This window comes from Kitasatospora sp. NPDC057940 (genome assembly GCF_042887425.1).
In the GTDB taxonomy this organism is placed as follows: Bacteria; Actinomycetota; Actinomycetes; order Streptomycetales; family Streptomycetaceae; genus Kitasatospora.
Genome location: NZ_JBHVPH010000043.1, coordinates 1 through 45,743 on the forward strand (window position 1 = coordinate 1; position 45,743 = coordinate 45,743).

Consider the following 45,743-nt stretch of genomic DNA (forward strand, 5'->3'; position numbering starts at 1 on the left):
GCCCGGCACGGCGTGCCCGCGCCCGGGCGCTCCCCCGAACCCGCCGCCCCGGCACGGTCCCGGGCCGCCGCGGCGGCCGCGGCCCGGCGCTCGCAGGCGGCCACCGCCCCGCTCCCCCGGCCCGAGGCCACACCGGTGACCCGCCCGGTGCGGGAGCGGCCGCACACCCCGCCCCCCGGCCGGCCCGGCACCCGCGACCGAGGGCACCCCCGGGACCGCCAGCACACCCCCGCCCCCGGCGGGCGGCCCGGCAACGCGCGGCAGCGGCTGCTGCGGCAGCGGCTCGTGGTCTTCGTCACCGTGACGCTCGGCGTCGCGCTGGCCATCGCGGCCGCCCAGGGGTGCGAGAACCGCAGCAAGCAGGGCCTGCGGCCCTCCGGCGGGTCCACCGTCAGTGCGCCCGCCGCGGGCGGCGCGCAGACCGTGACGGGGACCTCGGCGGACGGGGCCGCCGCGGCCCAGCCCCCCGCCGCCCAGCCGCCGGCCACCCCGTCCGCCGCGGCCGCGGCCGCACACGGCGGCGCGGGCGACAGCCCGTTGGCGCCCCCGTACGGACCGGGGCCGGTGGTGGACTGGCCCAACCGCAGCTACCCCGACGGGACCGGCGGGCCCGGCATCGCGCTCCGGGACGGCCGGTCGGTCGGGGCCGGCCCGCAGGTCGTGCTCAGCTCCGTGCTGCCCGCCCGGTACAAGGGCGCCCCGGCAGCGGTCGTCGTCCTGCGGCGGGCCGAGGGCTCGGTGCCGGTCGACCTCGTCCAGCTCTTCTCCTTCACCGGGGACACCCCGGTCGCCACCACCTCCCGCACCTCGGCGGCCGACCCCCAGGCGACGGCCACCTGGCGGCTCGACGGCGGGACGGTCGTCCGCGAGGAGCGGGTCGCCGCGACCGGCGCGACCACCTCGACCCGCTACACCGTCCGTGCCGACGGCACCCTGGACGAGTCCTGGCCCGGCGCCTCCGGCCCCGCCACCCAGCCCCCGGCCGCCGCCCCGGCTCCGCCCACCGCCGCGGCGGGCTGAGCACGGGACGGCTGCGGCACAGGAAGTCGGCCAGGCCGACTTCCTGCTTCCTGTTTGAGGGCTCCTCCGACGCGAGCCGCCGCCGCCGTCAGGCGGTGGGGGCGGTGACGGCGTAGAAGGAGACGGCGGCGGCGGCGCCGACGTTGAGGGAGTCGATGCCGTGGGCCATCGGGATGCGGACGGCGTGGTCGGCGGCGGCGAGGGCGGGGCCGGTCAGGCCGTCGCCTTCGGCCCCGAGCATGAGGGCCGCCTTGGGGAGGCGGTGCGGGGCGAGGCCCGCGAGGTCGACGGCGCCGTCGGCGGGGGTGAGGGCCAGAAGGGTGAATCCGGCGGTGCGGACGGTCTCCAGGGCGGCCGGCCAGGGGTCGAGCCGGGCGTAGGGCACCGCGAAGACGGCGCCCATGGAGACCTTCACGGCGCGCCGGTAGAGCGGGTCGGCGCAGTCGGGCGAGAGCAGGACGGCGTCCATGCCGAGGGCGGCGGCGCTGCGGAAGATCGCGCCGAGGTTGGTGTGGTCGACCAGGCCTTCCAGGACGGCGACCCGGCGGGCCCCGGCGAGCAGGTCCGCGGCCTGCGGCAGCGGCTTGCGCTCCATCGAGGCGAGCGCGCCCCGGTGGACGTGGTAGCCGGTGACGGCTTCGGCGAGCCCCGGCTCGACGACGTGGACGGGGGCGTCCGCCTCGGCGATGACGTCGGCCATCACCTCCAGCCACTTGGAGGTCAGCAGCATCGACCGCATCCGGTAGCCGGCGGCGAGGGCGCGGCGGATGACCTTCTCCCCCTCCGCGATGAACAGGCCTTCGGCGGGTTCGCGCCGGCGGCGCAGTTCGACGTCGGTGAGGCCGGTGTAGTCGCCGAGGCGGGGGTCGGCGGGGTCGGTGATGGCGCTGGGTTCGGACACCCTGCGATCTTGCCAAGGCGGGGCGGGGAAGGCCAAACGGCCCAAGCCTCGGGGCGGGCTGGCCTTGGCCCTGTGCCAGCCATGGTGCAAACATGGCCGTATGGCCCGTTTTCCGGGCCGATCCTGGGCTCCGTCGGCCTCTGGTGCTACTGGTTCCGCCGGCTCCTCCGGTGGGCGCCCAAACGGTCGGCTGAAGCTGCCACGCGCGAAGCGGCCGTGGCCCGTGCGGAACCGGTCGGTGGCCGGGCAGGTGTTCGCGCTGCAGGTCCTCGTCGTCCTGCTGCTGGTGGCGGCGGCCGCGGTGGCGCTGGTGGTGCAGTCGCGCACCGACGCCGACCACGAGGCCCGCAACCGGTCGGTGGCGGTCGCGCAGACCTTCGCCAACTCGCCGGGCATCGTCGACGCGCTGCGCTCCCCCGACCCGACCGCGGTCCTGCAGCCCAAGGCGGAGGCCGCGCGGATGTCGTCGGACGTCGGCTTCATCGTCGTGCTGAGCGACGACGGCATCCGCTACACCCACCCCGATCCGGCCCTGATCGGCCACAAGTTCGTCGGCACCTACCTGCCCGCGGTGCACGGGCAGGTGGTGACCGAGCGCGTCACCGACTCGTTCGGCCCGCTGGTCCAGGCGGTGGTCCCGGTGTACGCGCCGGACGGCTCGGTGGCCGGGCTGGTCTCGGCGGGCGTCACGGTGCGCAGCGTCAGCAGCGCGAGCGAGCGGCAGCTGCCGGTGGTGCTGGGCGCCGCCGCGGGCGCGGTCGGGCTGGCCACCCTCGGCACGGCGCTGATCAGTCGGCGGCTGCGGCGCCAGACCCACGGGCTGGGCCCGGCCGAGATGACCCGGATGTACGAGCACCACGCGGCCGTGCTGCACGCGGTGCGCGAGGGCGTCATGATCGTCGGCGCGGACGGCCGGCTGCTGCTCTGCAACGACGAGGCGCGGCGGCTGCTGGACCTGCCGCCGGACGCCGAGGGCCGGCCGGTGACCGAGCTGGGCCTGGAGCCCGCGCCCGAGGAACTGCTGACCGCCAACCGTCCGGTGACGGACGAGGTGGTGCTGGCCGGGGAGCGGCTGCTGGCGGTGAACGTCCGGCTGACCGACCAGGTGGGCGGCCCGCCGGGCTGCGTCGCCACGCTGCGTGACTCCACCGAGCTGCTGGCGCTGTCCGGCCGGGCCGAGGGCGCGCAGCGGCGGCTGCGGCTGCTGTACGACGCCGGGGTGACGGTGGGCAGCTCGCTGGACGTGACGCGGACGGCGGAGGAGCTGGCGCAGGTCGCGGTGCCCCGGTTCGCGGACTTCGTCACGGTGGACCTGGCGGACCAGGTGCTGACGGGCGAGGAGCCGCCGCCGGGCACCTCGCTGGGGCGGATGCGCCGCGTCGCGCTCGCCGGGATCCGGGACGACGCTCCGTTCTACCCGGTGGACACGGTGCTGGACGTGGTGCCGGCCACCCCGCTGGCCGGGGCGCTGCACAGCGGGGAGTCGGGGCTGGAGCCCTGGCTGGCCCAGGCCCCGGGGTGGCGGGAGCAGGATCCCGAGCGGTCGGCCCGGGTGCTGGCGTACGGGGTGCACTCGATGGTGCGGGTGCCGCTGCGGGCGCGCGGGGTGCTGCTGGGAGTGGCCCGGTTCTGGCGGGCGGACCGCCCGGAGCCGTTCGAGGCGGACGACCTGGTGCTGGCCGAGGAGCTGGTGGCGCACGCGGCGGTGTGCATCGACAACGCGCGCCGCTACACCCGGGAGCACGCGATGGCGGTGACGCTCCAGCACAGCCTGCTGCCGCGCAACCTGCCGCCGCAGAGCGCGCTGGACGTCGCGCACCGCTACCTGCCGGCCCAGGCCGGGGTGGGCGGCGACTGGTTCGACGTGATCCCGCTGCCGGGCGCGCGGGTCGCCCTGGTCGTCGGGGACGTGGTGGGGCACGGCCTGCACGCGGCGGCGACGATGGGCCGGCTGCGGACGGCGATCCACAACTTCTCGACGCTGGACCTGCCGCCGGACGAGTTGCTGGGGCACCTGGACGACCTGGTGAACCGGATCGACCAGGACGAGGCCGGGAGCGGCGAGGGCGCGGCCCTGACCGGGGCGACCTGCCTGTACGCGATCTACGACCCGGTGGCGCGGCGGTGCACGCTGGCCAGCGCCGGGCATCCGCCGCCCGCCGTGGTGGGCCCGGACGGGCGGGTGGTGTTCCCGGAGCTGGCGACCGGGCCGCCGCTGGGGCTGGCGGTGCTGCCGTTCGAGAACGTCGAGCTGGACCTCGCGGAGGGCAGCCGTCTGGTGCTGTACACCGACGGGCTGGTGGAGGACCGCGAGCGCGACATCGGTGAGGGGCTGGAACTGCTGCGGGCGGCGCTGACCGGGCCGCCGCGCACGCCCGAGCAGACCTGCGCGGACGTGCTCGGGGCGATGCTGCCGGAGCGTCCGCTGGACGACATCGCGCTGCTGGTGGCGCGGACCAGGGTGCTGGCGCCGGACCAGGTCGCGGAGTGGGAGGTGCCGCCCGAACCGGCGGCGGTGGGCGCCGTCCGGGCCGAGGTGGCGGAGCGGCTGGCGGCCTGGGGGCTGGACGAGGCGGCGTTCGTCACCGAGCTGATCCTGAGCGAGCTGGTGACCAACGCCATCCGGTACGGCACCGGGCCGATCCGGGTGCGGCTGCTGCGGGACCGGGCGCTGATCTGCGAGGTGTCGGACGGCAGCAGCACCTCGCCGCACCTGCGGTACGCGGCGACCACGGACGAGGGCGGGCGCGGGCTGTTCCTGGTCGCGCAGTTCGCGGACCGCTGGGGGACGCGCTACACGGCGACGGGGAAGGTGATCTGGACGGAGCAGCCGCTGGAGTAGCCGCCCGGAGCGGCCGGCCGACGGGGGAAGCCGGGGAGGGAATCGGAGTGGGAAGTCGACGGGCCCGACTTCCCACTCCGGGCGCTCAGCGCTGGAAGGCGGCCGCCAGGACGTTGACCACTTCGCCGACCACGATCACGGCCGGCGGCTTGATCCCCTCGGCCTCGACGGTCGCGGCGACGGTGGCCAGGGTGGCGTCCACCCGGCGCTGGGCGGCGGTGGTGCCCTCCTGGACGATCGCGACCGGGGTGTCGCCCGGGCGGCCGTGCTCGACGAGCTTCGCGGCGATCGCGCCGATCTTGTCCACGGCCATCAGCAGCACCAGGGTGCCGCTCATCTTCGCGGCGGCCTCCCAGTTGGTGAGCGAGCGCTCGTCGTCCGGGCCGACGTGGCCGGAGATCACGGTGAACTCGTGCGTCATGCCCCGGTGGGTGACCGGGACGCCGGCCGCCGCCGGGACGCTGATCGAGCTGGAGATGCCCGGGACGACGGTGACCGGCAGCCCGGCCTCGGCGCAGGCGAGCAGTTCCTCGCCGCCGCGCCCGAAGACGTACGGGTCGCCGCCCTTGAGCCGGACCACGAACTTGCCGGCCCTGGCGTGCTCGATCAGCGTCCGGTTGATCGCCTCCTGGGCCATGAACCGGCCGTACGGGATCTTGGACGCGTCGATCACCTCGACGTGCTCGGGCAGTTCGGCGAGCAGCTCGCGCGGGGCGAGGCGGTCGGCGACCACCACGTCGGCGTCGGCGAGCAGGCGGCGGCCGCGCACGGTGATCAGGTCCGGGTCGCCCGGGCCGCCGCCGACCAGGGCGACACTCCCCTGGCCCGGCTGCCCCGAGGCGCCGCCGACGCCGTGCGCGCGGAACTGCCGGACGGCCAGCGAGCCGTCCCGCAGGCCGTCCACGATGGCGTCGCGCAGAGCGGCGGAGTGGCGCGGGTCACCGGTGAGGACCGCGACGGTGGCACCCGCGTCGCGGCCGCTGGCCGGGGTCCAGGCGGTGGCGGCGGAGGCGTCGTCGCTGCGGGCGCAGAACACCCGCTCGCGCTCGGCCTCGGCGCTGACGGCAGCGTTGACCGCCGGGTCGTCGGTGGCGACCAGGGCGTACCAGGCGCCGGCCAGGTCGCCGTCCCGGTACGGGCGGGCGTGCCAGGTGAGCTCGCCCGCGTCGGCCATCGCCTGCACGGCCGGGGTGGTGGCCGGCGATATCAGGTGCAGCTCCGCACCGGTGGCGATCAGCGCGGGGAGCCGGCGCTGCGCGACCTGGCCGCCGCCGACCACGACCACGCGGCGGCCGGCGAGCAGCAGGCCGGCCGGGTACGGGGTACGGCCTTCGGTGCTGGGGTGCGGGGTGGGCGCGGTCATCGGCGGTGCTCCTGATCGGGGGTGAGGGTCCGGGGTGCGGGTGCGGCGTGACGCCGCTCCGCGGACCGGCGCGCCCTCGGGCCGGTCCGCGGAGTGGTGACGGAGAACGTCAGCCCTTCTCGGTGACCCCGGCGGAGTCGAAGGTGGCTACATCGTGCATCGCCCGGGCCGCGCTCTGCACCAGCGGCAGGGCCAGCAGGGCACCGGTGCCCTCGCCGAGCCGCAGGTCCAGGTCGATCAGCGGACGCAGGCCCAGCTTCGCCAGCGCGGCCTGGTGGCCGGGCTCGGCGGAGCGGTGGCCGGCGATGCAGGCCGCCAGCACCTCGGGGGCGATCGCCTTGGCCGCCAGCGCGGCCGAACCCGCGATGACGCCGTCCAGGACCACCGGGGTGCGCAGCGAGGCCGCGCCCAGCAGGAAGCCGGCCAGGGCCGCGTGCTCCAGGCCGCCGACGGCGGCGAGGACGCCGATCGGGTCGGCCGGGTCGGGCCGGTGCAGGGCCAGCGCGGCCCGGATGACCTCGATCTTGCGGGCGTGCGTCTCGTCGTCGATGCCGGTGCCGCGGCCGGTGACCTCGGCCGGGTCGAGGCCGGTGAACACCGAGATCAGGGCGGCCGAGGCGGTGGTGTTGGCGATCCCCATGTCACCGGTGACCAGCGCCTTGTTGCCGGCCGCGACGAGGTCGCGGGCGGTCTCGATGCCGACCTCGATGGCCTTGAGGGCCTCCTCGCGGGTCATCGCCGGGCCCTGGGTCATGTCGTCGGTGCCGGGCTTGACCTTGCGCGGCAGCAGGCCGGTGGTGCGGCCCTGCTGGATGGCCTCCGGCAGTTCGGCGGCGACGCCGACGTCGACCACGCAGACCTCGGTGCCGATCTGCTTGGCGAAGGAGTTGATCACCGCTCCCCCGGCCAGGAAGTTGCCGACCATCTGGGCGGTCACCTCCTGCGGCCACGGGCTGACGCCCTGCGCGTGCACGCCGTGGTCGCCCGCGAAGATCGCCACGCAGGCGGGCTCCGGGATCGGCGGCGGGCACTTGCGGGACAGGCCGCACAGCTGGGCGGAGATGATCTCCAGCATGCCGAGCGAGCCGGCCGGCTTCGTCATCCGCTTCTGCCGGTCCCAGGCCTCGCCGAGCGCCTTGGCGTCCAGCGGGCGGATGCCGCGCAGGGTCTCGGCGAGCAGGCTCTGCGGCTCCTCGCCGGGCAGCGCGCGGTTGCCGTACTGCTCCTCGTGGACCACCCAGGAGAGCGGGCGCTTCTTGGCCCAGCCCTGCTGCTCCAGCTCGGGCTCGTCCGGGAAGGAGTCGACGAAGCCGACGCACAGGTAGGCGACGACCTCCAGGTGCTCGGGCAGGCCGAGCTCGCGGACCAGCTCCTCGTCGTCGAAGAAGCTCACCCAGCCGACGCCCAGGCCCTCGGCGCGGGCGGCCAGCCAGAGGTTCTCGACCGCCAGGGCGGCCGAGTACGGGGCCATCTGGGGCTGGGTGTGCCGGCCCAGCGTGTGCCGGCCGCCGCGGGTGCGGTCGGCGGTCACCACGATGTTGACCGGCGTCTCAAGGATGGCCTCGGTCTTGATCTCCTTGAACTGCTTGGCCCGGCCCTTGGGCAGCGAGTCCGCGTACACCTCGCGCTGGCGCTCGGCCAGGGCGTGCATCCGCCGGCGGGTCTTGGCCGAGCGGATCACCACGAAGTCCCAGGGCTGGGAGTAGCCGACGCTGGGCGCGGTGTGGGCGGCCTCCAGGACGCGGATCAGCACCTCGTGCGGGATCGGGTCCGGGCGGAAGCCGTTGCGGATGTCGCGGCGCTCGCGGATCACCTGGTGGACGGCCTCGCGTTCGGCCTGGTCGAAGCCGGGCGCGGCCGGGCCGCGGGGCTCGGCCGGCTCTTCGGCCTGCGGTTCCTCGGCCTGTGCTTCCTCGGCCGACTGCTCCGCCTGGGCCTCTGCCGGCGCCTCCGCCGGTTCCTCCGTGGATGCCTCCGACTGAGGCTCGACGGCCTGCTCGGCCGACTGCTGCTCGGCGGCGGCGGGGGCCTCGGCGGCCACGGACGCGTCGGCGGCCTGGTCGGCGGCGGGGGCCTCCGGCGCGGCGGCCTCCTCGGCGACGGCCTCGGCGGCCACGGGCTCGACGGCGGCCGACTCGGCGGCGGGGGCCTGCTCGGCGGACTCTGCGGCCGGCTCGGTGACGGGCTGGGCCTGGTCCTCCGGAGCCGCGGAAGGCTCGACGCCCTCGACGGCCTCGGAAACCTCGGCGACCGGCTCGACGGCGGGCTCTGCGGCCGGCTCGACGGGTGCGGCAACCGGCTCGGCGGCCTCGGCGGCCGGGGCGGCGTCCGCGACCGGCTGCGGCGCGGCCTCCGCCGCGGCGGCCTCGGTCCCAGCCGCAACGACCGGCTCGACGACGGGCTCGACCGGGGCCTCGACGGCCTGGTCCACGACCGGCGCGGCCTCCTGCGGCTGCTCGCCCTCGGTGGGCTCGACGACGGGCTCGGCAGCGACCTCGGCCGCAGGCTCAACGGGCTCGGCGGGCTCGACGACGGCCTGGCCGGAGGGCATCTCGCCCGTGCCGGCGGCGGTCTCGGCGACCGCCTCGACGACCGTTTCGACGACGGGCTCGACGACCGCCTCCGGCGCGGGCGCCACGGCCTCGGCGGGCTCGCCGGTCTCGACCGCGCCGGCGGCCTCGACGGGCGGGGCGGCCTGGACCGGCTCCTCGGCCGCTATGGGAGCGGGCTGCTGCGGGGCGGCCTCCTCGGCCACCGGGGCCTGCGCGGCCGCCGCGACCGGAGGCAGACCGTGCGGGGTGGGCGCGGCGAGGAACGCGGAGATGCGCCGCGGCGGGCCGGCCGGGGCGGGGGCCTCGGCCTGCTCCGCGGGCGCGGCCTGCGCGGCGGCCTCGACGGCAGCCTCGGCGGCGATCTCGACCGGCACCTCGGCAGGCGCCGTCACCACGGACCCAGCGACCGGCGTGGCGACCGGCGTGCCACTCGGGTCGACGACCGGCTGGCCGGACTCCGCCGGGACGGGCTCGGCCACGACGGCCTGCGCCGCGTCCACCACGGCCTCGGCGACGACGGCCTCCGGCAGTTCGACGACCTCGATCACCTCGATCGCCCCGACCGTCTCGACGGCCAGCTGGGCCTCGACCGGGTGCGAGGCCAGCGGCACCTGCTGGAACTCCTGGGCGTCCGTCGCGGGAGCCGCCGGCGCCACCGAAGGCGCGGGCGCTGCCGGAACGGCCTGCGGCGCGGCGGCCGGCGCCGGGGCGACGGCCTCGGCCATCGGCGGCCGGCCGACCACCGGGATGCCGTGCGCGGGCGTGCCGCCGTGCGAGGGGCCGCGGTCGGCGAGCGAGCGCACCGGGACCTGGCCGGTCATCAGCGACGGGTCCGGGATCGGCGGGCCGGCGTGCAGCGGGCGGCGCGGCGGCTGAGCAGCCGTCATCGCCTCCGCGGCCTGCGGGTGCGCCGGGGCGGCGTGGAACGGCTGCTGCGCCTGCTCGGCGCCGAGCACCGGCGGCTCCAGCGGCGGCCACGAAGGCTCGACCGGCGTGCCGTCCTGCTGCGGGGCGAGCGGCGCCGGCTCGGTCGGGAGGGGCGCCAGCGGCTCGCCCCAGGAGCCCTGCGGACCGGGCATCAGCAGGACGTCGTCCTCGTCGTCCTGGTCGAGGAAGTGGAAGGCCGGGCGCGGGGCGCCCGGGTCGACGCCCCAGCCCTCACCGGGCATGCCGGGAGCCGACAGGCCGGGGGCCGGTACGGCGAAGCCGGACGCGCCGAGCGGCTGGCCCTGCGGCGGGATGACTCCCGCGCCGGGGGGCACCGCACCACCGGCCGGGCCGTGGCCCGGCGCCGTCGGGTTCGGGATCATGCCGCCGTCCGTCGCGACGCCCTGCAGGGGTGCAACGCCCGCGACGCCCTCCGGTCCGCCGAGCTGGTCCGGCCCGGCGTTCAGGTGCTCCGGCATTCCCTCGCCCGGGACGTGGCCGCCATCGGTCATTGTCAAACGCTCCTTCCAGGCCGCTGCCGCGCCCTTGGCGACACGATCACCGACCGCAGCGCCCATCCGCACGGGCCGGGCCTGCACCGGCCCGTCCCTCAACCACACGCGGCCGCCGCGCCGAGGCGCTGCGGCCCAAGTCATTCCGGCGCACTGCGGCACCCCGGCCTGCGCGCCGCCCACACCGGGCGGCGCACCATCTGAAACAACGACAACCCGGAGCAACCGGCACGACCGCACCGGACCCTACGGCATTCTCCAGGTCCGGCACGCGGCCCGTCGAATTGCCCACACTCCGAGCAAAACCGGGTTGCACCACGTCAAAAAGGCGACAAACCGACTGAATCGGGTGGGTCGCCGACCGCCGCAGCCGCCCAGGACGCCACACTACCGGCCCAGCACGGTCACCTCTCGAATCGGTGTCCGGATGCGACCTGGATCACCGCCCGGCCCCACCACGCCCCCTCAGCAGCACAGCGCGGGAGCGGAATGCGCCCGGCGGATCGGGCCGGATTCACAGGACACACCCCAGTCCTTCACGCGATCTGCTCACCCCAGAGCAGCAGCACACCGGTACCGCCCGCCCCCAGAGCCAGCCCGCCACCGGCGCCACCGGCGATGGACAGCGGGGTGGACTGCAGCAGCGCACCGTCCGCCCGGTAGCCGGCCTCGGCGATCGCCCGGTGGATCTGCTCCCCCTCGGCGAGGGTCCGGGGCACCGCGACGAACCGCTCCGGACGGCGGGCCAGCACCGCGCGCACCACGTCGAGGCCGCCGGACTCCACCACCGCCACGTCCGGCTCGGGCAGGCCGCCCAGCACCTCGGGGCCCTGCCCGTGCACGGTCTCCACCTCGACGCCGTACCGGCGCGCGTTCACCGCCAGCCGGGCGCAGGCCGAGCGGGACGCCTCGACCGCGACCACGGCCGCGCCGAAGCGGGCCGCCTCCACCGCGAGGGCGCCGCTGCCCGCGCCGACCGACCAGACCAGGTCCCCCGGACGAGCACCCAGACGGGCCAGCACCAGGGCGCGCACGTGCGCGGGGAGTGCCTCCGATGCGCCGGTCTCGTCCCCCGCGCGCCCGGCGCCCGCGTAGGCGTCACCGGGGAGCGCCCAGCCGCGGTCCGCGCCGGGGAAGCCGACCGGGCGCCCGGCCAACCAGCCGGCCGCCGTGTCGACCCCGCCGGCCTGGGGACCGCCGTGGCCGCCGATCACCAGCACCACGTTGGGGTCGCGCCACACGTGGTCGGCGATCCGGTCGGAGGTGAGGACGGTGACGTCCTCGTCCGGGGTGCCGAGGGCCTCGCAGACCACGAAGGTCCGGTGCACCCCGCGCAGCATGAGGGCCAGTTCGCTCGGACCGGCGCCGGGCGCGGTCAGCACCGCGACCTTGGGGTGGGCCCGGCAGATGTTGGCCGCGCGGCGCAGCCGTCCGCCGTGGGCGCTGACCACCTGGGCGTCCTCCCAGGGCATGCCGGCCCGGGCGAAGGCCGCGGCGACCGAGGAGACGGCGGGCAGGACCTCCAGTTCGAGGCCGTACTCGGGGCGGCGCAGCGTGCGCACGACGCCGAAGAAGCCCGGGTCGCCCTCGGCGACCACGACGGCGGCGCCGCGGTGCTCGGCGATCTTCCGGGCGGCCTGCCGGACGTTGCCGAGGGTGATCCGCTCGGCGGCGTCCGGCACCGGGAGGGCGTTCAGTTGGTAGGGGGCGCCGGCCACCAGGGTCGCTGCGGCGAGGGCCGCGCCGGCGGCCTCGGTCAGCGGCGTGCCGTCCCACCCGATGACCGTGATCCGGTCAGCCATCTGCGGCCGTTCTCCCTCGACTCGGTGCGCGGACCGGCCTGCGACCCGGGGTGTCCCTGTGGTGTCACCCGGTGTGCGGCTCGGTGCGCCGACAAACCGCGCCGGTGTGCGGCGCCGGAGCAGAGGCTACCGGGTGTGATCCCCTCGGCGCCGACATCTCGTACACATGTCCGTGACGAGCCGGTGGCTGATCAGCGGCACGAACGGCTCAGGCGGCACGGGTGGCGCGGGCGGCACGCGCGATCGGGGCGGCTCAGTCGCGCAGCACGTAGCGGTGGTCGCCGTGCCAGCCGGTCCGCTGCGGCTCGGGCTCGGGCGCGTCCAGGTCCTCCGGGAGCAGGCTCCACAGGATGAGGTCGCTGCGGCTCTCCACGACGACCTCGCCGGACCCGCCGGACTCGCCCCGGACTATCCAGGCGCTGCGCAGCACGCCCTCGCTGATCCCGCCGACCTTCTGGGCGACCTGCTGGGCGGCGGTGTTCCCGGCGGCGGTGCGCAGCTCCAGGCGCAGGAAGTCGCGGTCCTCGAACAGCCACTGGCTGACGCCGAGGACGGCCTCGGGCGCGTAGCCCTCGCCGCGGGCCCAGGAGGCGGTGACGTAGGAGATCTCGGTGCTGCGCAGGCGCCAGTCGGTGTTGCGCAGTTCGACCAGGCCGACCAGGCGCTGGGTGAGGTGCTCGGTGACGGCGAAGACGATGCCGCGGCCGGCGGCCCGGTGGGCGGGGGCGAGGGTGCGGGCGAGTTCGGCCGCGTACGCCTCGGTGAAGGGGTGCGGCAGATCGGTCCAGGCCAGGACGAGTTCGTCCGCCATCATCGTGGCCAGGCCGGGCGCGTCGTCCTCCGCAAGGGGCCGCAGCAGAAGCCGTTCGGTGCTGATGGCGGTCTCGGGGAAGCTCGCTGCCATGCCGTCTCTCCTCGCCGGGTCGTGAACACAACACCGTACGCCCCCGCCGTGCCCCGGGTGTCACGCGGTGCGCCGCCCGCACGACGGTACGTCAGAACGCCGCCGACCAGGGCGCCCCGGGTGCATCCTGCCCGACCGGGCCCGCGCCGAGGTGCGGCGGGGGCCCGGTCGGGGTCAGGGCGTGGATCGGACCGCGGCTCAGAAGGCCGGGATGACCGAGCCCTGGAAGGTGTCGTCGATGTACTTCTTGACCTCGTCGGAGTGCAGCAGCTCGGCCAGCTTCTTCACGCGCGGGTCGTTCTCCTTGCCCTTCTTCACGGCGAGGATGTTGGCGTACGGGTTGCCCTCGGCCTTCTCCAGCACCAGCGCGTCGGTGGCGGGCTTCAGGCCGGAGTCGAGCGCGTAGTTGCCGTTGATGACGCCGGCGTCGAGGTCGGCGATGGAGCGGGGCAGCTGGGCGGCCTCCAGCTCCTTCCACTTGAGGTTCTTCGGGTTGCCCGTCACGTCGGCCGGGGTGGCGGCGGTGGTGACGCCGTCCTTCAGCGTGATGAGCTTGTTGTCGGCGAGCAGCTTGAGCGCGCGGCCCTCGTTGGTGGCGTCGTTGGGCAGGCCGACGGTGGCGCCGTCCGGCAGGTCGGCGATCGACTTGACCTTCTTGGAGTAGACGCCGAGCGGCTCCAGGTGCACGGGCTCGACCGAGACGATGTCGGTGCCGTGCTTCTTGTTGAAGTCCTCCAGGTACGGGACGTGCTGGAAGTAGTTGGCGTCGGCCGAACCGTCCTGCACCGCCGTGTTGGGGGTCACGTAGTCGGTGACCTCCTTGATGTCGAGCTTGAGGCCCGCCTTGGCCGCGAGGTTGTCCTTGACGTACTTGAGGATCTGCCCGTGCGGGGTGGGGCTGGCGATGACCTTGAGCGGCGCGTTCGGGTCCGAGGAGGAGGACCCGGAGCTGCCGCACGCGGCCAGCGAGAGGGCGATGCCGGCGGTGGCGAGGATGCTGGTGAACTTCAGGGCGTTGCGCACGAAAAGTGCCTTTCTGCGTGATACGGGGAGCCGTGGTCCGGTGTCGGACCCGGGAGGTCTAGGGGGCGACGAGGTCCGCGTCGGGGGCGGCCGGTCCGGCCGGGGTGCGGCCCAGCAGGCGGGTCCGGCCGCCGGTGCCGCCGCGGTTGGCGAGGCGCCGGACGGCGAAGTCGCCGATCAGCTGGACGGCGGTGACGAGGATCACCAGCTCGGCCACGATGACCCACATGAAGGCGGTCTCGAAGCGCTGGTAGCCGTAGTTGACGGCGAGCGTGCCGAGGCCGCCGCCGCCGACCGTGCCGGCCATCGCGGAGTAGCTGATCAGCGTGATGATCGTGGTGGTCACCGAGGCGGCGATGCCGGGCAGCGCCTCCGGGAGGAGCGTCTTGCGGACGATCGTCCAGGTGCTGCCGCCCATCGCCTGGACGGCCTCGACCAGGCCGCGGTCGACCTCGCGGACGGAGGTCTCGACCAGGCGGGCGAAGAACGGGATGGCGCCGATGGTGAGCGGCACGGTCGCCGCCTGCCAGCCGATGGAGGTGCCGACCAGCCAGCGGGTGAAGGAGATCAGCGCGATCATCAGGATGATGAACGGCACCGAGCGGGCGATGTTCACCACGAAGGCGATCGACTTGTTGACGGCCCGGTTGGCCAGCAGCCCGCCCTTGTCGGTCAGCACCAGCAGGATGCCCAGCGGCAGGCCGAGCAGCACGGTGACGGCGGTGGAGACGCCGACCATCTGGAAGGTCTCCTGCGTGGCGGGCCCCATCAGGGCCCACATCTGGTCCCAGGTCATGCCACCGCTCCGTCCGCCGCGCCCAGTACGTCCACCTGCAGGCCCTGCTCGCGCAGGTAGCCGATCGGCACCACGTTGTCCTGGTGGCCGCCGGAGAGCTCGACCCGCATCCGGCCGACCATCCGGCCGGCGATGGTCTCCACCGCGGCGCCGAGGATGTTGATGTCGATCTGGTAGGTGCGGGCCAGCTGGGAGACGAAGGGCTGGGCCGAGGAGTCGCCCTGGAAGGTGATCTCCAGCACGGTCGAACCGGGGTGGCCGGTGCCGAACTCGCTGAGCGGGAACAGCTCGCGGGCCAGCTCGGAGCCGGGCTCGGCCAGCAGGTCGGTCAGCCTGCCGGACTCGACCACCCGGCCGCCGCGCATCAGGGCAGCGGAGTCGCAGACGGACTTGATGACGTCCATCTCGTGGGTGATCAGCAGGACGGTGAGGCCGAGCTGCTGGTTGAGGTCGCGCAGCAGCTTGAGGATCGAACGGGTGGTCTCCGGGTCGAGCGCCGAGGTGGCCTCGTCGGAGAGCAGCACCTTGGGGTCGCCGGCCAGGGCCCGGGCGATGCCGACGCGCTGCTTCTGGCCGCCGGAGAGCTGGTTGGGGTAGCTGCGGGCCTTGTCGCCGAGGCCGACCAGGTCGAGCAGTTCGGCGGCCTTGCGGCGGCGCTGGGTGCGGTCCAGTCCGATGATCTCCAGCGGGAGCTCGACGTTCTGCTGGACGGTCCGCGAGGAGAGCAGGTTGAAGTGCTGGAAGACCATGCCGATCCGGCGCCGCGCCTCCCGCAGCTCCCGGCCGGCCCGGTTCTCGCCGCCGGACAGCGCGGTCAGCTCGACCCCGTCCACCGTGACGGTGCCGGAGGTCGGACGCTCCAGCATGTTCACGCAGCGGATGAGGGTGGACTTGCCGGCGCCGCTGGTGCCGACGACGCCGTAGACCTCGCCAGGACGGACGTGCAGGTCGACGCCGGCGAGGGCGCTCACCTCGCGGCCTCGGGAGCGGTAGACCTTCGTGAGGTCCGTGGTGGTGATCACAGCTGCTTCCGTGGGTCGGGGGCGGGCGGCGGGCGGCCGCCCGACCGGGGTGCGGTCGGCGACGTGCACGGCGCTTCGCCAGGGGGATCCGGACCTGCCACCCCTTGATCGTGGCCGCTGGGCGGCCGGGCCGCGCGACGGCGTGGCCCTTACGAGTCATCGGGCGCGGGTCACCGGCACGAGTCGTCGTGGACGACCACCCGCCCATGGGTGGGCAGGCGGGGAGGAGGGGTGTGGCAGGCTGGGCGCGCTCGCACGGACGGGAACGACGCCGGGTCTCGCTTCGGGGCGCGAGGTGGGGGCACCCTCAACGGGGTGCCGGGGGCGGTGGCCCTCAGCGGTGACACATTCGACGGCACATGGCGCGCTCACCTGCCGGCATGGTGCCGGTGGGGGTCCATTTCGTCGTCGCAGTCATGTGAGCCAGTAAATCAGATGGGTCGATTTGGACCCAATTACTTGGATGTGATGTCCGCAATGCGGACACTCGACGCTGCCACCAGCGACGATGCGGCTCGGCGCCGCCACCGGACTGTCCGGATGGTGGCGGCGCCGTGCGGGCCGGAACGGGCGGAGGGCTCAGGCGGTCGCGGCGAGCGACACCACGGCGGGCTTCTCCAGGTGTACCAGGCTGAGCCGGTCGGTGACCGGCTCGACCGCGGACTGCCGGTAGCCCAGGCGGGTGTACAGCCGCAGGTTGCCGAGGCTGCGGTGGCCGGTGAACAGGCGGTAGGAGGTCACCGGACGGCCGTCCTCGGCGAGGCGGCGCTCCAGCGCGTCCAGCAGCCGGCCGCCCAGGCCGTGCCGCTGCATCCTCGGGTGGACGACCAGGCGCCCTATCCGGCCGACGCCCTCGGCGTCGACGTGACCTCGGACGGTGCCGACCACCTCGTCGCCCAGCCGGGCGACCAGGACGTACTGCCCGGACAGTTCGGCGCGCAGGCTCTCCAGGCTCTGCGTCAGGGGCTCGATCGCCCAGTCGCCGTACAGCTCCGCCTCGGGCTGGTAGCCGAGGTACTGGAGCTTGAGGATCTGCTCCGCGTCCTCGGCGTCCGCCGCCGAGATGATCACGCTCATGCCCATGTGCTGGGGCCTCCCCATCGTCGTGCCCGGCGCGCAAACGTGAGGGTGACGCACCGGATGCCCTGCCGGAGATGTCCCGGCCGGGGATCTTCCCTGACCGGGGGTGGCGCACGAACGTACCAGCCGCGCGGCCCGGAAGTGACCGGGTCGACGGCGACGCGCTCACGCTCAGTATCCGAGTGATCGCGGCACCGTCAAGAGCTACGTTCGCCAGCGCTCTACCCGCGTGTCAGCTGCTCTCAACCTTCGGGGCGTGCGACGTGGCGAGGGTCACGCGGGGGCGGGGCGGGTGGTGGGGCCGGTGGCGGGCGCCGCACGCCGGGCGTGGCCGGGGGCGGCGACGGCCCGACGTGGCGAGGGTCACCCGGGGGCGGAGGCCGACGGCGGCGGCCGACGGCGGCGGCCGGACGTGCGGAACGTCACCCGGGCGGAGCCTCCTCCGGGGTGATCTGCATGCGGAGCGTCACCGGCCTCTCACGAGAACCGCGCACGGGTACCGCTGACGGGCACCGCTCACGGGTACCGCTCGGCGTGCAGGAGGATCCGCAGGCAGGCGAGGCAGCGGGAGCGGGTGGGCCCGATCGAGCCGCGCGGCATGCCGAGGCGTTCGGAGAGCTCCCGGTAGGTCGGCGGCGGATCCTCGGCGAGGGCGGCGACCAGCTCGGGACAGCGGCCCGGCAGGCCGGCCACGGTCTCGCGGACCACGCGGCGGCGGCGTTCGGCGAGGAAGACGTCCTCGGCGGAGGGGACGGGCGGAAGGGTTGTGCACACACCGTGCATGACGGGCCGAGGCGGGCCGGGTTACGCCCGACCGGGGGTGCGGACGCCGAAGGGGCGCGACGGTCGGACCGTCACGCCCCTCCCCCGCAGACCGGTGGTCAGCCCTGGATCCACTCCTGCTGCCGCGCCAGGTCCGCCTTCACCTCGGCGAGCTGGACCGCCACCGCCGACGGCGCGGTGCCGCCGCGCCCGTTGCGCGAGGCGATGGCGCCGTGCACGCTGAGCACCGACCGGACCTCGGGCGTCAGGTGCACCGAGATCGCCGCGAACTGCTCGTCCGTCAGGTCGGACAGCTCGATGCCCTCGGCCTCGCAGACCTTGACGCAGGCGCCGGCCACCTCGTGCGCGACCCGGAACGGCACGCCCTGCTTGACCAGCCACTCGGCGATGTCGGTGGCGAGCGAGAAGCCCGCCGGGGCCAGCTCCTCCAGCCGCTCCCGGTGCACGGTGAGGGTGGCCATCATCCCGGTGAACGCGGGCAGCAGCACCTCCAGCGTGTCGCAGGAGTCGAACACCGGCTCCTTGTCCTCCTGGAGGTCCCGGTTGTAGGCGAGCGGCAGGGCCTTCAGGGTGGCCAGCAGGCCGGTCAGGTTGCCGATCAGCCGGCCGGACTTGCCCCGGGCGAGCTCGGCGATGTCCGGGTTCTTCTTCTGCGGCATGATCGAGGAACCGGTGGAGAAGGCGTCGTGCAGCGTGATGAAGCCGAACTCCTTGGTGTTCCAGATGATCACCTCCTCCGCGATCCGGGAGAGGTTGATGCCGATCATCGCGGTCACGAACGCGAACTCGGCGACGAAGTCGCGCGAGGCCGTGCCGTCGATGGAGTTGCCGACCGAGCCGCCCTCGAAGCCGAGGTCGGCGGCGACGGCCTGCGGGTCGAGGCCGAGCGAGGAGCCGGCCAGCGCCCCGGAGCCGTACGGGGAGACGGCGGTGCGGGCGTCCCACTGGCGCAGCCGCTCGGCGTCCCGGCCGAGGGCCTGCACGTGCGCGAGGACGTGGTGGGCGAAGAGGACGGGCTGGGCGTGCTGGAGGTGGGTGCGGCCCGGCATCGCAGTGTCCGGGTGCGCCTCGGCGAGGCCGACCAGGGCGTGCTGGAGGTCGAGCACCAGGGCGCCGATGGTCCTGGCGTGGTCCCGCAGGTACATCCGGAACAGGGTGGCGATCTGGTCGTTGCGCGAGCGCCCGGCCCGCAGCTTGCCGCCGAGGTCGGCGCCGAGGCGCTCCAGCAGGCCGCGCTCCAGGGCGGTGTGCACGTCCTCGTCGGCGACCGTCCCGGTGAAGGTGCCCGCCTGGACGTCGGCGAGCAGCTGGTCGAGGCCGGCCAGCATCGCGGCGAGCTCGTCGTCGGAGAGCAGGCCGGCCTTGTGCAGCACCCGGGCGTGGGCCTTGGAGCCGGCGATGTCGTACGGCGCGAGGCGCCAGTCGAAGTGGACCGAGGCGGAGAGCCTGGCCAGCGCCTCGGACGGGCCGTCGGCGAAGCGCGCGCCCCAGAGGCGGACGTCGGCGGTCTGGTCGGCGTGCTGGTCGGCGGACATCGCGTGGGCTCCTGACGGGGAAGGGGGTGGGGACGGGGAGGGGATCAGGCGAGGTCGCGGCGGGCGGCGAGCTTCGAGGACATCCCGAAGATCTCGATGAAGCCCTTGGACATCGACTGGTCGAAGGTGTCGCCGGTGTCGTAGGTGGCGAGGTTGAAGTCGTACAGCGACTGGTCCGACTTGCGGCCGTTGACCACGGCCCGGCCGCCGTGCAGGACCATCCGGATCTCGCCGGAGACGTGCTGGTTGGCCTCGTTCACGAAGCCGTCCAGCGCCCGCTTGAGCGGGGAGAACCAGAGGCCGTCGTAGACGAGTTCGGCCCAGCGCTGCTCCACCTGCCGCTTGTAGCGGGCGAGTTCGCGCTCGACGGTGACGTTCTCCAGGGCCTGGTGGGCGGTGATCAGGGCGATCGCGCCGGGGGCCTCGTAGATCTCCCGGGACTTGATGCCGACCAGCCGGTCCTCGACCATGTCCAGCCGGCCGACACCCTGGGCGCCGGCCCGCTTGTTGAGCTCCTCGATGGCCTGGAGGACGGTGACCTTGCGGCCGTCGACGGCCACCGGGACGCCGGCGTCGAAGGTGATGACCACCTCGTCGGCCTCGCGCGGGGCGGCCGGGTCCTGGGTGTAGTCGTAGACGTCCTCGATCGGGGCGTTCCAGATGTCCTCCAGGAAGCCGGTCTCGACGGCCCGGCCGAAGACGTTCTGGTCGATCGAGTACGGGGACTTCTTGGTGGTGGCGATCGGCAGGCCCTTGGCCTCGGCGAAGGCGATCGCCTTGTCCCGGGTCATCGCGTAGTCGCGCACCGGGGCGATGCACTTCAGGCCGGGGGCCAGGGAGTTGATGCCGACCTCGAACCGGACCTGGTCGTTGCCCTTGCCGGTGCAGCCGTGCGCGACGGTGGTGGCGCCGTGCTTGCGGGCGGCGGCGGCCAGGTGTTTGACGATGACCGGCCGGGACAGCGCGGAGACCAGCGGGTACTCGCCCTGGTAGAGCGCGTTGGCCTTGATCGCCGGGAGGCAGTACTCGTCGGCGAACTCGTCGCGGGCGTCCGCGACCTCGGCCTCGACGGCGCCGCAGTCCAGCGCGCGCCGGCGGATCGCCTCCAGGTCCTCGCCGCCCTGGCCGACGTCGACGGCGACGGCGATGACCTCGGCGCCCGTCTCCTCGGCGATCCAGCCGATGCAGACGGAGGTGTCCAGTCCGCCCGAGTAGGCGAGTACGACGCGCTCGGCCACGGCTTTCTCCTAACAGCTCTACGTACAGGGTTTCCGTACAGGTTTACGGCGACAGGCATAAGTATGCACTAGTCCGTATGAAACACAAAACCCCGGCCGGGGAAGTCTCCACCGGTCGGGGTTTCGTGTCGTGGCGCGTCGTTGCTCGTCGTGGCGCGTCGGGATCTCGCGTCGTCGCGCGCTACTGGGCCTTCGCCTGGGCGAGTTGCATGAGGTGGTCGGCGAGCGCCTGGCCGCCCGCCGGGTCCCGGCTGATCAGCAGGACGGTGTCGTCGCCGGCGATGGTGCCGATGATCTCGAACACCTCCGCCTGGTCGATCGCCGAGGCGAGGAACTGCGCGGCCCCCGGAGGGGTGCGCAGCACCACCAGGTTGCCGGAGGCCGTCGCCGAGACCATCAGCTCGCCGGCCAGCCGGGCCATCCGGCCCTCGCTGGCCGACTCCCCCATCGGCGCGCGCGGCGTGCGGTCGCCGCCCTCCGCCGGGACGGCGTAGATTAGCGCGCCGTCCCGGTTGCGGATCTTGACCGCGCCCAGCTCGTCCAGGTCCCGGGAGAGCGTCGCCTGGGTGACCACGAGTCCGTCGTCGGCGAGCAGCTTGGCGAGCTGGCTCTGCGAGCGCACGGGCTGGCGGGTGAGCAGGTCCACGATCCGCCGGTGCCGCGCGGTGCGGGTCTGCGGCACCTGCGGCGACGGGCCTGCGGCGGACGGGCCGGAGTGGGAAACGGTCATGTGGTCATTCTCCCGGACAACGGTCAGCTCGCATCGGCCGGGGCGCTCTCGCGCACCGCCCGCAGGACGCCCGGCAGAGCGGCGAGGAAGGCGTCCGCCTCCTGCTCGGTCAACACCAGCGGCGGGGCCAGCCGGACGGCGTCCGGGACGGCCGCGTTGACCAGGAAGCCCGCCTCCTGCGCGGCGGCCTGCACCCGCACCGACACCGGCTCGGTGAGCACGATGCCGAGCAGCAGGCCGGCGCCGCGCACGTGCGAGACCAGCGGGTCGCCGATCGCCTCGACGCCCTGGCGCAGCCGCTCGCCCAGCTTGCGGACGTGCTCCAGCAGGCCCTCGGACTCGATGGTGTCCAGCACCGCGAGCCCGGCCGCCGCGGCCACCGGGTTGCCGCCGAAGGTGGTGCCGTGCTGGCCCGGGGTGAGCAGGTCGGCGGCCTCGCCGAAGGCCAGCACCGCGCCCATCGGCAGCCCGCCGCCGAGCGCCTTGGCGAGGGTGACGACGTCCGGCTCGACGCCCTCGAAGGCCTGGTGGGCGTACCAGTACCCGGTGCGGCCGACGCCGGTCTGGATCTCGTCCAGGACCAGCAGGGTGCCCGTGGCCCGGGTGATCTCGCGGGCCGCCCTCAGGTAGCCCTCGGGCAGCGGGATGGCGCCGTTCTCGCCCTGGACCGGCTCCAGGAAGACCGCCGCGGTCTCGGTGGTGACGGCCGCGCGCAGCGCCTCGACGTCGCCGAACGGGACGTGCGTGACGTCGCCGGGCAGCGGGCGGAACGGCTCCTGCTTGGCCGGCTGGCCGGTGAGCGCGAGGGCGCCCATCGTCCGGCCGTGGAAGGCGCCCTGGAGGGCGACCAGGTGGGTGCGGCCGGTCCGGCGGCTGATCTTGAACGCGGCCTCGTTGGCCTCGGCGCCGGAGTTGCAGAAGAACACCCGGCCGCCCTCCCGGCCGTCCAGCCGCAGCAGCCGCTCGGCGAGGGCGATGGTCGGCTCGGCCATGAAGAGGTTGGAGACGTGGCCCAGGGTGGCGATCTGCCGGCTGACCGCCTCGACGACCGCCGGGTGGGCGGTGCCGAGGGCGTTGACGGCGATGCCGCCGAGCAGGTCGGTGTACTCCTTGCCGTCGGCGTCCCAGAGCTTGGCGCCCGCACCGCGCACCAGCGCGATCCGCGGGGTGCCGTAGTTGTCGGTGAAGGCGTGCTGCCACCGGCCGGTCAGTTGCTCGTTCGCGGTCATGCCAGTCCCCCGGTCACGGTCTGTTCGTCGTCCGGCACGACCATCGTGCCGATGCCCTCGTCGGTGAAGATCTCCAGCAGCAGGCTGTGCTGCACCCGGCCGTCCAGGACGCGGGCGGTGCCCACCCCGGAGCGGACGGCGCGCAGGCAGCCCTCCATCTTGGGGAGCATGCCGCTGGCCAGGCTCGGCAGCAGCTCCTCCAGCTCGCTCGCGGCGAGTTGACTGATCACGTCGTCGGAGTTCGGCCAGTCCGCGTAGAGGCCCTCGACGTCGGTCAGGACCACCAGCATCTCGGCGCCCAGCGAGACCGCCAGGGCGGCCGCGGCGGTGTCGGCGTTGATGTTGTAGACGTGGCCGTCGGCGCCGCGCGCGATCGAGGAGATGACCGGGATCCGGCCGTCGGCGATCAGCGCCTTCACCGCGCCGGCCTCGATGTTGACGATGTCGCCGACCAGGCCGATGTCGACCTGCTCGCCGTCCACCACCGCGTACCGCTTGACCGCCGTCATGGTGTGCGCGTCCTCGCCGGTCATGCCGACCGCGAACGGGCCGTGCTCGTTGAGCAGGCCGACGAGTTCGCGCTGCACCTGGCCGGCCAGCACCATCCGGACCACGTCCATGGTCTCGGGGGTGGTGACCCGCAGGCCGTTGGTGAAGCTGGACTCCAGGCCGAGGCGGTCCAGCTGGGCGCTGATCTGCGGGCCGCCGCCGTGCACCACGACGGGGTGCAGGCCGGCGTAGCGGAGGAAGACGACGTCCTGGGCGAAGGCCGACTTGAGGCTCTCGTCCACCATGGCGTTGCCGCCGAACTTGATCACGACGGTCTTGCCGTGGAAGCGCTCCAGCCACGGCAGCGCCTCGATCAGCGTCATCGCCTTGGGCAACGCGGTGTTGTTGCGGGCCTGTTCGCCCTTGGGTGCGATCTTCACGGGTGTCCCTCGTCCGAACGGGTGTCGCGCATCGGGTGTCGCGGGTCAGGTGTCGCGCATCGGTGGCGCGCGTCACCTGTCGGGCATCAGGTCGAGTAGGCGCTGTTCTCGTGGACGTAGTCGGCGGTGAGGTCGTTGGTCCACAACGAGGCGCTCGCCGTACCGGCGTTGAGGTTCGCGGTGATGACGACCTCGCGGCCGGCCATGTCCACCAGGGTGCGGTCCTCGCCGACGCTGCCGTCCTTGCAGACCCAGACGCCGTTGATGGCCACGTCCAGCCGGTCCGGGTCGAAGGCGGCGTCGGTGGTGCCGATCGCGGCCAGCACCCGGCCCCAGTTGGGGTCCTCGCCGTGGATCGCGCACTTGAGCAGGTTGTTGCGGCTGATCGTCCGGGCGACGTCGACGGCCTCCTGCTCGGTGGCGGCGCCGGTGACGTCGATCCGGATGTCCTTGCTGGCGCCCTCGGCGTCGGCGATCAACTGGCGGGCCAGGTCGGCGCTGACGGTGCGGACCGCCTCGGCGAACTCGGCCGCGTCCGGGACGACGCCGGAGGCGGCCGAGGCCAGCAGCAGCACGGTGTCGTTGGTGGACATGCAGCCGTCGGAGTCGATCCGGTCGAAGGTGGTGCGGGTGGCGCCGCGCAGCGCGGTGTCCAGGGCGGCGGCGTCCAGGTCGGCGTCGGTGGTGATCACGACCAGCATGGTGGCCAGGCTCGGGGCGAGCATGCCCGCGCCCTTGGCCATGCCGCCGACCGTCCAGCCCGCCGGGCTGGCGACCTGGGCGGTCTTGTGCACGGTGTCGGTGGTCTTGATGGCGATCGCGGCGGCCTCGCCGCCGGTCGCGCTCAGCTCCCGGGCGGCCAGCGCGACGCCGGGCAGCAGGACGTCCATCGGGAGGCGCTCGCCGATCAGGCCGGTGGAGGCGACGGCGACCTCGCCGGCGTTGAGCTCCAGCTCCTCGGCGACCTTCTCCGCGGTGGCGTGGGTGTCCTGGAAGCCGAGCGGGCCGGTGCAGGCGTTGGCGCCGCCGGAGTTGAGGACCACGGCGGACACCTGGCCGCCCTTGAGGACCTGCTCGGACCAGACGACCGGCGCGGCCTTGACGCGGTTGGCGGTGAAGACGCCGGCGGCGGCGAGCGCGGGGCCCTCGTTGACCACCAGGGCGAGGTCCGGGGTGCCGGAGGCCTTGATGCCCGCGGTCACGCCGGCGGCCCGGAAGCCCTTGGCGGCCGTCACGCCCACGTTCGTACTGTTGCTCACGGTGCGACTCCGTTCACGGGAAGGCCCAGCTCCTCGGGCAGGCCCAGGGCGATGTTCATGCTCTGCACCGCGCCGCCCGCGGTGCCCTTCACGAGGTTGTCGATCGCGCTGATCGCGATGATCCGCCCGGCGGTGGCGTCCAGCGCGACCTGGACGAGGGCGGTGTTGGCGCCGTAGACGCTGCTGGTCTGCGGCCACTGCCCCTCGGGCAGCAGGTGGACGAACGGCTCGTCCGCGAACGCCTCGGCGTAGGCGGCGCGCAGGCTCTCGGCGGTCACGCCGGGGCGCGCCTTGGCGGAGCAGGTGGCGAGGATGCCGCGCGGCATCGGGACGAGGGTCGGCGTGAAGGAGACGGTGACGGGCTCGCCCGCGACCGGGGTGAGGTTCTGCACCATCTCCGGGGTGTGCCGGTGCACGCCGCCGACGCCGTACGGGCTGACGTTGCCCATGACCTCGCTGCCCAGCAGGTGGGTCTTGGCGGCCTTGCCCGCACCGGAGGTACCGGAGGCGGCGACCACGACGGCCTCCGGCTCGGCGAGTCCGGCCGCGTACGCCGGGAACAGCGCCAGGGACACGGCCGTCGGGTAGCAGCCGGGCACGGCGATCCGGTTGCTGCCCTTCAACGCGGCCCGGTGGCCGGGGAGTTCGGGCAGGCCGTAGGGCCAGGTGCCGGCGTGCGCGGAGCCGTAGAACTGCTCCCAGTCGGTGGCGGCGCGGAGCCGGAAGTCGGCGCCGCAGTCGACCACCAGGACGTCGTCGCCGAGCGCCTCGGCGACGGCGGCGGACTGGCCGTGCGGCAGCGCCAGGAAGACCACGTCGTGGCCGGCCAGCACCTCGGGGGTGGTGGGTTCGAGGACGCGGTCGGCGAGCGGGATCAGGTGCGGCTGGAGCACGCCCAGCCGGGTGCCCGCGTTCGAGCCGCCGGTCAGCGCCCCGATCTCCACCTCCGGGTGGCCGAGCAGCAGACGCAGCACCTCGCCGCCCGCGTATCCGCTCGCGCCGGCGACGGCGACTCGCAATGCCATGGCGTTCCTCCTTTGTTGTGGCATGAATATACGCAGCACGGAACATTCATGCAAGAAGCTGCGGTCAGGACCCCGAAGAACGCCCGAAAACCGCCCTGCGTCCGCCCGGCCGGGCCGCCACCGGCCCGCGACCGAACCGCCACCGACCGGGCGGACGCCGGACTACCGCTTGACCGCGCGCAGCACCACGAACTTGGGGTTGCCCGCCACCAGCTGGCAGTTCCCGAAGAGCCGCCGCAGCTTGACGTGGTAGCCGAGATGGCGGTTGCCGACCACCCACAGCTCCCCGCCCGGCCGCAGCGCCCGCCGGGAACCGGTGAACATCCGCCAAGCGGTGGCGTCCGTGGTGGCCTGGTGCGAGTGGAACGGCGGATTGTTCAGGACGAGGTCCACCGAGCCCGGGGGCGCCACCTCCGGCGCCAGCGCGTCGGCGGTCAGGAACTCCGCCCGGGCGTCCGGGCCCAGATTGGCGCGGAAGGTCTCCTCCGCCGAGGCCACCGCCTGGTGGGACTCGTCGACGAACACCAGCTCCGCACCCGGCCCGGCCAGCGCGGCGGCCGTGCCGACCACGCCGTTGCCGCAGCCCAGGTCGACCACCCGGGCCCCGGGCGCCGGGGTCGGCAGGTGGCCGAGGAAGAAGCGGGTGCCGATGTCGAGGCGCTCGGCGCAGAACGTGCCGGCGTGGTTGACCACCGTGCGCCCGGAGACCGCCCCGACGTCCGGCGGCAGCGCGTAGCGGTGCGGCCACGGGCTGGGGCCGGGGTCCAGCGCCGGATCCGGGGTGCAGAAGATCAGCCGGGCCTTGCGGGCGGCGAGCGAGGTGCGGGTCGGGCCGAGGATCCGCTCGAAGAGCTGGAGCGTGGAGGTGTGGATCTCGGCGACCATGCCGGTGCCGACCACCACCGTGCCCGGGTGGACGGCGGGGGCCAGCCGGTGCAGCTGGTCCTCCAGCAGGGCCAGGCTCTTGGGGACGCGCACCAGCAGGACGTCGATCCGCTCCGGCGGGGCGTCCCGGGTGGTCAGCAGCCGGGCCGGGTCGACGGTGGCGCCGGCCCGCGCCAGGTTGGCCAGGGTGGCCTGCCGGCCGAGGTGGGAGTCGACGATCTGCACCGGCTCGTGGGCGGCCAGCGCGGTGGTCAACGCGCCCCAGCGGTCGCCCAGGACGACGATCCGGCGGCCGGCCAGGTCGGTCGCGGTGCCGGCGGCGCTGTCCGCCTCGCCCGCGAGGTGGCGCAGCAGGTACTCGTCGGCCGCGTCCCAGGCCCGCAGCCGCTCACGCGGGTCCTCGGGGAAGCGGGTGAGGTCGAAGGCGCCCCACGGCGTGCTGAACTGGGTCGCCGCGGCGGGCGTGATCTCGGGATTCATCGTGTTCTCAGGCTATCCGACGGCCCGACGGGGAACCGTTTCGACGGATACTGGAAGAGCCCGGCCGAGAGGGGTGAGGGCGATGGACTGGAAGCTCGAAGTCGTGGTGGTCCCGGTGTCGGACGTGGACCGCGCGAAGCTGTTCTACGAGGAGCGGGTCGGCTTCACGGTCGACCACGACACCCGGTTGCGCGACGGGGTCCGGGTCGTCCAGCTGACTCCCCCGGGCTCGACGTGCTCCATCGTGGTGGGCGCCGGGGTCATCGGGGCGCCGCCCGGATCCGTGAAGGGACTCCAGCTGGTGGTGCCGAACATCGACAAGGCGCATGCCGAACTCGCGGCCCGGGGCGTCGAGGTCAGCCCGGTCCAGCACTTCGAGGCGGGCAGCCGGGTGGACGGGCACGGCGAGGCCTGGAACTCCTTCGTGTTCTTCAACGACCCGGACGGCAACGGCTGGGCGGTCCAGGAGGCCCCGCAGGCGGCCCGCAGGGTGCCGGAGGCGGCGTAGCGGGCGCCGACCGGCCCGGGTCCGAACCCGGGCCGGTCCGGGCTGCTTGGGTAGGCTCCAGGGATGGCTGAACACGAGGGAAGCGTGCGGGTGGACAGCTGGATCTGGTCGGTCCGGCTCACCAAGACGCGGGCGCTGGCGGCCGCCGCCTGCCGGGCCGGGCACGTGCGGGTGAACGGCGAACGGGTCAAGCCGGCCCAGGCGCTGCGCCCCGGGGACGAGGTGCGGGTCCGCGAGGAGGGCTACGAGCGGGTCGTCGTGGTGCAGAAGCTCATCCGCAAGCGGGTCGGCGCGACGGTGGCGGCGGACTGCCTGATCGACAACAGCCCGCCGCGGCCGCCGCGCGAACTCGTCGCAGCGGCCGGCGAGCGGGACCGGGGCGCCGGGCGCCCGACCAAGCGGGAGCGGCGCGACCTCGACCAGCTGCGCGGGCACTGATCCCGCCGGCCCGCGCTGTCGGCGAGTCCCGTCAGTGCGCGGTGTCGGCGAGCACCTTGGCGAGGAAGGCCGCCAGGTTCCCCACCGTCCGGTCGATCTGCCGCTCCAGCGGCAGCGACTCGTCGGGCCTGGTCACCAGGGCGGACTTCTTCAGCCCGCGCACGTACAGCGAGCAGGCGAGGTCGGCGCAGATGTACGTGCCGACGGTGTTGCCCTCCCGCCCGGCCGCCCCGGCCCGGCGGGCGGCGAGCAGCGCGACGCCGGAGCCCGCGTGCGCGGTGATGCACAGCGAGCAGACGTTGGTCTTGGTGAGGCTGCGGCGGACCGTCGGCACCCGCAGCGTCACGCCGACCGGCTCGCCGCCGTACGGCGCCACCAGGTAGGCCCGGTCGGGCGCGCCCTGGTCCCGCCAGCCGAGGAAGTCCAGGTTCTCCCAGGGCAGTTCCGCCAGGCCCCGGGGGAGGTTGAGCCGACGGGCCTCGCCCTTGGAGCAGTTGACGAAGGACGCGCGGATCTCGTTCTCGCTCAGGGGTTCCATGGCGCGGAAGCTAACACCGGCCCGCCCGCGCTGTCGTGCCAATTTCTCCCGGTACGCGCCGGGGAGGGTGACGGGCTGTCAGTGGCCGGGCCTAGGGTTCGTGGTGTGCGAGGCCGGTCCCGGCGTAGGAGGGAGGCGCCGGGGCCGACGCCTCGTGAACCGGGGCTACGGCTTGAACGCGACGCCCGCGTAGGCGGAGACGTCCTGCCAACCTTCGGGGAGTTCGGTGCTGGGGACGTGACCGGGGGTGGGGCGCCAGAGCGGGAGTTGGACCAGGCCGGGGCCGGCGAACTCGAAGTCGCCGAAGAAGGGTTCGACGCCGGCGCGCGGGCGCAGCACCAGGGGGGCGCTGGCGCTGCGGTAGATGCGGGTGCCTTCGGCGGCGCTCTCCCGGGAGGCGAAGTCGGGGCTGCCGTGGGAGAGGATCAGCGCGCTGCCGGGGGCGAGCGCGTCGCGCAGGGTGCGGACGATCTGCTGGGCGCCGTCCTCGTCGCGGATGAAGTGCAGTACGGCGACGAGCATCAGCGCGACCGGCCGGGACAGGTCGACGGCGGCGAGCAGGCCCGGGTGGCCGAGGATGGCGGCCGGGTCGCGCAGGTCGGCCTCGATGACCGAGGTGTGTCCGGCGGGGTGGCCGGCCAGCAGGGCGCGGGCGTGGGTGGCGACGATCGGGTCGTTGTCGACGTACACCACCCGGGCGTCCGGGGCGACCCGCTGGGCGACCTCGCTGGTGGAGCCGACGGCCGGGATGCCGGTGCCGATGTCGACGAACTGGCGGATGCCCCGGCCGGCGGCGAACTCCACGGCGTCGCCGAGGAACTGCCGGTTGGTGCGGGCCAGCAGCGGCAGCGCGGGGTAGGCCGCTATGGCGGCCTGGGCGGCCTTGCGGTCGGCCTCGAAGTTGTCCTTGCCGCCCAGGTAGTAGTCGTACATCCGGGCGGTGTGCGGGACGCCGGTGTCGAGCTCGCTCGGCGGCTGCCAGTCGTCCGCTCTGGCCCAGTCCCAGTCGGTGCCGGTGGCCTCGCCGACGATCGCGCTGTCCTCGTGCATCCTGTTCCGCCCCCCTCTGCCGTGCTCACTGCCGGTCGATGGCACCGCCTCGGCGGCCGGCGGGCCCGCCCGGTACCACGGGGGTCACCCCGCGTCCGGCCCGGCCACCCTCCCGTGGCGTGCGGTGCGCCGTGATCGTATCCGACGACACGCCGGTGAAACACCGGCAGTTCAGGTTTACGCAACGCCCGGACGGTGGTGTGTGTGCACGTCAATGGCGGTACCGGGCCGCTCCTCGGATCGCCGTGGGTGGCCGCCGTCTCTATGCTGACTGCCGATGACTGCCGACCGCCGCACCGTACTGCGCACCGCCGTCCAGCTGGCCGCCCTGACCGCCGCCAGCGGGTTCCTCAGCGCGTGTGCCTCCGGCGCCCCGCGCCGGGCCGACGCCGGGGTGCTCGCCGTGCACCCGGGCACCCTCGACCCGCAGCACACCACCGACCCGGCCTGGAACGGCGGCGAGGGCCCGGCCTCCCCCGTGCCGTCCGCCCCGCCGGAGCCGCAGCCCACCGGGACCGACCCGAGCGGCGGTACCGACCCGGCCACCGGCGCGGAGCCGGCCGCCGGGGCCGCGACGCCCCCGCCGACACCGCCGACGCCTCCGACCCCGCCGGTGCTGCCGCCGCTCGCCGCCGGCACCCCGGTCGAGGTGGTGAACGGGCCGCGCACCAGCAAGTTCGTGGCGCTGACCTGCCACGGCAGCGGCGATCCGAAGCAGGCCACCGCGCTGCTGGAGGCCGCCGAGCAGCGCGGCATCAAGCTGACCGTGATGGCGGTCGGCAGCTGGCTCGACCAGCAGCCGCAGATGGCCCGCCGGATCCTGGACGCCGGCCACGAGCTGGGCAACCACACCCAGAACCACCTCGACCTCTCGACGATGACGGCCGCCCAGGTGCACGACGAGATCGCCCAGTGCGCCGAACGGCTGCAGCGGCTCACCGGCTCGATCGGCCGCTGGTTCCGCCCGTCCGCCGCCCAGTACGCCACCCGGACGGTGCGCGAGCAGGCGAAGGCGGTCGGCTACGAGCACGTGCTGTCGTTCGACGTCGACCCGCGCGACTACAACGACCCGTCGGCCGCCGAGTTGCAGCGCCGGGTGCTGAAGTCGGTGCGCGGCGGTTCGGTGGTCGCCCTGCACATGGGCCACCAGTGCACGGTGGACGCGCTGCCGGGCATCCTGGACGGCCTCGCCAAGGCGGGTCTGAAGCCGGTGACCGCCAGTCAGCTGTGCGCCTGACCGCTCTGCGGACCAGGGAGGAGCACGCCGGCCGAGGGGCCCGTTCAGCCCATCGGGTCGTCCGCCTTGTACGGGCGCATCCGCAGCGTCCGGGCGTCCGCCGCGCGGATCTCCGCGGCCCGGTTGACCAGCTCCTCCAGGTCGTCCCGCCCGGCGTGGATGAACCGGCCGTGCAGCCCGTCGAAGCGGCCCCGGGCGGCGTCCACGGTGACCGCGACCATGTACGGGATGGAGCCCCAGGTCGTCGTGTCCTTGAACATCGGCATCGCGGCGGTCATGTCGGTCTCGACCGCGCCGGGGCTGATGTCGAGGATGACGATGCCGTGGCGGGCCAGTGAGTCCGCCATGTTGTCGGAGAGCTGGAGCAGCGCGCCCTTGGAGGTGGCGTACGCGGTGTAGTCGCCGTCCGGGCGCAGGGCGAAGCCGGAGTTGAGGTTGACCACCCGGCCGCGCTCCCGGGACACCATGCCGGGCAGGACGCAGCGCAGCAGGTTGTAGGGGCCGCGCAGGTTGGTCTCGATCACCTGCCACCACTGGTTGGCGTCGGTCTCCCAGAGCGGCACCTCGGCGCGGTCGACCAGGCCGGCGTTGTTGATCAGCAGGTCGATCGGGCCGAGGTCGCGTTCGACGACCCGGACGGCCTCGCGGACGGCGCCGGCGCGGGTGACGTCGGCGGTGACGGCGACGCCGCGGGAGCCGTGCCGGGCGCACTCCTTGAGGGTGTCGGTCAACGTCCCGTGGGTGCGGCCGACCAGGCCGACGGCCATGCCCTCGGCGGCCAGGCCGATGGCGATCTCCCGGCCGATTCCCCGGCCCGCGCCGGTGATCAGGGCGACCTGTCCTGCGAGCGATCCCGTCGGCACCGTGTGCTCCCTTCCCGTCCCCGGCCCCCGTCTGCGGCATTCTTCCGGCCGCCGCACGGGCGCGGCCCCGGGCGCACGGGCGGCGGGCCCGGCCTCACCCGTTCGGACGACGTCTCGCACTGGCACCCGGCCGGGGAGGGGGTGACCTACTGGCCGGTACGGAGTAGTAACGTCGTCGGGACGGTGACCGGTGCACCCATTCCGGCACACCGGCCCGTTGACCAGCAGCTCGCTGGGCCACCAGTTCGCTGGGCGACCCCCAGCACCACCGAAGGGCAACTGAGTGAGTGACATCGCGCGCGTCGGAGTGATCGGCTGCGGCCTGATGGGGTCGGGCATCGCGGAGGTCTTCGCCCGGGCCGGGCTGGACGTCCTGGTGGCGGAGGCCAGCGGCGAGGCGCTGGAGTTCGGCCGCACCCGGCTGACCAACTCCCTGGACACGGCGGTCAAGCGCGGCAAGCTGAGCCCGGAGCTGCGGGACGAGGCGCTGGCCCGGCTGACCTTCACCGTGGACCTGTCCGACTTCGCCGACCGCGACCTGGTGGTCGAGGCGGTCGCCGAGCGCGAGGACATCAAGGTCAAGATCTTCCAGACCCTGGACCAGGTGGTCGAGCGCCGGGACGCGATCCTCGCCTCCAACACCTCGTCGATCCCGATCGTGAAGCTGGCCGCCGCCACCTCCCGCCCCGAGCAGGTGATCGGCCTGCACTTCTTCAACCCGGCGCCGGTGCAGAAGCTGGTCGAGGTCATCCCGACGCTGACCACCTCGGCGGTGACCACCGAGCGGGTCGAGGCCTTCGCCTCCCAGGAGCTCGGCAAGGAGCCGATCCGCGCCCGCGACCGGGCCGGCTTCGTGGTCAACGCGCTGCTGGTGCCCTACCTGCTGTCCGCGGTGCGGATGTTCGAGTCGGGCGTGGCCACCGCCTCCGACATCGACAAGGGCATGGAGGCCGGCTGCGCCCACCCGATGGGCCCGCTGCGGCTGTGCGACCTGATCGGCCTGGACACCATCGTCTCGATCGCCGAGTCGATGTACGACGAGTACAAGGAGCCGCTGTACGCCGCTCCCCCGCTGCTCTCCCGGATGGTCGACGCGGGCCTGCTGGGCCGCAAGTCCGGCCGCGGCTTCTACGACTACACCGCGAGCGCCTGAGCACCGGCCGGTGGACGGCGGCGGGGCCCGGGAGCGAGGTGCTGCTCCCGGGCCCCGCTCGGCGTTCCGTCAGCTGTTGATGGCGTAACTGTCGCCGTAGACCTTCCACTTGAGCGGCGGGTTGAGGTCGAAGTTCTTCGCGTTGAGGAAGACCGACTGCTCGGTGTCGACCCGGCTGGTGTCGGAGTGGGCCTGCTCCTTCTTCATGACCACCTTGCGGGCGTCCAGGAAGGCCTTGAGGTAGATGGCCTCGTCGCCGCCCTGGGCGGGGGTCTTGGCCTTCTTCAGGGCGGCGGCGCGGATGCCGCCGAAGCTGTCCGAGCTGTTGCCGGGGCCGTGCATGACGATGGCGTCGTAGTAGGCGAACTGGCCGAGCGCGCGCAGGCCGTCGGACTTGGCCTGGTTGACGGCGGGGTTGAAGTACACCCGGTCGCGCTCGTCGTTCTGGGCCTGCTGGAAGACCGTGTCCTTGGCGGCGGCGGCCCAGTCGTTGACGAACGGGGTGCCGAGGCCGGTGTGCGAGGCGCTGCCGTTGACCTTCTTCAGGGCCGGCAGGTACTTGGCGAGGACGTTGCCCGGCTTGAGGTCGGTGTAGTGCTGGACGAGGTCCAGCATGTCGCCGGTGCCGGAACAGAAGCCGATGATGCCGGCGGTGTAGCCGCGCCCGTCGCCGATGTCCTCGATGTACTTGTACTGGGCCTTCCAGTCCAGCGAGGAGTTCTCCGCGCTGGACACCAGCTGCATCGCGATGTCCTTCTTGTGCGGGTCGTCCAGCCCGACTCCCTTGAGCTGGACGGACGTCGCGGACATCGGCGCGGCGGTGGCGGCGCCGGCCGCGACCGTGAGGGGCGCGGCCACCAGGGCGGCGGCGAGGGCGATGCGGAGGGCACGGTGGTGCTGGGGACGCATACGATGCTCCGTTTCCTCGGGGGGTTAGGAAACTTTCCTAACGAGAATTAAGGCCCTCCTTCCCCGTCCCCGCAAGGGTTTTGACAAACTCTCTTCAAGACTCTTCAAAGACGCAGGTCAGACCGCAGGCCCAGGGGCGGGCTCCGGACAACGCGAAGGGCCCCGTCCGGACCTCGGTCCGGACGGGGCCCTTCGGGCCTGACGGGATCAGGCGCCGCGCAGCACCGCGCCGGTGCGGGCGACGGCCTCGGCGACGGCCGCCTCGCGGGCGGCGGTCGCCTCGTCGGCGGTCAGCGTGCGGTCCGCGGCGCGGAAGCGCAGCGCGTACGCCAGCGACTTGCGGCCCTCGCCGACCTGCTCGCCGGTGAAGACGTCGAACAGCCGGATGGCCTCCAGCAGTTCGCCCGCGCCGGAGCGCAGCGCGGCCTCCACGTCGGCGGCCGGCACGGCGGCGTCGACGATCAGCGCGACGTCCTGGGTGGCCACCGGGAAGCCGGAGACCGCAGGGCCGTTGACCTTCTCGGCGCCGTCCGCGGTGAGCAGGTCGACGTCGATCTCCATCGCGCTGGTGCGGGCCGGCAGCCCGAGCGCCTTGACGACGCGCGGGTGCAGCTCACCGGCGTGGCCGACCACCCGGTCGGTGCCGGTGACGACCAGCTCGGCGCAGCGGCCCGGGTGCCACGGCGCCCGCTGCCCCTGCCGGACGGTCAGCTCGACGCCGGCCGCGCGGGCCACCGTACGGGCCGCCTCGACGGCGTCCGCCCAGGACGCCCCGGCGCCCTGGCCCCACCAGCCGGACGGCAGCCGCTCGCCCGCGAGGGCGACGGCGATCCGGCGCGGCTGGTCCGGCAGCGCGGCGTCCAGCGCGGCCAGCTCCTCCGCGCTGGGCCGGCGGTCGACGGCCGGGCGCGGGGCCACGGACAGCTCGTCCTTGGGCAGGAAGACGGTGCCGGTCTCGTAGATCGCCAGGTCGGTGTTGCCGCGGCCGATGTTGCGCCGCAGCGAGCCGAGCAGGCCCGGCAGCAGCGTGGTGCGCAGCGCCGGCTCCTCGTCGTTGAGCGGGTTGACCAGCTTGACGGTGCGCCGACGCCGGTCGTCCGGCTCCAGGCCGAGCGCCTCGAAGGCGCTCTCGCCGAGGAACGGGTAGTTGTTGACCTCGACGTAGCCGGCCCCGGCCAGCGCGACGCCGATCCGGCGGTGGACGCGCTGGGCCTCGGTCAGGCCCTTGCCCGGGGGCACGTTGGGCATCCGGGCGGGGACGTTGTCGTAGCCCTCCAGCCGGATGACCTCCTCCGCGAGGTCGTACGGGTCGGTGAGGTCGGGGCGCCAGGTCGGCGGGGTGACCTCCAGGACGTCGGCGCCGGCGACCGAGCAGCCGATCTCCTGCAGGCGCCGGGTCACGGTCTCGCGGCCGTACGCGGTGCCGGCGACCCGGTCGGGCAGGTCGGCGGAGATGGTGATGGTGCGCACCGGGTGCGGGGCGGCGATGTCGGTGACCCCGGCCTCGGCGGTGCCGCCGGCGATCAGGACGAGCAGGTCGACGGCGCGCTGGGCGGCGGCGCGGGCGGCCTCCGGGTCGACGCCGCGCTCGAAGCGCTTGGACGCCTCGGAGGGCAGCTTGTGCCGCTTGGCGGCGCGGGCGATGGCGACCGGCTCGAAGTGCGCCGCCTCGATGATCACCTCGGTGGTGCCCGGGCCGGCGGCCGGGTCGAGGATCTCGGTGGAGGCACCGCCCATGACGCCGGCCAGGCCGATCGGGCCGCTGTTGTCGCAGATCAGCAGGTCCTCGGCGGAGAGCTTGCGCTGCACGCCGTCGAGGGTGGTGAGGCTCTCGCCCTGCTCCGCCCGGCGGACCGTGATCGGGCCGCTCACGCGCTGCTTGTCGTAGGCGTGCAGCGGCTGGCCGACCTCCAGCATCACGTAGTTGGTGATGTCGACGGTCAGCGAGATCGGGCGGATGCCGGCCTTCTGGAGGCGGCGCTGCAGCCAGATCGGGGACTTGGCGGTCGGGTCGATGCCGACGACCGTGCGGGCCACGAAGCGGTCGCAGCCGGCCGGGTCGTTGACCTTGACCAGGTAGCCGAAGGAGTTGGCCGGCGGCACGTCGAGCAGCGCCGGGTCGGCCAGCGGCAGCCCGTACGCGGCGGCGGCCTCGCGGGCGACGCCGCGCAGCGACAGGCAGTAGCCGCGGTCCGGGGTGACGGCGATGTCCAGCACCTCGTCGACCAGCTGGAGCAGCTCGATCGCGTCGGTGCCGGGCTCGAACTCCGGCGGGAGCACGATGATGCCGTCGTGGTCGTCGCCCATGCCGAGCTCGCGGGCCGAGCAGATCATGCCGGCCGAGGTCCGGCCGTAGGTCTGGCGGGCCGCGATCGGGAAGGGGCCGGGCAGCACGGCGCCCGGGAGCACCACGACGACCTTGTCGCCGACGGCGAAGTTGCTGGCGCCGCAGACGATCTCCTGCGGCTCGCCGGTGCCGTTGGCGTCGCCGACGTTGACGAGGCAGTGCCGGATCGGCTTCTTGAAGCCGGTCAGCTGCTCGATGGAGAGCACCTCGCCGACCACCAGCGGGCCCTTGAGGTCGCCGCCGAGCTGCTCGACGGTCTCGACCTCCAGGCCGGCCCGGACCAGGCGCTCCGCCACGTCACGGCCGGTCTCGCCGGCCGGCAGGTCGACGTACTCACGCAGCCAGGAAAGCGGGACGCGCATCAGATCTCCATCCCGAACGGGAGGGTGAAGCGCACGTCACCCTCGACCATGTCGCGCATGTCGGCGACGTTGTGACGATTCATCAGGATCCGCTCCAGGCCCAGGCCGAAGGCGAACCCGCTGTAGCGGTTGGGGTCGACGCCGCAGGCGACCAGCACGCGCGGGTTGACCACGCCGCAGCCGCCGAGCTCGATCCAGCCCTCGGAGGAGCAGGTCCGGCAGGGGCGGTCCGGGTTGCCGACGCTCTCGCCGCGGCACACGAAGCACTGCAGGTCGATCTCGGCGCTCGGCTCGGTGAACGGGAAGTACGAGGGGCGCCAGCGCAGCTCCAGGCCGCCGCCGATCAGCTTCTCGACCAGCACCTCGATGGTGCCCTTGAGGTCGGCGAAGGTGATGCCCTCGTCCACCGCGAGGCCCTCGACCTGGCGGAACACCGGGGTGTGCGTGGCGTCCAGCTCGTCGGTGCGGTAGACGCGGCCGGGGCAGACCACGTAGACCGGGGGCTCGCGGTCGAGCAGGGTGCGGGCCTGGACCGGGGAGGTCTGGGTGCGCATCACCACGCCGGAGTCGGCGGAGCCGTCCGGGGCCTGCACGAAGAAGGTGTCCTGCATCGAGCGGGCCGGGTGGTCCGGGCCCAGGTTGAGGGCGTCGAAGTTCAGCCACTCGGCCTCGGCCTCGGGGCCCTCGGCGACCTGGTAGCCCATCGCGACGAAGGTGTCCTCGATGCGCTCGGCCAGGGTGGTCAGCGGGTGCCGGGCGCCGCGCGGGGCGCGGTCGTACGGCAGCGTGACGTCCACCGCCTCCTCGACCAGCACGCGGGCGTCGCGCTCCGCCTCCAGCTCGGCCTGCCGCTTGGCGAGGGCCTTGTTGACGGCGCCGCGGGCCTGGCCGATCAGCTTGCCGGCGGCGGCCTTGGCGTGCGGGGGCAGGGCGCCGATCTCGCGGTTGGCGAGGGAGAGCGCGGAACGGTCGCCGGTGTGGGCGACCTTGGCCTCCTTCAGCTCGTCGAGCGTGCTGGCGGCGGCGAAGGCGGCGACGGCCTCGTCCCGCGCCTGCTCCACCACCTCGGGCTTGAGGGCCTCGACCTCGACCGGGTCGTACGACTTGTTGGGTGCCGACATCTCTATCTTCCCGTGCTCCTGCTCGTCCGTGCTCAGGTAAGGGTGGCTCTCCACTGCGGTACGCCCGGTGTGGCCGGGGCACGGGCAGCCGTTCTCCGCACGACGGGGAGGAGGGGTGTCCGCGGCTCAGCCGCACAGGGCGTCCCACGACGCCAAAGGTCGAGTGTAGTCGCAGCGCGTAGCGCGGCTGTCTGGAAGCCCGTCCAGCGGAACCCCGGAGCTCTCTCAGAGCATGAAGTCCGGAACGCTGGCGGGCAGGATGAATCGGAACCGGGCGCCGCCGCAGGGGGCCCGGTCGACCCGGATCGAGCCGCCGTGGGCCTCCACGATGCCCTTGACGATGTACAGGCCCAGGCCGGTGCCGCCGCGCTTGGAGCCGCGCCAGAAGCGGGTGAAGACGCGCGGCATCGACTCCTCGGGGATGCCGCTTCCTTCGTCGCTCACGGTGACCGCGGTTCCTTCCACGATGCGGGGAGGGGTGCCCGAGCGCTCCCAGAGGGGCGCCTCGACGACCTCCTTGGCCGGTGCCACCTCGATCGTGACAGTTCCCTCGCCGTGGCGCACCGCGTTTTCCAGCAGGTTGGCCAGCACCTGGTCGACCTTGTCCGGGTCGGCCCACAGGACGGTCAGCGACTCGCTGATCCGGACGTCGAAGCGCTCCTCGGGGATGCCGGTGGCGACCTTGCGCTCGACGTGCCGGCGCACCGCGGCGGCCAGGTCGACGACCTGCTTGCGCAGTTCCAGCCGCCCGGCGTCGATCCGGGAGATGTCCAGCAGCTCGGCGATCAGCCGGGTGACCCGGTCGGCGTCGGCGTCCACCGTCTCCAGCATCAGCCGCTTCTGCCCGTCGGTGAACCGCTCCCACTTGGCCAGCAGCGTCGCCGTGAAGCCCTTGACGCTGGTGAGCGGCGAGCGCAGCTCGTGGGCGACGGTGGCGATCAGCTCGGCGTGGCTGCGCTCGGTGCGGCGCCGGGCCTCGGTGCCGCGCAGCGCGACCACGACCCGCTGCGGCGGCCCCAGCGGCACGTCCCGGACGTACCGGGCGGAGACCAGCACCTCGCGGCCGCCGGGCAGCAGCAGGTTGCGCTCCGGCTGGCCGGTGCGGGTGGCCAGGCCGCCGTACGGGTCGGTCAGCTGCCACCAGCGGCGGCCGTCCAGGTCCTCCAGCGGGAGGACGTCCTCCAGCCCGCTACCGAGCGCGGCCTCCGGGGGCAGGCCGGTGAGCCGGGCCGCGGCCCGGTTGAAGCAGACCACCCGGCCCAGCGCATCCGCGACCACCAGGCCGTCCGGTAGGTCGTCCGGGTCGAGCTCTGGCCCGCTGCCGACCATGGGTGTCCTCCCCGATTACCCACCGTGCCGTTCCCCCCACAGAGGCAGACCCTAGCGCCTCGCAGCCCCCTGTAGTAGGCCCTCGGCCGGTGGCGCCGGGAGCGTGCGGGTCAGGCGTTCGAGCGGCAGCCGCCGGGCGAGCGCTGCGCCCGGGCCGAGGCGTACAGGCAGACGGCCGCGGCGGTGGCCAGGTTGAGGCTCTCGGCGTGCCCGTGGATCGGGACGCGCACGACCTCGTCGGCCAGCGCGCGGGTCTCCTCCGGAAGCCCCCAGGCCTCGTTGCCGAACACCCACGCGCCGGGCGCGCCCAGGGTGCCCTCGTCGAGCTCCTGGTCCAGGTCGCGCTCCCCCGCGCCGTCCGCGGCGAGCACCCGGACCCCGGCCGCGCGCAGCTGCGCGACGGCCTCCTCGACCGGCACGCCGACCGCCACCGGCAGGTGGAACAGGCTGCCGACGGAGGCCCGGACGGCCTTCGGGTTGTACAGGTCCACCGAGGCGTCGGTGAGCACCACGGCGTCCGCGCCGGCCGCGTCGGCGGTGCGCAGCACGGTGCCGGCGTTGCCGGGGTCGCGGACGTGCGCGAGCACCGCGACGAGCTTGGGGCGGGCCTTGAGCACCTCGGCGAACGGGGTGTCGATGAAGCGGCAGAGCGCCACGATGCCCTGCGGGGTCACCGTGTCGCAGATGTCGGCGATCACCTCGTCGGTGGCGGTCAGCACCGGCAGCCCCTCGGCCAGCGTCGCCTCGACGATGGCGGCGTGCCGCTCGGCGGCCTCCGGGGTCACGTACACCTCGACCACGGCGTGCTCGGCCGAGCCCGGCAGCTGGCCGAAGGCGACGGCCTCCCGGACGGCCTGCGGGCCCTCGACCAGGAAGCGGCGTTCCTTGGTGCGCTGGTTCCGCTTGGCGAGCCGGCGGGCGGCGACGACGCGCGGCGAGCGCAGGGAGGTGAGCAGGGGGGTGTCGGTGCTCGGCATGGTCTCGTTCTCTGTGGCGGGCGGCGCCGAGGATCGCGGGCGGCGCTGAAGATCCGGGGAAACGCAGAACCGGACCCGCAGGGAGCCTGCGGGTCCGGTCAGAGCTCAACTGATCTCGGAAGATCAGGCGGCGTCGGCGGCAGCCTTGGGGGCGTTCACGTCGGCCGGCAGCGCCTTCTGGGCGACCTCGACCAGCGACGCGAACGCGCCCGGGTCGTTGACGGCCAGGTCGGCCAGCATCTTGCGGTCGATCTCGACGCTGGCGGCCTTCAGGCCCTGCACGAAGCGGTTGTAGGTGATGCCGTTGGCACGGGCCGCAGCGTTGATGCGCTGGATCCACAGCTGACGGAAGTCGCCCTTGCGCTTCTTGCGGTCGTTGAAGTTGTAGACCAGCGAGTGGGTGACCTGCTCCTTGGCCTTGCGGTACAGGCGCGAGCGCTGGCCACGGTAGCCGCTGGCGCGCTCCAGGATGACCCGGCGCTTCTTGTGGGCGTTGACTGCCCGCTTGACGCGTGCCACTTGATTACTCCTTGGGTTGGACCACGGACTACTTCACGTGGTCCGTCATTCGAATGGGTCGGGAAGGATCAGCTGCCCCGCTCACGGCTCGCGCCGGGCGGGAGGGCGATCACTTGCCGAGAAGCTTCTTGATCTTCTTGGCGTCAGCGGGGGCCAGCTCGACGGTCCCGGCCAGCTTGCGGGTCAGCGTCGAGGGCTTGTGCTCCAGGAGGTGGCGGCGGCCGGCGCGCTCGCGGAGCACCTTGCCGGAGCCACTGATCTTGAAGCGCTTGCTGGCGCCACTGTGCGTCTTCTGCTTCGGCATTTCGCCGTATCTCCTCGTCGGTCCCGTCCGCGCCCGCGCGGCCTGCGCCACGCGGGCGTGAACTGGATGGATCTGTGTGACCGGGCGGGGCGCCCCGTCACCTTGGGGCCGGTCTCCCGGGCCGCCCTGGCCGGTGAAGGCTCAGGCGCCCTGGGAGGCGGCCGGCTGCTCGACCGGAGCGTCGGCCTCGACGGCCGGCGCCTCGGCCGGGGCGTCCTGTGCCTCGGTCGCCTCGTCGTCGGCGACCTCGTCCTCGGCGACCTCGTCGTCGACCAGCAGGTCGTCGTCCGCCAGGTCGTCGTCCGCGGCGGCGTCGGAGCCGGGGGTACGGCCCTGACGCTCGGCCTTGCGGGCGTCGGCGAGGGCGCGGGCCTCGGCCATCGCCTCGGTCTTCTTCTTGTGCGGGCCAAGAACCATGATCATGTTTCGGCCGTCCTGCTTCGGCGACGACTCGATGAAGCCCAGGTCCTGGACGTCGTCGGCGAGCCGCTGCAGCAGGCGGAAGCCCAGCTCGGGGCGGGACTGCTCACGACCACGGAACATGATCGTGATCTTGACCTTGTCGCCCTGCTTGAGGAACCGGACGACGTGACCCTTCTTGGTGTCATAGTCGTGCGGGTCGATCTTCGGCCGGAGCTTCATCTCCTTGATGACCGTGTGCGCCTGGTTCTTGCGCGCCTCACGGGCCTTCATGGCCGACTCGTACTTGAACTTGCCGTAGTCCATGAGCTTGCACACCGGCGGCCGGGCGGTCGCCGCGACCTCGACCAGGTCGAGGTCGTACTCCTGCGCGAGCTCCAGCGCCTTGGCAAGCGGCACGATGCCGACCTGCTCGCCGCTGGGACCGACGAGTCGCACCTCCGGGACGCGAATCCGGTCGTTGATGCGGGGCTCGGTGCTGATGGGGCCTCCTCGGTTGCACCTTCTGCGATGCGGCCGTCGGACGGCGGACGCACGTAGTGGACTCGACCACTGGGCGGGGCTTCATTCGTGCTGCGCTGCCCGGCACCTGTTCGGCACCGTGTGCACCGCGACACGAAAAAAGCCCCGCTCGGTACAAGCGGGGCTCCACACAATCCGGGGGCAACACCCTGGTGAGGAGCGCTGCTGCGACCCGGCGCCGTGGCGCCCGTCGCGGACCGGGACCCGTCGACCCTGAGGTCGACCAGGTGGGAGACTTTCGCGGTTGCCCTCTCGGGCCTCCTGGGTGGAGCCTCCTCTTGCTGGCCAGGTGCCCATACGGGATCCCGGCCGGTCAGTCTCGAAGCATACAGCGCCGCGGAGTCGAACGCTATTCCGCCCCACCTCACCACCTTTGTCCGCCTCCGGAAGGGCCCTTGTACGCTCCAGGGGTACGGACACCGGCACGACGGAACGAGCCCCCCTTGAGCAGCGAGCCCACCAAGACCCCCGGCGCGGACGACGACGCGATCGGCTTCGACGACCTCACCCGGGACATCGCCGAGGTCCCGGCCGTCGAGGTGATCACCACCGTCGCGGTGCACCTGATGAGCGCCGCCGCGGTCAAGTGCGGCCTGGCCGAGGGCGGGGACAAGGACAAGGACCTCGACGAGGCCCGCAAGCTGATCACCGCGCTGGCCGGACTGGTCACCGCCGGCGCCCCCGAGATCAGCAACTTCCACGCGGCGCCCCTGCGGGACGGCCTGCGCTCGCTGCAGCTGGCCTTCCGCGAGGCCTCCATCGTCCCGGACGCGCCGGGCACGGGCCCGGGCGAGAAGTTCACCGGGCCGGTCTACTCCTGACCCGGACGCGACGCGGGGGCGGTGCGTCACACGACGCACCGCCCCCGGCGCGTTTCCTGGCGCCGGTAGACGGGGTTCCTAGCGCCGGTAGAGCGGCTCCCCCGGCAGCTCCGCGCTCGCCGGCAGCACCGCGAGGTCCAGCCCCCGGTCCAGCCGCACCCGCAGCACCGGGTCGGCGGCCACCGCCCGCCCGACCCGCTGCACGGCCGCCTGCAGCCCGTCCTGGTCCAGCGCCGGGTCGAACACCACCGCGAGCACCCCGTCCGAGCCCTCCGAGGCCGCCAGCAGCCCGGTGAGCACCTGCGGCTCGGCCGCCAGCAGCCCGCGGACCGCCTCACGCACCTCCGGGTCCCGGACCGGCGGCAGGAACGGGCGGTTCTCCGCGAGCGCCCGCAGCCGGGCGCCGCTCAGCTGGAACGGCACCGGCCCGGCCGGGTCGACCAGCAGGGTGTCGGCACGCTCGGAGAAGGCCACCATCGCGGCCTGCGGGGCCGCCGTCGGCGCCGGGCGGGCGTCGGCACGCCAGCGGGCGAGCGAGTCGAGCGAGGTGAAGGCCGGCAGCGCGCGGCGCCCGTCCGGGGCCTCCAGCACCGGGACGGCCATGTCACTGGTCTTCTCGTGCTTGTGCCCGTGCTCGTCCACCTCGACCTCGCCGAGGATCGCGACGATCGGGACCATCAGCCGGGTGGGGGTCAGTGCCGCCAGCACCTCCGGCTCGGCCGCGCGGTCCTGCGACCAGCGGGCGAGGGCCTCGGCGAGCGCCGGGTCGGCGGTGCCGTCGTCGTCGGAGAAGCCGGGGTTCGGGATGCCCTTGCCGACGAACGCCGGGTTGGAGAAGTCTTTGCGGTCCACCCGCCCGACCCTATGCCACCGCGCGCGAGCCGCCCCATTTCCCTGCACGCGGGGCCTACCCACCGGTAGTGCGGTGTGGCACCCTGCGCCCATGGTGATCCTCGACGCACCCGCGACCGCTCCCGCTCCGGTCTCCGACCGCCTCCGGTACGACCGGGCCACCGCGCACCTGGACGGTCCGGTGGCCGTCGTCGACCTCGCCGCCTTCGACGCCAACGCCGCCGACCTGGTGCGCCGGGCCGCCGGCAAGCCGATCCGGGTGGCCAGCAAGTCGGTGCGCTGCCGGGCACTGCTGGACCGCGCGCTGGCCGTGGACGGCTTCGCCGGGGTGATGAGCTACACCCTCGACGAGTCGCTCTGGCTGGCCCGCACCGGCGTGCGCGACGTCCTGCTCGCCTACCCCTCCGCCGACCGGGCCGGGTACACCGAACTGACCGCCGATCCGGCGCTCGCCCGCGAGGTCACCGTCGTCCTCGACGACCCCGCCCAGCTGGACCTGATCGACAAGGCCCGCGGCGGCGACGCCGAGGTGCGGGTCTGCCTGGAGCTGGACACCGCGCTGCACCTGCTCGGCGGGCGGGTCCGGGTGGGCGCCCGGCGCTCCCCGCTGCGCACCCCCGAGGACCTCGGCGCCTTCGCCGAACTCGTCCAGCACCGCCGGGGTTTCCGGGTGGTCGGCCTGATGGCCTACGAGGGGCACGTCGCCGGGGTGGGCGACCGGGTGCCCGGTCGGCCGCTGCGCTCGCAGCTGATCCGGCTGATGCAGGCCAGGGCCAGGACCGAACTGGCCGAGCGGCGGGCGGCCGTGGTCCGGCGGCTGCGGCGGGTGGCCGAGCTGGAGTTCGTCAACGGCGGCGGCACCGGCAGCGTGGAGTCCACCGTGGCCGAGCGCGCGGTCACCGAGGTCGCGGCCGGCTCCGGGCTCTACCTGCCCCGGCTGTTCGACAACTACCGCTCGTTCCAGGGCCGTCCGGCCGCACTGTTCGGCCAGCCGGTGGTGCGCCGCCCCGGCGTCGGCGTGGTGACGGTGCTCGGCGGCGGCTATCCCGCCTCCGGGCCGGCCGGCCCGGACCGCTCGCCGGTGCCGTACCTGCCGCAGGGGCTGCGCTACGACCCGATGGAGGGCGCCGGGGAGGTGCAGACCCCGCTGCTCGGCGCGGCCGCGGACGACCTGCTGATCGGCGACCGGGTCTGGTTCCGGCACGCCAAGGCGGGCGAACTGTGCGAGCGCTTCGCCGAACTGCACCTGATCGAGGGCGACCGGATCGTCCGGACCGTCCCGACGTACCGGGGCGAGGGGAAGGCGTTCCTGTGAGCGGTCGGCGGCCGGCGGCGGCCTGACCGTCCGAACGGCCGTCCGACGACCTTTCCGGAGCCTTAAGCGGGCCCGATGGAACGCCTAACCCGGCCGTTCCGTCGGGCCTTTGCCCTGTTCGGGCGCCTACAGTCCGTCAGAAAGCGTGGCACGCGCGACTATTGCCAGCTGGTCCAGACCAATCATACGCTCTGGCCAGGGGTCCGCGGTCCGGGCCGGCGGCCCCCGAACGGGCAGGCGTGTCCGCTCCCCCCACACTCGCCCGGAACGACGGTCAAGGAGTCCCCACCCCATGTCCATCAAGCGAAGTGCCCTGTCCGTCGGCGCGGTCGGCGCCGCGGCCCTCGCGGTGGCCGTTTCCACCGCAGGCACCGCCAGCGCCCACGGCACCATGACCAACCCGGTCAGCCGGGTCGCCGCCTGCTACGCCGAGGGCCCCGAGCACCCGGTGTCCCAGATCTGCAAGGACCTCGTCGCCGCGAGCGGCACCCAGCCGCTGTACGACTGGAACGAGGTCAACATCGCCAACGCGGCCGGCAACCACAAGGCGCTGATCCCGGACGGCAAGCTCTGCTCGGCCAACCGCGACAAGTACCAGGCCCTGGACTGGCCGCGCACCGACTGGCCGGCCACCGCGGTCAAGGCTGGCGCCTTCACCTTCCAGTTCCGCACCACCGCGCCGCACGTGGGCACCCAGACCGTCTACATCACCAAGCCGGGCTACGACCCCACCAAGCCGCTGAAGTGGTCGGACCTCGACCCGACGCCGGTCGCCCAGGTGCAGGTCGACCGCACCGCCACCAACGGCTTCTACACCTACGCCGGCACCCTGCCGCAGCGCACCGGCCGCCAGGTGCTGTACACGGTCTGGCAGCGCAGCGACAGCCCGGAGGCGTTCTACAGCTGCTCCGACGTCGACTTCGGCGCGGCCACCGTGGCCGGCGCCCCGGCGGTCTCGGCGCTCTCCGCGCAGGCCCCGGCCGCGCCCAGCGACGCACAGATCGCGGCCGGCGCGCCCAAGTCCACGGTCGCCCACCACGGCCACGGCGGCGACCCCAACTCCCCGGCCGGCGCCGTGATCCCGACCGCCGCCGCGGCCGTCGGCACGTCGGCCACCGGCCCGCTGCTGCTGGCCGGCGCCGCCGCGATCAGCGTCGGCTGGGCCGGCATGGTGCTCCGGCGCCGTCGCGTCGAGGCTGTTCGACGCGACTCCTGACGCCGGACGCGGGGCCGGGGCGGCCAAACCCCCGTCCGGCCCGGTTCCGCGGCTCCACCCCGTCCGGAACGAACGGCGGCGGCCCACCCGGAGAGTGTCTCCGGG

38 protein-coding genes and 1 pseudogene are annotated in these 45,743 nt (G+C 74.0%); 9 read left to right on the forward strand and 30 right to left on the reverse strand.

Going from position 1 to position 45,743, the window contains the following annotated elements; all coding sequences use genetic code 11:
• Positions 1-1,020 (forward strand): annotated as a pseudogene (locus tag ACFVTF_RS36050) (hypothetical protein); the annotation flags it as partial.
• A gap of 88 nt (positions 1,021-1,108) precedes the next feature.
• On the opposite strand, the gene ACFVTF_RS36055 reads toward ACFVTF_RS36050, so the two are convergent.
• Positions 1,109-1,921 carry a TrmH family RNA methyltransferase gene (locus ACFVTF_RS36055; RefSeq protein WP_371516240.1) on the reverse strand — a complete coding sequence of 271 codons (813 nt, stop codon included), beginning with the start codon at positions 1,919-1,921 and terminating at the stop codon, positions 1,109-1,111.
• Between the two features lie 238 nt (positions 1,922-2,159).
• On the opposite strand from ACFVTF_RS36055, the gene ACFVTF_RS36060 reads away from it, so the two are divergent.
• Complete coding sequence (locus ACFVTF_RS36060; RefSeq protein ID WP_387818269.1) at positions 2,160-4,763, forward strand: SpoIIE family protein phosphatase; 2,604 nt, start codon at positions 2,160-2,162, stop codon at positions 4,761-4,763.
• 85 nt (positions 4,764-4,848) lie between these two features.
• On the opposite strand, the gene cobA is transcribed toward ACFVTF_RS36060, so the two are convergent.
• From cobA to ACFVTF_RS36145, 17 genes are all read right to left on the reverse strand, one after another.
• A complete protein-coding gene (cobA, locus tag ACFVTF_RS36065) occupies positions 4,849-6,126 on the reverse strand; it encodes a uroporphyrinogen-III C-methyltransferase (RefSeq protein ID WP_387818271.1) in 1,278 nt (425 codons plus the stop codon).
• Positions 6,127-6,235: 109 nt separating this feature from the next.
• Positions 6,236-10,117 (reverse strand): nicotinate-nucleotide--dimethylbenzimidazole phosphoribosyltransferase, encoded by a 3,882-nt coding sequence (cobT, locus tag ACFVTF_RS36070; protein ID WP_387818273.1) that lies wholly within the window; start codon positions 10,115-10,117, stop codon positions 6,236-6,238.
• Between the two features lie 536 nt (positions 10,118-10,653).
• Positions 10,654-11,919: a precorrin-6y C5,15-methyltransferase (decarboxylating) subunit CbiE gene (gene cbiE, locus ACFVTF_RS36075; RefSeq protein WP_387818275.1), complete on the reverse strand. Its 1,266-nt coding sequence runs from the start codon at positions 11,917-11,919 to the stop codon at positions 10,654-10,656.
• 253 nt (positions 11,920-12,172) lie between these two features.
• Positions 12,173-12,823, reverse strand: a complete 651-nt coding sequence (locus ACFVTF_RS36080) for a GNAT family N-acetyltransferase (RefSeq protein ID WP_387818277.1) — start codon at positions 12,821-12,823, stop codon at positions 12,173-12,175.
• A 198-nt stretch (positions 12,824-13,021) separates the two neighbouring features.
• On the reverse strand, positions 13,022-13,846 hold the full coding sequence (locus tag ACFVTF_RS36085) for a MetQ/NlpA family ABC transporter substrate-binding protein (protein ID WP_371516246.1): 825 nt from the start codon (positions 13,844-13,846) through the stop codon (positions 13,022-13,024).
• Positions 13,847-13,904: 58 nt separating this feature from the next.
• Positions 13,905-14,642 carry a methionine ABC transporter permease gene (locus tag ACFVTF_RS36090; RefSeq protein ID WP_350877913.1) on the reverse strand — a complete coding sequence of 246 codons (738 nt, stop codon included), beginning with the start codon at positions 14,640-14,642 and terminating at the stop codon, positions 13,905-13,907.
• Positions 14,639-15,664, reverse strand: a complete 1,026-nt coding sequence (locus tag ACFVTF_RS36095) for a methionine ABC transporter ATP-binding protein (protein ID WP_063346838.1) — start codon at positions 15,662-15,664, stop codon at positions 14,639-14,641. Before ACFVTF_RS36095 ends, ACFVTF_RS36090 begins: the two co-directional genes overlap by 4 nt.
• Before the next feature lie 579 nt (positions 15,665-16,243).
• A complete protein-coding gene (locus ACFVTF_RS36100; protein WP_063346839.1) occupies positions 16,244-16,747 on the reverse strand; it encodes a GNAT family N-acetyltransferase in 504 nt (167 codons plus the stop codon).
• A 513-nt stretch (positions 16,748-17,260) separates the two neighbouring features.
• Complete coding sequence (locus ACFVTF_RS36105; RefSeq protein WP_159398377.1) at positions 17,261-17,518, reverse strand: hypothetical protein; 258 nt, start codon at positions 17,516-17,518, stop codon at positions 17,261-17,263.
• 107 nt (positions 17,519-17,625) lie between these two features.
• On the reverse strand, positions 17,626-19,062 hold the full coding sequence (argH, locus tag ACFVTF_RS36110) for an argininosuccinate lyase (RefSeq protein ID WP_363618200.1): 1,437 nt from the start codon (positions 19,060-19,062) through the stop codon (positions 17,626-17,628).
• A gap of 44 nt (positions 19,063-19,106) precedes the next feature.
• Positions 19,107-20,300, reverse strand: a complete 1,194-nt coding sequence (locus ACFVTF_RS36115) for an argininosuccinate synthase (RefSeq protein WP_387818281.1) — start codon at positions 20,298-20,300, stop codon at positions 19,107-19,109.
• 181 nt (positions 20,301-20,481) lie between these two features.
• Entirely contained in the window at positions 20,482-21,030 is a 549-nt protein-coding gene (locus ACFVTF_RS36120; RefSeq protein WP_063346843.1) for an arginine repressor, read from the reverse strand.
• A 23-nt stretch (positions 21,031-21,053) separates the two neighbouring features.
• Positions 21,054-22,259, reverse strand: a complete 1,206-nt coding sequence (locus ACFVTF_RS36125) for an acetylornithine transaminase (protein WP_387818283.1) — start codon at positions 22,257-22,259, stop codon at positions 21,054-21,056.
• Positions 22,256-23,131 (reverse strand): acetylglutamate kinase, encoded by an 876-nt coding sequence (gene argB / locus ACFVTF_RS36130; RefSeq protein ID WP_350878043.1) that lies wholly within the window; start codon positions 23,129-23,131, stop codon positions 22,256-22,258. The genes ACFVTF_RS36125 and argB overlap by 4 nt, the downstream gene beginning before the upstream one ends.
• A gap of 143 nt (positions 23,132-23,274) precedes the next feature.
• Entirely contained in the window at positions 23,275-24,429 is a 1,155-nt protein-coding gene (argJ, locus tag ACFVTF_RS36135; protein ID WP_387818303.1) for a bifunctional glutamate N-acetyltransferase/amino-acid acetyltransferase ArgJ, read from the reverse strand.
• A gap of 14 nt (positions 24,430-24,443) precedes the next feature.
• Entirely contained in the window at positions 24,444-25,472 is a 1,029-nt protein-coding gene (gene argC, locus ACFVTF_RS36140; RefSeq protein WP_371516249.1) for an N-acetyl-gamma-glutamyl-phosphate reductase, read from the reverse strand.
• A gap of 162 nt (positions 25,473-25,634) precedes the next feature.
• Entirely contained in the window at positions 25,635-26,837 is a 1,203-nt protein-coding gene (locus ACFVTF_RS36145; RefSeq protein WP_387818285.1) for a methyltransferase, read from the reverse strand.
• An 82-nt stretch (positions 26,838-26,919) separates the two neighbouring features.
• On the opposite strand from ACFVTF_RS36145, the gene ACFVTF_RS36150 reads away from it, so the two are divergent.
• Both ACFVTF_RS36150 and ACFVTF_RS36155 read left to right on the forward strand, forming a co-directional pair.
• The gene (locus ACFVTF_RS36150) at positions 26,920-27,345 is read left to right on the forward strand and encodes a VOC family protein (protein WP_371516251.1); all 426 of its coding nucleotides are present in this window, start codon (positions 26,920-26,922) and stop codon (positions 27,343-27,345) included.
• A gap of 63 nt (positions 27,346-27,408) precedes the next feature.
• The gene (locus ACFVTF_RS36155; protein WP_371516252.1) at positions 27,409-27,783 is read left to right on the forward strand and encodes an RNA-binding S4 domain-containing protein; all 375 of its coding nucleotides are present in this window, start codon (positions 27,409-27,411) and stop codon (positions 27,781-27,783) included.
• Positions 27,784-27,814: 31 nt separating this feature from the next.
• Here ACFVTF_RS36155 and ACFVTF_RS36160 read toward each other — a convergent pair whose 3' ends face one another.
• Positions 27,815-28,321, reverse strand: coding sequence for an FBP domain-containing protein (locus tag ACFVTF_RS36160; RefSeq protein WP_387818288.1), 507 nt, complete (start codon positions 28,319-28,321; stop codon positions 27,815-27,817).
• Positions 28,322-28,486: 165 nt separating this feature from the next.
• The gene (locus ACFVTF_RS36165) at positions 28,487-29,371 is read right to left on the reverse strand and encodes an SAM-dependent methyltransferase (RefSeq protein WP_387818290.1); all 885 of its coding nucleotides are present in this window, start codon (positions 29,369-29,371) and stop codon (positions 28,487-28,489) included.
• A 277-nt stretch (positions 29,372-29,648) separates the two neighbouring features.
• Between ACFVTF_RS36165 and ACFVTF_RS36170 the strand changes: the two genes are divergently transcribed.
• Entirely contained in the window at positions 29,649-30,608 is a 960-nt protein-coding gene (locus ACFVTF_RS36170; RefSeq protein WP_387818292.1) for a polysaccharide deacetylase family protein, read from the forward strand.
• A gap of 44 nt (positions 30,609-30,652) precedes the next feature.
• Here the strand turns inward: ACFVTF_RS36170 and ACFVTF_RS36175 are convergent, their stop codons facing one another.
• Positions 30,653-31,471, reverse strand: a complete 819-nt coding sequence (locus ACFVTF_RS36175; protein ID WP_371516256.1) for an SDR family NAD(P)-dependent oxidoreductase — start codon at positions 31,469-31,471, stop codon at positions 30,653-30,655.
• 283 nt (positions 31,472-31,754) lie between these two features.
• Between ACFVTF_RS36175 and ACFVTF_RS36180 the strand changes: the two genes are divergently transcribed.
• Positions 31,755-32,624, forward strand: coding sequence for a 3-hydroxybutyryl-CoA dehydrogenase (locus tag ACFVTF_RS36180; RefSeq protein ID WP_363583810.1), 870 nt, complete (start codon positions 31,755-31,757; stop codon positions 32,622-32,624).
• Positions 32,625-32,693: 69 nt separating this feature from the next.
• On the opposite strand, the gene ACFVTF_RS36185 is transcribed toward ACFVTF_RS36180, so the two are convergent.
• The 8 genes from ACFVTF_RS36185 to infC form a co-directional block, all read right to left on the reverse strand.
• A complete protein-coding gene (locus tag ACFVTF_RS36185) occupies positions 32,694-33,533 on the reverse strand; it encodes a chitosanase (protein WP_387818294.1) in 840 nt (279 codons plus the stop codon).
• Between the two features lie 207 nt (positions 33,534-33,740).
• Complete coding sequence (pheT, locus tag ACFVTF_RS36190) at positions 33,741-36,242, reverse strand: phenylalanine--tRNA ligase subunit beta (RefSeq protein WP_387818296.1); 2,502 nt, start codon at positions 36,240-36,242, stop codon at positions 33,741-33,743.
• Positions 36,242-37,363, reverse strand: a complete 1,122-nt coding sequence (gene pheS, locus ACFVTF_RS36195) for a phenylalanine--tRNA ligase subunit alpha (RefSeq protein ID WP_363372880.1) — start codon at positions 37,361-37,363, stop codon at positions 36,242-36,244. Before pheS ends, pheT begins: the two co-directional genes overlap by 1 nt.
• Before the next feature lie 225 nt (positions 37,364-37,588).
• A complete protein-coding gene (locus ACFVTF_RS36200) occupies positions 37,589-38,692 on the reverse strand; it encodes an ATP-binding protein (protein ID WP_063346858.1) in 1,104 nt (367 codons plus the stop codon).
• 110 nt (positions 38,693-38,802) lie between these two features.
• On the reverse strand, positions 38,803-39,669 hold the full coding sequence (locus ACFVTF_RS36205) for an RNA methyltransferase (RefSeq protein ID WP_350877932.1): 867 nt from the start codon (positions 39,667-39,669) through the stop codon (positions 38,803-38,805).
• Positions 39,670-39,792: 123 nt separating this feature from the next.
• Positions 39,793-40,188, reverse strand: coding sequence for a 50S ribosomal protein L20 (gene rplT / locus ACFVTF_RS36210; RefSeq protein WP_030055649.1), 396 nt, complete (start codon positions 40,186-40,188; stop codon positions 39,793-39,795).
• 109 nt (positions 40,189-40,297) lie between these two features.
• On the reverse strand, positions 40,298-40,492 hold the full coding sequence (rpmI, locus tag ACFVTF_RS36215) for a 50S ribosomal protein L35 (RefSeq protein ID WP_030055648.1): 195 nt from the start codon (positions 40,490-40,492) through the stop codon (positions 40,298-40,300).
• Positions 40,493-40,633: 141 nt separating this feature from the next.
• Positions 40,634-41,395 carry a translation initiation factor IF-3 gene (gene infC / locus ACFVTF_RS36220; RefSeq protein ID WP_371522593.1) on the reverse strand — a complete coding sequence of 254 codons (762 nt, stop codon included), beginning with the start codon at positions 41,393-41,395 and terminating at the stop codon, positions 40,634-40,636.
• A 482-nt stretch (positions 41,396-41,877) separates the two neighbouring features.
• Between infC and ACFVTF_RS36225 the strand changes: the two genes are divergently transcribed.
• Entirely contained in the window at positions 41,878-42,255 is a 378-nt protein-coding gene (locus ACFVTF_RS36225; RefSeq protein WP_350877933.1) for a DUF1844 domain-containing protein, read from the forward strand.
• Between the two features lie 78 nt (positions 42,256-42,333).
• On the opposite strand, the gene ACFVTF_RS36230 is transcribed toward ACFVTF_RS36225, so the two are convergent.
• The gene (locus tag ACFVTF_RS36230) at positions 42,334-43,107 is read right to left on the reverse strand and encodes an SseB family protein (RefSeq protein WP_387818299.1); all 774 of its coding nucleotides are present in this window, start codon (positions 43,105-43,107) and stop codon (positions 42,334-42,336) included.
• Between the two features lie 91 nt (positions 43,108-43,198).
• Here ACFVTF_RS36230 and ACFVTF_RS36235 point away from each other — a divergent pair, with 91 nt between their 5' ends.
• Both ACFVTF_RS36235 and ACFVTF_RS36240 read left to right on the forward strand, forming a co-directional pair.
• Positions 43,199-44,422 (forward strand): alanine racemase, encoded by a 1,224-nt coding sequence (locus ACFVTF_RS36235; protein ID WP_371516259.1) that lies wholly within the window; start codon positions 43,199-43,201, stop codon positions 44,420-44,422.
• A 292-nt stretch (positions 44,423-44,714) separates the two neighbouring features.
• Entirely contained in the window at positions 44,715-45,638 is a 924-nt protein-coding gene (locus ACFVTF_RS36240; RefSeq protein WP_387818301.1) for a lytic polysaccharide monooxygenase, read from the forward strand.
• Positions 45,639-45,743: the final 105 nt, after the last annotated feature.

Excerpts from the sequence above, each read along its gene's own strand:
- cobA (WP_387818271.1), bottom strand. The coding sequence starts at position 6,126 with ATGACCGCGCCCACCCCGCACCCCAGCACCGAAGGCCGTACCCCGTAC.
- cobT (WP_387818273.1), bottom strand. The coding sequence starts at position 10,117 with ATGACCGATGGCGGCCACGTCCCGGGCGAGGGAATGCCGGAGCACCTG.
- cbiE (WP_387818275.1), bottom strand. The coding sequence starts at position 11,919 with ATGGCTGACCGGATCACGGTCATCGGGTGGGACGGCACGCCGCTGACC.
- ACFVTF_RS36080 (WP_387818277.1), bottom strand. The coding sequence starts at position 12,823 with ATGGCAGCGAGCTTCCCCGAGACCGCCATCAGCACCGAACGGCTTCTG.
- ACFVTF_RS36090 (WP_350877913.1), bottom strand. The coding sequence starts at position 14,642 with ATGACCTGGGACCAGATGTGGGCCCTGATGGGGCCCGCCACGCAGGAG.
- ACFVTF_RS36100 (WP_063346839.1), bottom strand. The coding sequence starts at position 16,747 with ATGGGCATGAGCGTGATCATCTCGGCGGCGGACGCCGAGGACGCGGAG.
- argH (WP_363618200.1), bottom strand. The coding sequence starts at position 19,062 with ATGTCCGCCGACCAGCACGCCGACCAGACCGCCGACGTCCGCCTCTGG.
- ACFVTF_RS36120 (WP_063346843.1), bottom strand. The coding sequence starts at position 21,030 with ATGACCGTTTCCCACTCCGGCCCGTCCGCCGCAGGCCCGTCGCCGCAG.
- ACFVTF_RS36125 (WP_387818283.1), bottom strand. The coding sequence starts at position 22,259 with ATGACCGCGAACGAGCAACTGACCGGCCGGTGGCAGCACGCCTTCACC.
- argB (WP_350878043.1), bottom strand. The coding sequence starts at position 23,131 with ATGACGCTGATCGAGGCGCTGCCGTGGCTGGAGCGCTTCCACGGCAAG.
- argC (WP_371516249.1), bottom strand. The coding sequence starts at position 25,472 with ATGGCATTGCGAGTCGCCGTCGCCGGCGCGAGCGGATACGCGGGCGGC.
- ACFVTF_RS36145 (WP_387818285.1), bottom strand. The coding sequence starts at position 26,837 with ATGAATCCCGAGATCACGCCCGCCGCGGCGACCCAGTTCAGCACGCCG.
- ACFVTF_RS36150 (WP_371516251.1), top strand. The coding sequence starts at position 26,920 with ATGGACTGGAAGCTCGAAGTCGTGGTGGTCCCGGTGTCGGACGTGGAC.
- ACFVTF_RS36155 (WP_371516252.1), top strand. The coding sequence starts at position 27,409 with ATGGCTGAACACGAGGGAAGCGTGCGGGTGGACAGCTGGATCTGGTCG.
- ACFVTF_RS36160 (WP_387818288.1), bottom strand. The coding sequence starts at position 28,321 with ATGGAACCCCTGAGCGAGAACGAGATCCGCGCGTCCTTCGTCAACTGC.
- ACFVTF_RS36165 (WP_387818290.1), bottom strand. The coding sequence starts at position 29,371 with ATGCACGAGGACAGCGCGATCGTCGGCGAGGCCACCGGCACCGACTGG.
- ACFVTF_RS36170 (WP_387818292.1), top strand. The coding sequence starts at position 29,649 with ATGACTGCCGACCGCCGCACCGTACTGCGCACCGCCGTCCAGCTGGCC.
- ACFVTF_RS36185 (WP_387818294.1), bottom strand. The coding sequence starts at position 33,533 with ATGCGTCCCCAGCACCACCGTGCCCTCCGCATCGCCCTCGCCGCCGCC.
- pheT (WP_387818296.1), bottom strand. The coding sequence starts at position 36,242 with ATGCGCGTCCCGCTTTCCTGGCTGCGTGAGTACGTCGACCTGCCGGCC.
- pheS (WP_363372880.1), bottom strand. The coding sequence starts at position 37,363 with ATGTCGGCACCCAACAAGTCGTACGACCCGGTCGAGGTCGAGGCCCTC.
- ACFVTF_RS36200 (WP_063346858.1), bottom strand. The coding sequence starts at position 38,692 with ATGGTCGGCAGCGGGCCAGAGCTCGACCCGGACGACCTACCGGACGGC.
- ACFVTF_RS36205 (WP_350877932.1), bottom strand. The coding sequence starts at position 39,669 with ATGCCGAGCACCGACACCCCCCTGCTCACCTCCCTGCGCTCGCCGCGC.
- rpmI (WP_030055648.1), bottom strand. The coding sequence starts at position 40,492 with ATGCCGAAGCAGAAGACGCACAGTGGCGCCAGCAAGCGCTTCAAGATC.
- ACFVTF_RS36235 (WP_371516259.1), top strand. The coding sequence starts at position 43,199 with ATGGTGATCCTCGACGCACCCGCGACCGCTCCCGCTCCGGTCTCCGAC.
- ACFVTF_RS36240 (WP_387818301.1), top strand. The coding sequence starts at position 44,715 with ATGTCCATCAAGCGAAGTGCCCTGTCCGTCGGCGCGGTCGGCGCCGCG.